Origin of the sequence: Halosolutus halophilus (assembly GCF_022869805.1) — an archaeon.
GTDB lineage: Archaea > Halobacteriota > Halobacteria > Halobacteriales > Natrialbaceae > Halosolutus > Halosolutus halophilus.
Genome location: NZ_CP094974.1, coordinates 387,735 through 445,405, shown reverse-complemented (window position 1 = coordinate 445,405; position 57,671 = coordinate 387,735). Strand labels below are relative to the sequence as shown.

The following is a 57,671-nucleotide window of genomic DNA, read 5'->3' as shown; positions in this document are numbered from 1 at the left end:
AAACGTCGTGAGCGCCGCCGCCGTCTCGGAGGGGTAGATCGTCGTGAGCGGGGAGACGATGCCCCGTTCGTCGAGTCGATCGAGCACCGCCCGTCCGCGATGGCGTTTCCAGAACGCGAGACCGAATCCGTCGACCAGCAACACGAGAACCCGATCGTACTCGCCGTCGAGGCCGGCGAGGACGTCCGCCGGGAGCGGCTGCTCTCCCGCGTGGCCGAGCACCGACCGGACGGTGTCGGGAATCCTGGCGAAACAGTACTTCCCGTAGTCGGGAAACAGGTAGCCGTCCTCGGTCAACCGATCGCGAAGCCGGGACTCGAGATCGGTGCGCATACCCTCCCAGATGGCCTCGACGGAGAAAAATGTCGTCGTGATGCGTCGGGGCGTGCGATGGCGTCGTGATGCGTCGGAGCGTCCAGTAGCGTCGCGTTCGTCGGGTCGTTCGATGACGGCACGATACGTCGTCGGGTCTTTCGACGGCGTCATCGACCCGCGAACGGTGCTCGCGACCGACCACAGTGACCGCGATCGGTTTCGCCGCGGGTCCGTCGAACCGATCAGGGAACCGGACGATGGAGCCGAGGGTTTATCCGCTGCAATGGCCACTCTGGGTTCATGAGCAAGCGGGTCAGCGATTCCGGGCTAACGGTCCAGTCGGACGGAGCCGACGGGCAGGGGCTCCAGTGGTACGGGACGTTAGCCGATGCGGTCGACGGGGGTGTGTACCACCTCGACGCCGACGACACGATCGTCGCGGTCGACGATTCGATCGTCGAACTGACCGGGTACGCCCGCTCGGATCTCCTCGGGGAACACGCCTCGCTCCTGTTCGACGACCGGGAACTCGCCCGGATCGATCGACGACTGGCGGACGCACGCGAGATCGACGACTCCAGCGTCGTGGAGCACGAACTCGCGCTCCGGACCGATGCCGGCACGGACGTTCCGTGTGCAGTCCGTCTCAGCCCCCTCACGATCGACGGGACGCGACGGGGGACGATCGGTATCGTCCGGGACCGCGCCGACCGACCGCGAGACGCCGACTCGTCGCGGGTCGACACGAGCGCCACCAGCTCCGATCCCGACCCCGATGTCGGCTTCGACTCCGACGCCGGCACCGACCCCGCCCCGGCCGGTTCCCCGGTCGACGGCTCGATACGGACCGTCCTCGACGAGGCGGAGATCGGCGTCTTCGTCCTCGACGAGGCGTTCGAGGTCGCGTGGATCAACGAGACCACGGAGGACTACTTCGGCCTCGATCGGACCGCCGCCATCGGTCGGGACAAACGGGAACTGATCGCGGAGACCATTCGGGACCGGATCGACGACGGGGAGCCCTTCGCGGAGACGGTGACGGCGACGTACGACGACAACAGCTACGTCGAGCGGTTCGAGTGTCACGTCACGGCCGGCGAGGACCGCGAGGAACGCTGGCTCGAACACCGGAGCAAGCCGATCGATTCGGGCCCGTACGCGGGCGGCCGGGTCGAACTTTACTACGACGTCACCGAGCGACACCGCCACGCGTCTCAGTTGCGGCGATTGAACGCGGCCGTTCGCGAGTGGTTCGAGGAGGACTCGCCCGAGTCGATCGCCGAGCGGGCGTGTGGGGCGCTCGTCGACGTTCTCGGACTGGAGATCAACACCGTCTTTCTCGCCGACGACGCGGACCGGGCGCTCGAACCGACCGCGTGGTCCGATCGCGCCGACGCCGTGTTCGACGATCTGCCGACGTTCGAGGGGGAGGGAATCGCCTGGCAGGTCTACGAGTCCGGCGAGCCGGTGATCTACGACGACGTCACGGCCGCTCCGGCCGTCTACAACACCGACACGCCGATCCGCAGCGAGATCGTCCTCCCGATCGGAGACCACGGGGTCGTCATCGCCGGCTCCAAACGGGAGTCAGCGTTCGACGGGAGCGACCTGACGCTCGCAAAAATCGCCGCGTCGAGCCTCGATGCCGCCTTCGATCGGATCGAGCACGAACAACGGCTCGAGCGAGAGCGAACGCAGACCGAACGACTGCTCCAGACGGCACCGATCGCGATCGCCGTCGACGACGCCGACGGCCAGACGGTCCTGGCGAACCGGCGTGCCGAGGACGTCCCCGGCCTCACGCAGTGGGGGAGTACTGACGGATCGAATCGGGACGACGACTGGCGCGTTTCGGCTGCCGACGGCACGGTACTCGACCCGGCGGAAACCCCTGCGGCACGCGTCCGGGCCACCGGCGAGCCCGTGATGGACGAAGAACTCGCGATCGACGGCCCGTCGGGCGATCGAATCTGGATCTCGGTGAACGCGGCCCCCGTTCTGGACGCCGACGGCGCGGTCGAACGCGTCGTCACGACGGCCGAAGACATCACTCGACTCAAGGAACACGAACGCGAACTCGAACGACGCAAGCGGGAACTGGAGAGCGAACTCGGCGAAGTGCTCGGCCGGGTATCGGACGCGTTCTACGCGCTCGACGAGGAGTGGCGGTTCACGCACGTCAACGACCGGGCCGAGGAACTGCTGGGCTACTCGCGAACGGAACTCCTCGGCGAGGACATCCGTGAGCTATTCCCCGACGCCAACCCGGATCTCTTCGATCGGTACCACGAGGCGATGGAGGCACAGGAACCCGTGTCGTGGGAACGCTACTCCGAGTCGCTCGGCATCTGGATGGTGGTCCAGGCCTATCCCTCCGAAACCGGCCTGTCGGTGTACTTCCGGGATATCACCGAGCGCAAGGAGCACCTCCGTCGACTCGAGATGAGCGAACAGCGCTACCGGACGCTGGCCGAGTCCTATCCGAACGGGGTGGTCGTGCTGTACGACGACGACCTCGAGTACACGCTCGCCGCCGGCCAGGGTTTCGCGAACCTGCCCATCTCCGGTGCCGAAATGGAGGGGAACCACCCGCGAGACGTCTTCCCCGACGACGTCGCGTCGACCCTCGAATCCATACTCGGTGCGGCTCTCGACGGCGAGGAACGGACGGCCGAGATCGAGTACGCCGATCGCGAGTGGCACGTCCAGGCGGTGCCGATCACCGACGACGACGGGCGGATCGTCAACGGCATGGCGACGGCACAGGACGACACCGAGCGCAAGAAGCGCGAACGCGAACTGGCGAAGTACGAGACGATCGTCGAGACGATGGAAGACGGCATCTACGCCCTCGACGGCGACGGGCGGTTCACGACGGTCAACGAGGCCTACACCGAACTCACCGGGTACGATCGCGACGAACTGCTCGGCAGTCACGCCTCGCTCGTCGTCGACGAGTCGGTGATGCGCGTCGCCGAGGACGTGGCGACCGACCACGCCGAAGTGTCCACGATCGAGGCGGATCTCGAAACGAAATCCGGAGACAACGTCCCGGTCGAGGCGACCGTAACTCGACTCTCGACCGTCGACGACGAGCGCGAGCGGATCGGCGTCGTCCGGGACGTCACGGAACGAAAGGAACGCCAGCGCCGACTCGAGGCGAGCGAACAGCGCTACCGGACGCTGGCCGAGAACTTCCCGAACGGTGTGGTCGCGCTGTTCGACGACGACCTGCGCTACACCGCTGCCGGGGGACGGCTCGTGGGCGACCTCGGGATCGATCGGAACGAACTGATCGGCCAGTCGATCGAGGACCGGTATCCGGACGACCTGTTCGCGGAGGTCGAGCCCCACTTCAGGGCCGCCCTCGACGGTGAGGAACACTCGTTCGAGGTAACGTACCACGGGCGTGACCTGCGCGCGCACACGCTACCGATCGAACCCGCCGGCGAAGACCACCGAGGCATGCTCGTCGTGCAGGACGTCACCGAGCGCAAGGAGTACCAGCGACAACTCGAGGCGTCGAACGAGCGCCTCGAGCAGTTCGCCTACGCCGCCTCCCACGACCTGCAGGAGCCGCTGCGAATGATCACGAGCTACCTCCAACTGATCGAACGGCGCTACGGCGACGAACTCGACGACGACGGCGAGGAGTTCATCGAGTTCGCGGTCGACGGGGCCGAACGGATGCGCGAGATGATCGACGGCTTGCTCGAGTACTCCCGGATCGAGACGCGCGGTGATCCGTTCCAGACGGTCGACCTCGACGACGTCGTCGAGGACGTCCGAACCGACCTCCAGTTGCGGATCGACGAGGCCGACGCCGAGATCACGAGCGAATCGTTGCCGGCGGTCCACGGCGACGGTGACCAGCTCCGACAGGTCCTCCAGAACCTGCTCTCCAACGCGATCGAGTACAGCGGCGACGAACCGCCGCAGATCGAAATCACGGCGGAGAACGACGGGTCCGACTGGATCGTCTCCGTCCACGACGAAGGGATCGGGATCGACCCCGACGAGACCGATCGGATCTTCGAGGTGTTCCAGCGGCTGCACGGCCACGAGGACGACGGGACCGGCATCGGACTCGCGCTCTGTCGTCGGATCGTCGAACGCCACGGCGGCGAGATCTGGGTCGACTCCGAACCCGGCGAGGGAACGACGGTGTCGTTCACGGTGCCGGCCGCCAGAGACTGAGACGAGAGGCGACCGCGCCGACCCGTCGACCGGCGTCGGTCACGGAGTGGGAGACGAGGAGCCCCATCTCTTCGAACGATACGCGAACCCGGGCGTGAGCGAGACACGGTGCGCTTCTGGACCGCGAGGGCCCCCTTCTCGGCCGTCATCCTCTTCGTAGCAGCGTGGCAGCGCGCGGAAGCCGTATCGCAGCGAACCGTCCCGGGGTTCGAGTATAGCGGTGGAATCGGTCATTCAGCTAGAAGGTAAATATCGTTATCGTCGGATCTCGATACCGTTTCGCCCGGTACACGCGAGTAAATGGGTAGTATCGGGCGACATCGGCCAGCACCTGCGCGGGACCGGGACGGAGGGGTAACAGTAGTATTAGATGATTAATGTGTAATTTATAATATTAACCAAAATCACCAACATCAGCCCGCTAGTACTACCACGCGAAACCTCTTTCAGTTATTACGTCGCACAACTACCATGGCACACATTAGCAGACGCAGCGTGCTAACTGGTATCGGTAGCGCGGGGGCGCTATCGCTCACGGGTACTCTCAGCGCTGAACGGGGGACCGACGCCCAGGGCCGCGAGATCATGCTGGGGATCCTGCAGCCGGAATCCGGTGATCTGGGGGAACTCGGGGGGCCGATCGCGGACGGAGCCGAACTCCCCGCGATTCAGCTCGCAGACGAGGGCAGTCCGTTCAACGTTACGGTCCAGCGAGAAGACACCCAGACGCTCTCCGAGACGGGGATCAGCGCCGCACAGTCGCTCGTCGACGCGGGGTTCCCGATGTTCACCGGCGCGGCGGCGTCCGACGTGACGATCCCCGTCGCCCAGGAGGTCGCGGTTCCCAACCGGGTCGTCATGTGTTCTCCGGCGAGCACGAGTCCGGACATCACGGACATCAACGACGACGACTTCGTCTTCCGGACCGCGCCGAGCGACTCGTTACAGGGGGAGGTCATCGCGGAACTCGCCTTCGAGGACCGCGGTTTCGAGACCGCGGCGACGTTCGCCCTGAACGACGCTTACGGACAGGCACTCGAAAGCGTGTTCTCGGAGTCGTTCGAGGAACTCGGCGGCACGGTCACGGCTTCCGAGGCGTTCGAACCGGAGCAACCGTCGTACACCTCGGCTCTCCAGAGCACGCTCGCAGAAGACCCCGACTTTCTCCTGGTGATCGCGTTCCCCGTCAGCGGGATTCAGATCTTCCGGGACTTCTACGCGGACTTCGACCCCGACCTGCCCGTCATCGTCACCGACGGCCTGATCGAGGAAACCCTCCCGAACCAAGTCGACAATCCGATGGACAACGTGCAGGGGACCGCTCCGGCCGCGGCCGGCCCCGAGGTCGAGGTGTTCAACGGGTTGTACGAGGACGAGTTCGGGAGAGCCCCTGGGGTCTTCAACGCCCAGGCGTACGACGCGAGTGCCGTCATGATCCTGGCGAACGCCCGTGCGGGCGAAAACGATGGACCCGCCGTCCGGGACGAGATGCGGGCCGTCGCGAACCCGAACGGGGAGACAGTCAGCCCGTCGAACTTCCCCGAGGCGGTCGACCTGGCCGCTTCGGGTGAGGAGATCACCTACGAGGGAGCCTCGAGTACCGTCGAGTTCGACGACAACGGCGATCCACAGGCCGCCGTGTTCGACGTCTACCAGTTCGAGAACTTCGAACTCAACGTAGTCGAACAGATCGAATTCGGGAGCGAATCGGAGTAACGGCCACGACTACCCGTTTTCGGGCCGATAACACGCTCGGAACGTCCCGTCGAACCCGTCCGTCGTCGAGATCCGAAGTCGGGCCGATCGAGAGGGCGTCGAGCACCGGCGGAACTGGATCCAGCACCGCCGCCCGACTCGTCGCCGCCATCTGCTGTCACCCGCCGCTCTTGGTGCCGACGTGCTGGCGATGGCTCCGGGAGAACCGATCGAAGACCGCGTTCGTCGCGTCCCGGGGCACTTCCGCGAGCACTAGACCTCTCCTCCGAGGTAGGCATCGACGACGCGTTCGTCCCCCTGTATCTCCGCCGGGGTGCCCTGGGAGAGCACTTGACCCTGGTGCATGACGATCACCGTCTCGCAGTTGTTCATGATGACGTCCATGTCGTGCTCGACGAGGAGAAAGGTGTACCCCTGCGATCTGAGTTCGTGGATGCGATCGAGGAGGTTCTTCTCGAGAGTCGGATTGACGCTGGCCATCGGCTCGTCGAGTAACAGCATTTTCGGATCCGTCAGGAGCGCCCGGGCGAGTTCGAGGAGCTTTCGCTGCCCGCCCGAGAGGTTCGCCGCGTCCTCGTGGGCCAGGTGCTCGATCTCGAACAATTCGAGCGTTTCCCAGGTGCGTTCGAGCAGTTCTCGTTCCTGTGCGACGAGGGATCTGCGAACGCCAGGGGTGACCGTTCGCCAGAGCGACTCGCCGAGTTGTCCCTGGAACGCTAACAGCATGTTCTCGAGCACCGTCATCCCGCTGAGTTCCCGGCTGATCTGGAAGGTCCGAACCAGCCCGCGATCCACCAGTTGCTGTGGCCTCAAGTCGGTCACGTCCTCGCCCTCGAAGATCACGCGTCCGGCATCCGCCCTGTAGACGCCGGTGATCAGATCGAACGTCGTCGATTTGCCGGCCCCGTTCGGGCCGATGAGTCCCGTCATCGATCCTCGTTCGATCTCGAAACTGGCACTGTCGACCGCCACGATCCCACCGAATCGCTTTTCGAGGTTCGACACGCGAAGGATGGCCGACTCGGACTCCGACTCCTCCGGGTCGTCGACGGCGGCGTCACTCATTCGACTCACCCTCCTTTCCTGACGAGGAGCCACGCCCATTCGGTGGCCGTTCTTTCGTCAAATCGATCGGCGATGCCGGTTCGTTCCGGTGGCCCAGCATCCCGTCCGGCCGGTAGATCATCAGCGCGATCAGGACCACGCCGAAGAGAACGAACCGGAGATTCGGGAGTTCCGCCACCGCGTACCCGAGAAGCGGCATCGGGTCGAGGTCGCCGAGCGCGATCACCCCCTCGTAAACCGTCGTGGTCCGTGGCAGGTCGAAGGTAGTGTCCACGATGCGCTGAACGAACGGCGGCCCTTCGAAGAGCAATCCGGCGAACAGGAGCGCTCCGACGACGCTCCCGGTGTTCGACCCGGAACCGCCGATTATCAGCGCGATGAAGATGTAGAACGTGATGATCGGCAGGAACAGGTTCGGATCGATGTATCCCCGACGACCCTGCCAGACGATGCCCGCGAGCCCCATGATCGCACACCCGACCATGAACGCCTTGATCTTCACGCGATCGGTGTTCTTGCCGAGCGATCGCGCCGCGAGTTCGTCCTCCCTGATGGCTTTCAACACCCGTCCGAACGGGGAGTGTCCGATCCAGGAGATGAGGACGAAGACGACCACCACCAACGCCACCAGAACGGCGGTATACGCCCATCCCTCGACGACCGACGTGCTTAGCTCCAGTGCGTCCCCGATCGCCAGGAACGCCCGTCCGACGAGGGTGGGCCCCGCTTCCGGGTCCCCGTCGACGTACAGGAGCTGCCGGGAAATCGTGTTACGAAGGTTCGGGAAGGACATTCCCTGTCCACCGCCGGTTCCGAACTCGGTGCCGAACAGTTCGAACTCTCTGAACGCACTCGAGTTGTACAGCAGTCGGATCACCTCCGCGAACGCCAGGGTGACGATCGCGAAATAGTCCGCGTGGAGACGCAACGCCGGCAGAGCGGCCACGAACCCGACGAGTGCGGCGGCCACGATTCCCGCCGGAATGCCGATCCACAGCGGCAGTCCGAGTCCGGGGAAGGTTGCGTCCGGTGCGGCCGTCGTCAGCGCCATCGCGTAGGCGCCGACGGCCATGAAGCCGGCGACCCCGATGTTGAACAGGCCCGTGTAGCCCCAGTGGAGGTTGAGCGCCAGGACGACCAGTGCGAACGATGCCGCCAACAGCGTGACCTGCTGGAGGGTGCTGACGATGCCGTTGAAGTCGAGCCCCGCGGCGAAACCGAGGACGATGAAGAGGCCGTACACCACGAGCGTGGTTTCTCCGATGATGAGGACGTCCTCGAGCCAGCGGGAGCGTCCGTCGGGGTCGGCACCGGTCGGAAAATCCACCTGGCCGGCGTCTTCGCCCCCATCCGTCCGGAAGCGACGATCGCGAGTCACGCCGTCTCCACCCCTCCGAAGATTCCGGACGGTCTGAAGATGAGGATCAAGATCATGAGCGTGAACGCGGCGACATTGGTCAGGTCACCCGGGATCCACACCAGCGAGACGTTCGTCGCCAGCCCGATGATCAATCCGCCGGCTATCGCGCCGTAGACTGATCCGATTCCGCCGAGGATGACCGCCGAGAAGATCAACAGGAGCAGGAACCATCCCGTGTTGAAGCTGAGCGTCCCCTGCTCGAGGACGACCAGATAGCCGGCCACGCCGGTCAGCCCCGCACCGACGATCCAGGTCATCAGGATCACTCGCTCGGTCGGGATTCCGGTGACCAGCGCGAGATCCCGGTTGTCGGCCATCGCCCGCATCGACGTTCCAAGCTTGGTGTGTTGCAACAGGATGTGGAGCGCGATCATCAGTACCACCCCGATCACGACGAGCACGAACTGATGGACGGGCAACGAATCGGTCCAGAAGACGAGGTCGTGTTCGATCGTCGGCGAACTCCTCGTCACGCCGCGCGTCTGCTCTCCGTAAACGAACACGATCAGGTACCGAAGTACCAGCGCGACGCCGATGCTCGCGATCAACAGCGGTATTCCGCCGGCGTTTCGCATCCGCTTGTACACCAGACGATCGATCGCCAGCGCCACGAGAATCGTTCCGACCGCCGCGACGAGCAATCCGATGCCGATCGCGAGCGGTGCCCCGAACAGGTGCATATCGAGTTCGCGGGCGGAGGTCCCACGATCGGCGTTCAGAAGTATCCTCGTCCTGAACTCGGCGACTCCGACTCCCCCCACGACGTATGCGGCGGTCCATCCGGTGAACGCGCCGGTGGTGACGAGATCGCCGTGAGAGAAATTTGCGAACTTGAGGATGGCGTAGGTCATCGAGAGTCCGGCGGCGGCGAGCGCGATGATCAACCCGTCGATGAGACCACGCCAGAAGAACAGCGAGAACGTACCGAACCGGAGCTCACCGAGAACGATTCGACGCGCGAGATCGAGGAGCAACGCGCCCAGCCCCGCCAGAAGTACCAGCCCGAACCACTGCTCGATTGTCACCCCCTTGAGGTACCGTCGACCATCTGCGAGCGCCATGGTATTACCTAGCTAGCAACATGGATAATACTTCACGCGACCGGTTCCCAGTAATAACTCGTTGTGAAATTAATCTGAAATACGTGAGCGATACATCAGTAACTAACTCCGTGTACTAATCGGTGCAAGACGGTAGTCACGGAATTCGTCAACGACCGAAAGACTGCCAAATAGACGTTTGGACGTCCGATCGCGCCCGCTCGTTGCTCGTCACCGGTGACGATCGAGATATCGCGATCGATCGACGCTCTGACTCCGTTCCGACGGAGCGTCGATCGGGTTCGTGCGTTCGAACAGCGGAGCGGTTCGATCGGGAGTCGATGCGTGCGGGAGTCGATGCGTGCCAGGGACTACTCGTGTCGATCGAGCGTCGCGCCCAGGTCGTACAGCACGTCGAAAAACCCGGGGAAGGAGACGTCGACGTGCTCGGCACCCTCGATCGTCGTCTCGCCCTCGGCGACCAGTCCGGCCAGCGCCAGCGCCATGACGATCCGGTGGTCGGCCCGCCCGTCGACGGTCGCTCCGTCGAGCGTTGACTCGCCGCCGTGGATCGTCAGCGAGTCGTGCTCCTCGGTCGTCTCGACGCCCATCGATGCGAGTTCTTCGGCCATCGCGCTCACGCGATCGGTCTCCTTGTAGCGGACGTGTTCGGCGTCCACGATCCGGGTGTCGCCGTCCGCCACCGCACCGAGCGTGGCGATCGTCGGCAGCAGGTCCGGCGTGTCCGCGACGGAGACCTCGATTCCCGACAGCGGCGCGGCCGTGACGTCGATCGTTCCCGCGTCGCGATCCCAGTCGACGTCGGCACCCATCCGATCGACGACGTCGACGATGGCGGTATCGCCCTGCGCGCTCGGCTGTGCGCCCTCGATCGTGACCGTCTCGTCGCCGGCGATCGCACCCGCCGCGAGGAGGTAGGAAATAGAGGAGAAGTCGCCGGGGACGGCGTACTCGCCGCCCTCGGGCCGGTAGTTCTGGTCGCCTGCGACGGCGAACCCGGCGTCGGTGTGTCCGGCCTCGACGCCGAAGTCGTCGAGCACCTCGAGCGTGACGTCGACGTACGGTGCCGATTTGAGTTCCGTCTCGAGGTCGATCTCGATCCCCTCGTCGGTGACCGCGCCGGCCATCAGCAGGGCCGTGACGTACTGCGAGGAGACGTCGCCGGGGATCGAAACCGCGCCGCCCTCTACGGGTCCGGTGACGACGAGCGGTGCCCGGCCGTTCCCGCGAGTGCTTTCGGCCTCGCCGCCGAGGTCTTCGATCGCCTCGAGGAGCGGCCCCTGCGGACGCGATCGGAGGGAGTCGTCGCCGGTGAGGACCGACGTGCCGTCGGCCAGCGCCGCGGCGGCGGTGACCAGTCGGATCGTCGTCCCGCTGTTGTCGCAGTCGATCACGTCCGCCGGCACGTCCGGGCGGCCGTCGAACCCCTCGATCGCGAGCGTCCCGTCGTCCGATCGAGTGACGTCACCGCCGAATAGCTCGACGGCGCGGGCGGTCGCACGCGTATCCGCGCTCCAGAGCGCGTCGTACACTGTCGCGCTGTCCGCGTAGCCCGAGGCGAGGATCGCCCGGTGGGTGTAGCTCTTCGACGGGGGCGCGCGGGCCCGTCCGCGAACCCGGGACGGGGAGATGGTAACGTCCATACGGGATCCTCGTCCGGCCACCCTATCACGATACCGGTGGTGGTAGTATTCCGGACGGTTCGTCCGGCCCGTTCCGGTCTCCCGAACGATTCCGATCCCGCAAAACGTAATTCCGACCCGTTCGAGCGACGAGCCGATGCCGTCCGCCCCGGCGTCGTCTCAATACTCGCGCACGGGACACCAGCGGCCGTGAGCGCCCTTTCCGGGTGTCCGTTCGGTACGGCCAGCGTGGACAGCCTCGACGGCACCGGTCGGAACCGGGCGCGCTCGGATCGTCGAGAGCGCCGCCGAAGCGCGAGGCGCATCCGTGACCGGAATCCGGGCAATTATGTGGAGCGCTCGCACATCACCGGACATGGAGACCGACCTGTCGCCGCTTCTCTCGTATCTGGACGACGAGGGGCTGGACGGCTATCTCATCGACGACGACGCTTCGGACTCGGACCAGCGGTACGTCTCCGGCTTCGACGCGCCGGACGCCTACCAGACGCTCGTCACCGCGGACGGGGCGGTCAATCTGCTGGTCTCGGGCCTGGAGTACGGCCGCGCCAGCACGGACGCCGACGCGGAGACGGTCACGCGCCGATCGGTCTACGACTACCAGGAACTGGTCGCGGAGTACGGCCAGTACGCGGGGACGGTCCGGTGTGTGGCCGCGTTCCTCGACGATCACGACATCCAGTCGATCGCCGTTCCGCGGACCTTCCCGACGGGGACGGCGGACGGCCTCCGCGATCGCGGCGTCGCGGTCACGGTCGAATCCGAGGGGATCGTCGAGGACGTTCGCGCGACGAAAACCGAGTGGGAGATCGAACGGATCCGGGCGGCCCAGCGGGCCAACGAGGCCGCGATGGCGGCCGCGGAGGATCTCATTGCGACCGCGGACGTCGACGACGGCGTCCTCGTCCACGAGGGCGAGCCGCTGACGAGCGAGCGCGTCAAGGAGGAGATCGAGATCACCCTGATCCGCCACGGCTGCGCGCTCGACGACACGATCGTCGCCTGCGGGGCCGACGCCGCCGACCCGCACGATCGGGGCAGCGGCCCGCTCGCGGCAGGCGAACTGATCGTGATCGACATCTTCCCGCGTGACAAAGAATCGAAGTACTTCGCCGACATGACCCGGACGGTCGCCGTTGGCGACCCGGGGGAGGAGGCCCGTCGGCGGTACGAGGTCACGAAGGAGGCCTACGAGGTCGCACTCGACGCGATCGAACCCGGCGCGACCGGAGCCGACGTCCACGACGCGGCCTGCGACGTGATCGAGGACGCGGGGTACGAGACGCTCCGCAGCGATCCGGGCACGGAGACGGGCTTCATCCACAGCACCGGCCACGGCGTCGGCCTGGACATCCACGAACAGCCCAGCGTCTCTCCCGCCGGCGGCGACCTCGAACCCGGCCACGTGATCACGATCGAACCGGGGATCTACGACCCCGCCGTCGGGGGCGTCCGCATCGAGGACCTGGTCGTCGTGACCGAGGACGGCTACGAGAACCTGACCGCCTATCCGATCGGGGCCGGGCCGACGATCGAGTGACCGGTCTCACCGCGAGAGTACGATCCGCTCACTGACGTCGAGCCCGTTTCGTAACGCGGCGTGGATCCGTCCCTCGCCGGCGACCCAGTCGCCGAGACAGTAGAGGTTCGCGTCCTCCGCCGCCCGGAGCGGTCCCTCGAGCACTCCCGCCTCCGGCTGTGCGTACCGCCAGCCCTGGTGGTCGGTCCAGTCGGGATCGGTGAGCCGATCGTCGTCGAGGATATCGACAGTCATCGCCGCCAGCGCCCGGATATTTTCGCCGAGGTCGTCGTCGTAGTGGGCGACCGACCAGTCGTGGTTGGCCTGTACGATCAGCAGCGACTCGCCCTCGGGGATGTGGCCGGGTTTGCACTCCTCGCGGGCGACCCAGCCGATCTCGTGGTCCTTGTCCGCGTTCACCAGCGCGTAGTAGGGCTTCTCGAGTTCGAACGGGTAGTGGAGGACGCCCGTCCAGACCGTCCGGTAGGGGACGTCCTCGATCGCGTCGACGAGCGACGTCCGGACGTCTGCGTCCCACGCGGCCGATCGGAGCAACTCGGCGGTCTGTGGAGCCGGCGGGTTCAGACAGAGCACGTCGAACGGTCCCCACGTCTCCCCGTCATCGTCTTCGAGTCGCCACTGGGGATCGGCAGGTCCGGCGTTCGCGTCCCGGATCAGCCGATCTATCCGCGTCTCTTGCCGGATGGTCGCGTCCGTCCGGGCGAACAGCCGCTTCGCGATCTGGGTGAGCCCCTGTCGGTAGGTCCACTTGTGCTCGTCGGCGTCCCGTCCCTCCGAGACCGTCCCGTCGCGGTCGAACGTCCAGATCGGCTCCTCGACGTCGACCAGTCCGTCGGTGTCGAGCGTCCCGGTTAGGAGGTCGACCACCCGATCGTCCTCGGATTTGACGTAGTTCGCGCCGTAGTCGTAGACGACGTCGCCGCGCCGCCGCGTCGCGGCCCGGCCGCAGACGCCGCGGGACTTCTCGAGGACCGTCACGGACGCGTCGTCGATCGCCTCGTCGAGGGCGTACGTCGCGGCTGCGGCTGCCGCACCCGCACCGACGATGCCGATCCGTGTCATGGTCGGCCTTCGGGGCCTGACCTGAAGAACCTGTGTCCGAACAGCGTCGGCTGCTGCCGACGTCGGAGCCACGGCGGGTTCGATCGGGCGTCTCGATCAGTCGGCGTACGTCTCGCGCTCGGCGATCAGGACTTCGGTGTCGTCGATCGACGCGAATACTCGCACTCGCTCGTCGTCCGCGTCGCCGTCGTCGCCCTCGCCGTCATCGCCGGACCCTCCATCGGCATCGCCTTCGCCGTTCGCCGCTCGCTCCGTCGAGAACTCGACAGGACCGATCGTCGCCGTCTCGTTCACCTCGGGGATCTCGGCGTCGCCGACCGCGTCCCCGTCGCTCGTGACGCGAAGCAGGAACGCGTCGTCGGTCGGATCGACGTCGATCGCGTGCCCGTCGATCGTGGCACCCGCCCGCACCGGGGCGGACGCGAACGATCGCGTCGTCTCGCCGTCGACGGTGAGATCGACGGCGTAGGCGCTCTCGTTCCCGACGACGTCCCAGCCGGTGCGGGTCGCCTCGACGGACTCCCGCCAGCCGATTCCGCCGAGTTCGACCGTCGCGTCGCCCTCGTGGGCGAGGACCGCCTCGCGCTCCACGACGGTCCAGATCTCGCGGTCGTCGCTGACGACGATCAGGCCGCTCTGCCGAACGTCGAGGGCTCCGCCCCCCTCGTCCACGTCGTCGGGGTCCGGGCCGACGATCGGGGTCTGGCCGGCGGTCGCGTTCTCCTCGTAGGTCACGGTGTAGCCGCCGACCTCGACGCCACCGGATCCGGGCACGGCGTCGCCCCCGACGACGAGCAGGTTGAACGGAATACTCGGGAGGGCGACGAGACCCGTCAGAACGATCAGGAGCGCGATCGCGGCCCCGCGACGCGTCACCGGACCCGCGTACACCCGATCGGGTACGAACGGGAGGAGCGCCGGCACTGCGAGCACGACTGCGACGACGAGCAGCGGCCCGAGCGTCCGGGCGAGCGGGATCTCGTCCAGAACGACGCCCGCGACGGCAGCCCCCACCAGCCCGACCGCGAGGACGGCGAGCCAGCCGATCGCGAGCCGTCGGCGCGTCGGTGCGCGAGGGAGGACCGAGAGGGGCCGCGGCAGCGGACGGGTGCCGCCCGCGATCGCCACGGTGATCACCAGCGTCAGGCCGAACACGAGGACGACGCCGACACCGCGGTACAGGTAGAAGACGTCGTCGCTGGACCAGACGAGCAGCCAGAGCGACTGGACGAGTCCGACCGCCAGCGTCGCGAAGAACACGCGTTCGGCCGCCGGTCGCCGCCTTCGAGTGCGCAACAGGAGGGCACCGAGCACGACGCCCAGCAGGAAGCCGAGCAGGTGCGCCTGGAAGCCGATCCCGGCCCACGCCGGCGGGGCGGGCGCACCCCGATCGATCGTCTCCCGGACGATCGGCTGACTCAGCGCCAGGTACAGCGTCTGGACCGCGCTCGCCGCGACGACGGCGACGACCGTCGGGATCGGATACGTCACGACGGCGAACCCCGCGATCGCGAACACCGCACCGGAGAACCCGAGCCCCGGTCCCAGCCCGAACACCGCCGTCAAGAACGCCGCCGCGAGGAGTGCAGCCGGAAACACGACGAGGGCGCGAACCCACGGGCGTGCGAGCCACCCGTCGGCGGTCGCATCGCCGTCCGTTCCCGCAGTTCCCGATCGCGTCGAGGGCGGATAGTGGCCCCACGCGTACTCGGCGATCGGCGCGAACGCGATCGTCCCGGCCATATTTGACGCGACGTGTCCGGGCGAGGCGTGGGCGATCCCGGCCGTCAGCAGCCCGGTCGGATAGAAGTACGACCACGTGACGAACGGCAGCGTAACCGGATCGGACACGTGACGGACGCTGCTCTGGACCAGCACGTAGAACGCGACGACGATCGCGACGGTAGCCACCGTTCCCCACGGGACGCCGTAGACGAACCGGTCCGCGACGAACGATCGCCAGCGATCCCGCCCCTCCGTGTACCAGACGAATCCGAGTGCGACGACCACCGTCACCACCAGGGCGGCCTGCGTCGGTGTGATCGGCATCGGTTGCTCGTTCGATCGGCTGACCCACAAAGATTTGGTCGATCGGACCCCGATCGAGGGCGGCAGTTAGCGCGTCCACCCGAGCACGAACGGACCCGAGCACGCACCCTACGTACGGTGCGGTATGTAACTGTTTCAAGGGCTGTGACGGGCTACGAGCACACGAGTGGGCGCAGACGACGGGGGTTCTGGGGAGATATGCCGCCAGCGAGCGATCGCGACGGAAAGAAGTAGGCTTCAGACCGCCGTTCCGCGGAGATTTGAGTCGAACCCGAACGGAATTTGGTGGGACTTTGAAAAACCCCCTTGAACACACCTCCCGAACTGGATGCTATGAGCACGTACCCGTCCCGCAGCGACGCAGTATTCACCATCCTGGCCGGAATCACCGGTGTGGCCGGCTCGTTTGCGGTCACGGGGTATACGAGACGGTTCATCGTCGCGCCCATCGACGCGCTCGTCGTTCGCACGACGCCGGGAGCGATCGTCGCCTGGATGATCCAGAACGTCGGCGAGGAGGCCCACCTCTTGCACATCGCGCTTTCGTTCGCCATCGCGATCGGATTGCTCGCTGGCGCTGCCCTGGTCGGACTCCGGACCGCACGACGGCTGGATCGGCCCGTCGTCGGTGTCGGGCTCGCGGGCGTCCTCGCCTGGGGGATAACCGCAGCGATCACGACAGACCCGTTGCTCGCCGTCGCGGCGGCCGTTCCGGTGGTCGCGTTCTCCGGGATCGGTATCGGTTCGGGTACAGCGGACGAGTACGATCCCTCCCGGCGGCGAGTCCTCGTCTCGGCGACGAGTGCGCTCGCGTTCGTCGGCGTGTCGGCCGCCTTCGGTCGGATGGTGTTCGGACCCGATCCCGAATACGACGCAAACGCGGAGATAAGCGATGCCGTCAGACGGTTGCTCCAGCAGGCTGACGAACAATCCCTCGACACAGCCGGCGACAATCTGCCCGGACTCGTCAGTTCCATCGACGAGTTCTACAACGTCGACATCGCGGAGTTCGACCCCCGAGTGCCGGCCGACGACTGGTCGGTGACTCTCACCGGGCAAGTCGAGGACGACGTGACGGTCACGTTCGAGGAGTTGACCGACAAGCCGATCGAACACCGGTACGTGACCTTGCGGTGCGTCGGCGAGGAGCTCAACGGCCGGAAGATGGACACGGCCGTCTGGACCGGGACGCCGATCAAGCCGCTCCTGGAGGAGGCCGATCCCAACGGAGAGTGTGGCTGTGCGATGCTCCGGGCCGAAGACGACTACTTCGTCCAGTTCCCGACCGACGCGCTCGAGGACGCCTTCCTCGCCTGGGAGATGAACGGGCAGCCGCTCCCGAGGTCCCACGGCCATCCCGTGCGCGTCCTCGTCCCCGGGCACTGGGGGGAGACGAACGTCAAGTGGCTCGACGAGATCGAGTTGCTCGACGAGGAGATGGACGGCTACTGGGAACAGCGGGGGTGGCACGGGACCGGACCCGTGAACACCGTCGCCAAACTCTGGGACTACACACGCATCGGTGACGGCCGTCTCGAGGTTGCTGGCCACGCCTACGCCGGAACGCGTGGAATCGAACGCGTCGAAGTGTCGACCGACGGGGGCGACACGTGGGCGGATGCCGAACTCTCGCAGCCGCTACCCGGAGACGACGTCTGGCGACAGTGGCGGTACGTCTTCGAGCAGGAGGGAGTCCACGAGGTCGTCGTCCGGGCTATCGACGGCACCGGGGAGCGTCAGCCGGAAGAACGCTCGGAGGCGTTCCCGAGCGGGGCGACGGGGTGGGTTTCGAAAACGATCGCCCCGTGATCACCGTCCACAACGGTAGGGGTGATTTACGGTACACCAGTGTACAACTACCGGAGTGGCGATGGAGAAGGCGCTGTGGTACCTGTTGGCGGGAACGCGCGGCGGGCCGAACCGGACGCGCATTATTCGCCAGCTCGACGATCGGCCACAGAACGCCAACCAGCTCGCCGAGGAACTCGACCTCGACTACAACACCGTTCGTCATCATCTGGATATGCTCATCGATCACGACGTGGTCGAAGCGGGTAGCGAAGACTACGGAGCACTGTACTTCCTCACCGACCGGTTCGAACACAATCGCGACGCGTTCGAACGAATCACCGACCGCATCGATGATGACTCCACGAACGACGACGGACCATCGTAGCAGAGCAGCGAACACAGACACCGACATACCAGATCGACAATGGCCGAAATGACCTCACTGATGACGGCTGCAAGCGTCTTTTCCGGGTTGAATATCGTTCTCCTCCTCGTGCTGGGGAGCGTCTGGGGACGAAATTATCGGGAGTTTCGAACGCCACTCACGCTCGGACTGCTCGCGTTCGCCGCGATACTGTTCGTCGAGAACCTCGTCGCGTTGTCGTTCTTTTTTAGCATGGGAATGCTCTATTCCGGGTCGAGTACGGCACAACTGGCGGTGCTCGCCATGCGGGGGTTGCAGTTCCTCGCACTCGTATTCCTGACGGTCGTTTCGATGCGCTGAGTCGTCCGCACATCGGTGACCGGTACTCAACGAGTTTCGCAGTCGATAGAACTCTCAGCAGCCAACGTGAACCGGTAGTGGTCTGCCACCAGCCAGACGATGGCGCAACAATCCCGGTCGGTCGTCATCGCAATCGCACACGCGCGCCAGCCGATCGATCGAACTGCTTTTGCGACGCCGGGCGGTAGACGCGTCCGATGGAGGTACTGATCGTCGGCGCGGGGTCGATGGGGACGTGGTTCGGTGGTGCCGTCGACGCCGACGTGACGTTCGCCGACGTCGATCCTGTCGCCGCGAGCGCGGCGGCCGAGGCCGTCGACGGCCACGTTACCGAACTCGAGGGGACCGACAGCTACGACGTCGTCTGCATCGCGGTTCCGATGGCCCACGTCGTCGACGCGATCGCGACCCACGCCGATCGGGCGGAGCGCGCGCTCGTCGACGTCTCCGGCGTGATGGAACCCCCACTCGAGGCGATGGCGCGACACGCTCCCTCGCTCGAGCGGGTGAGTCTACACCCGCTCTTCGCCCCCGAACGCGCCCCCGGCTCGATCGCGGTCGTCCGCGAGGAGTCCGGACCGGCCGCCGACGCGCTGCTCGACGCGCTCGCGGCGCGGGGGAACGACCTCGTCGAGACGACGGCGGCCGAACACGACGAGGCGATGGAATCGGTGCAGGCGGCGACCCACGCCGCCGTGCTCTCCTTCGCCCTCGCGGCGGAGGCGGTCCCGGAGGGGTTCGAGACGCCGATCTACGCGGAGCTACGGAACCTCGTGGAGACGATGACGGCGGGAACGCCACGCGTCTACGCCGACATCCAGGAGACGTTCGACGGTGCCGAGGCCGTCGCCGAGGCCGCCGCCGACGTCGCCGCGGCCGACGCCGACGAACTCGCGACGCTGTACCGCGAGGCAGCGGCCAGGTGGCAGTCGAACGCGCGGCCTCCCGACGAGGCCGATTCGGCGACCCCGAACGACGACGGAACTGGAGGTGATAACCCGTGAGCGACCAGCGGGAGGCCATTCGGTCGAACGCGAAGTACCTGCGCAACGTCCGCCCGATCGATCCCGAGGAGATCTGCGACTACGTCTCGGGGACCCCGCATCCGGCGGTCGTCCGCCAGCACCTCCGCGAGGACGCCGCCGATCTCGGGCTGATCGAACGCGACGACGGGACGTTCGTCCCGGTCGACGACGAACCGGTCTCCCCCCGTCGCGGACCCGTCGAACGGTTTCCCGCCGACTACGAGGGCCGACTCGAGGACCTGCTGGTCGATCGCTACGGCGTCAACTGGCACGAGGACGGGACGGGCGACCTGCTCCGATCGACGATCCGCCGGTTCAAGGAACGGTACCTCGAGCGGCGGCCGGTCGAGTACGACGACGACGTCGCGGCGGGGTACGCGATCTACCACCTGCCGGCCTACTACGCGGCCGTCCAGTACGCGCTGGACGATCTGGCCGAACGGGACCTGCTCGGTCGTAGCCTGCGCGTGCTCGACGTCGGGGCGGGCGTCGGCGGCCCCGCGCTCGGGCTCTGTGACTACCTCCCAGACGATGGCCTGCTCGACTACCACGCGATCGAACCGAGCGCGGCGGCGGACGTCCTCGAGGACCTGCTCGCCGAGACGGGCCGGAACGTCCACGCGACGGTCCACCGGACGACCGTAGAGGCGTTCGATCCGGCCGCAGTGGGCCGCAGTACGGACCCAGCCGGCGGCGACGGCTTCGATCCGACCGCGCCCGACGACGGCTTCGACCTCGTGCTCGCGTGTAACGTCCTGAGCGAACTCGACGACCCGGAGGCCGTCGCCGAGCGCTCCCTCGAACTGCTCGCCCCCGACGGGACCCTCCTCGCGATGGCACCGGCGGACAGGAACACCGCGATCCAGTTGCGCGAGGTCGAACGCGCGCTCGAAGGGACGCGGATCGACGTCTCGGTCGGCGACGGGAATGGCGACGGCGACGACCATGATCGACCGGGCGTGGTCACCGTCTACGGCCCGCCGGTCCGGCTGTGGCCCGGCGAGACCCCGTCCGATCGGGGCTGGTCGTTCGACGTCCGGCCGGACCTCGCCGTCCCGTCGTTCCAGCGGCGACTCGACGAGGCCGCGCCCGCGGGCGACGACGAACACGCACCCGGCGAGTTCGTCAACGTCGACGTCCAGTTCGCCTACTCGCTGCTTCGACTCGACGGTCGACGGCGGATCGACCTCGACCTCGATCCCGACGAGTGGGCGCGGATGGCCGAGATGGACCGCCACGTCACGAACCGGATCGACCTCGTGGCGGCGAAACTCAGTCGCTCGCTGAGCGAGGACGACGGCAACCCCCTGTTCAAGATCAGCGACGGCAGCGAGTCGATCGACCACTACGCCGTCCTCACCCGGGAGACCTCGCTCAACCGGGCGCTGCTCGAGGCCGACTACGGCGAGGTCCTGGCCTTCGAGCAGATCCTCGCCCTCTGGAACGACGACGAGGAGGCGTACAACCTCGTCGTCGACGAGGAGACGATCGTCGATCGGATCGCCTAGACGCGACGACGTCGATCGGTGAGCACTGCTCTCGTGACCGTTGCGGGGCAGTCCCGCAGCGAGTGCATACGTCGATTTTCCAGCAGCACTGTGTCGATCGCACGACGGGATCGCGCTCCCCTGTGGCTGTCGCGTGCCGCCGCGACTCGAGTACCGCTACCGATTCGGGTCGCGACGGACAGCCGGATCGCCGACACCACCGAGATCGAAACCACCACCGATCGTCGGCATCCGGCCCGGCATCGCAGCTCGAGGTCGACTGCCGCCGACGCCGTCAATTCGCTCCTCGTGGCCAGCGTATCGGAACCCGATCGAGCAGCCACACGCCAGTGTCCGGAAGCGGTGGGCTTTTCGCGTCCCCGACAAATCGAACGAACATGAGCGACGACCTCGAGATCCTGTTGACGAACGACGACGGGATCGACAGCACCGGGATCCGGGCGCTGTACGACGCCCTGAGCGAGCACGCCAACGTAACCGTCGTCGCCCCGGCCAGCGACAAGAGCGCCTGCGGCCGATCGATCTCGCACGCGGTCGACGTCTGGGAGCACGACCTGGGCTACGCCGTCGAGGGAACGCCCGCGGACTGCGTCGTCGCCGGACTGGCGGAACTCGGCCCCTTTCCCGACCTCGTCGTCGCGGGCTGTAACGAGGGTGCGAACCTCGGCGAGTACGTCCTCGGGCGATCGGGGACGATCAGCGCGGCCGTCGAGGCCGCGTTCTTCGACGTCCCTGCCATCGCGACCTCGCTGTACGTCCCCGCCGACGACGAGACCCCCTACTACGAGTTCGAGGTCACGACCGAGGACTTCGCCGAAGCGGCGCGCGTGACGACGTTCCTCGCCGAACACGCCCTCGACGCTGGCGTCTTCGACCACGCCGCCTATCTCAACGTCAACGTCCCGCTGCCGGACGGCGAACCGGCCCCGATCGAGATCACGCGCCCCTCGAAGCGCTACGAGATGGACGCCGAACGAAACGGCGACGCCGTCCACCTCACGGACCGCGTCTGGGAGGCGATGGACCCCGAGTCGTTACCGGATCCCGAGGGAACCGATCGGCGGGCCGTCGTCGAGGGCCGCATCAGCGTCTCGCCGCTGACGGCCCCGCACGCGACGAACCACCACGAAATTCTCGACGACCTCGCGGCGACCTATAGTAGCCGCTGATCCCGTTTTCCACGTCCTCACCGATCGCACAGTCGACGTGCGATCGGGTGTGCGCCGACGTTCAGTGACTACGATACCGGGCGCAGGCCGGATCGATCGACGGCGAACCGGCGTTCTGTATCGTCGACCGACCGGCGTCCGGAACCGATCGTCCCCGCCGACCCGGAACGGTTTATACCGGGGAACCGAACGCTCCGGTATGACGACCGTCGAAATCGAGTACTGCGTCCCGTGTGGCTTCCTGAGCCGCGCAGAGGACGTCCAGCACGCCCTCCTGACGTCGTTCGGTGAGGAACTCGACGCCGTCACGCTCGAGACGGGCGATCGGGGCGTCTTCATCGTCCGGGCGGACGGGGACGTCGTCTTCGACAAGCAGCAAGACGAGTACGACGTCGACGAAATCGTCCGTAGCGTCCGGGAGCGGCTCTAGCCGTTCGGATGTCGGAATAGTGAGGAAATAACCGACTTGCGGGTCGCAAGGCCGGGGCTATTCGGTGACGCGAGTGTCACAACAGATATACCCGGACGGTTACGAGTGGTAATATATAAATGGTGAAACATAAGATCAAGGTAGGAGCGCGTCCAAGCAGCGATAGTCTCAGTGGAGGGTGATCGACACATGGTATTCAGTGCACTTCGAACTCGACTCTCGTCCCTCTGGTCTTCGAGCGCCGCCGACGAGGGGGAATCGACCGAGTCCACGGCGACCGCGCCCGAAGGATCGGCCGCCGAGGAGGACGACGAAACGTTGAGCTACGCAGAACAGATCGAGTACGGCGTCGACGAACGGGACCTCCCCGACGAGGACAAAGTTCTCAGGCTCCTCGTGAAACGCGGCGGACGCGTCAACCAGAGGACGGTCCAGGAGGAAACCGGCTGGACGGAGGACCGGCTCGAGACCGTCATCGATCGGATGGAAGACGACGACCAGATCAGCGCGATCACCGTAGGTCGCAAGCGGGTGATCTGTCGCCGTGGATTCGAACCGAAGGGGTATCGTGGACACCTCAACGAATAACGCGCCACTGGATCTCCTCGATGCCGCCCAATCGGCACGTTGACGTTCAGCGACCGAGTCTGTCCCGTTTCCGCTCTTTCGTTCGTTTCGTCACAGCACTAACCGTGATCGGGCGGTTCATCGCCGACGCGACACGTCAGACGGTCGTCGTGCGGCGTCGGCCGCTCGCGGAGCCGTTACGGGGCGGCACGGGCGGCGTATTCAAGCCAAACCCACTTCCGACAAACCGTCCTGAATACGGATATGTTAGAACTCGCACTGCTGTTCTTCGTGATCGCGATCGTTGCAGGAGCGCTCGGCGCGGGCGGCGTCGCCGGACTCAGCATGGCGATCGGGAAGTGGCTCGTCCTGGCGTTTCTGGTGCTCGCCGTCCTCTCCCTGTTGCTGTAAGGCGCGGACGAGTCACCGGTCGGAGTGGCTCCCGCGGACCCCGACGACGTCCGCGAGGCACGCGGCCCCGACGTCAACGCCCGAGTACCCTGTGGGACGCCGTTCCCTCGCGGGAATTTAACACTCCCGCAATAGATCAGAAGTGGAAACGTTCTTTCTGCTGGTACGCGTACTCGACCGGCAGCGATGGCGCACAACGACGACGTGCGACGAGTGCTCGCGGCGTGTACGGAGTGTGAGTCCGTGTACGCTGCGCGTCAGTGGCCGGACGGCGAAACGCGCATCATCGGACAGGGCGGCTGTTCGTGTGGATCGACGGAGTTCGACGTCGTCGACGATTCCGGTGACCCGGAGTCCGATCCCCGGACCGGCTAACGGCCCCGAATCCGTCCCCGGACCGGCGGCTGGACTGTAGCGGACGGGCCGCCACCGCCCCACAAACTATTTATCGAGACATTCCGTTTCTGCGTCATATGTACGGTCCCCGGAGTGACGCGAGCCGATCGCCGCTGGCGCATGGCAGCTGAGTCGGACCCGCTGCGGGGCGAACTGCGAGTCGTGCCGTTCGAAGGCGGCACGCTGGCGGCGCACGCGGCCGCGGTGTACGACGAGTTGCGCACCGATCGCGGCTACGACGTGACCGATATTCTGGTCCTGAAGCGATTTCCCACGGGCATCGAGGACTTCGCACGAGCCCTCGTCGAGGAACTGGATCTCCTCGGGCGGCCGAACGTCAAGACCGTCTCGCGACACGCGTCGACCGTCGTGACCGAACGCGCTCCTGACGCGCGCATTCTCTCGGACGTGGAACGGATCGAGACCCTGTCGATGGTCCTGGACGGTCACACGTGGGAGAACGACTACTTCGCCGGCGCGGCGAGCCACGAGTCGTTCGGCCGCGACGTCGGTCGAGTGTTGCTCGCCGCGAGCTACGGCGGCGGCTTCGACCTCCCCTCGGCGTCGGAACGGGGACCCCACAGCGAGTTACTCGCCGAATTGCAGGCCGTTCGCGAGGGGTTTCACGACTGGCTCGCGACGCAGGGGTGGGTCGAACGCCCCGACGTGCTCTCGCGGGCCATCGCGGCGCTCGACGACGACGAGGTCCGATCCACGATCGAGCGGGAGTTCGAGGCGATCGTCGCCGTCGGATTCGAGGAGTTCGGCGCGGTCGAACGCGAGTATCTCGCGGCGCTCGGCGAGAACGCGGAGCTGGTGTGCCTCGGCGAGGCACACGCCAGCATCGCGAGAGTCTGGAACGAACCCGGCTCGCTCGAGGATCTCGGGGGAGAACTGGCGGTCGAACCGGCAGTTCGGCGTCGCGAGCGGGCCGGAGCGCCCGGCGCAGTCGCCCGGTATCTCGCAACCGGCGACGAGTCGGTCCTCGAAGGGGTCGACGAACCGATCTACGCGATCACCGGGGACACCCTCTACGACCAACTCGCGACGATCGCCAACGAGATCGGCTACCTCCGGACCGAGTACGACTGGACCTACGGCGACGTCGCCGTCCTCGTCAAGGACTCGACCGGGCCGATTCAAACGGCCCGCCGGGTGCTCCAGCGGGCCGGGATCCCGACCGCGTCCGCGACGGTGACGGGCCTGAGCGGGGACCGGGCGGTGCGGGAACTCCACGCCCTCGCCGCGTATCACGCCGCGTCCGATCGCCAGGGCCGCGAGCGCGCCCGCCGGATCCTCACCGATCGGCTGGGTGGGTGGCCGGAAGCGGCGCTCGCTGCCGTGGCCGACGAATCCGGCGTTCCCGAGAAACTCGGCCGCTGGATCCTCGAAACCGACCTCAAACGGCGGATCGCGGAGAGCGAACCCATCGAGGCGCGCGCACAATTTCACCACGTCGAGCGGGTGCTCGACGTCGCGGCGTTCGTCGAGACGGCCGACTACCTGGCGAACACCTGGGACGGATTCGTGCGGATGCTGGAGCGAGCGATCACCTACGTCGCCTCGGACACCTACTCGACGGCCGTCGACGTCGAGGAGAGCGGCGTGCTCGTCGACGCCGTCCGGATCTGCAAACACGACCGGCGGAAGGCGGTGTTCCTGGTGAACGTCCACGAGGGCCAGTATCCCGAATCGAGACAGCTGACCCAGCTGTTTCCCCGCCAGTGGGTGCGGGAGATGCCTGGCTACCCCGGCGTGACGACGCCCACCGCCGCGGACGTGCGGGCCACGTTCGAGACCGCACCCGAGACGATAGACGAACCCTACGAGTCCTACTACGCCGAACTCGCCAGACGTCAGCTGGCGATCGGGGCGCGAGCGGCGGGCCAGCGCCTCTACTGCTGTACGTCGCGGACGAACGAGTCGGCGCTCGGCAAACGACAGCACCGCTCGCGCTATCTCACGGACCTCGAGGACCGCGAGGCGGTCCCGGTCGTCGAAATCGGTTCCGAGGACGCCGAACGTGGCATCTACACGCACGGCGAGGCGAGCACGGCGGTGCTGTCGGAGCCGTGGGACCAGCTCGAACGGATCCAGGGAGCGGCCAGTACGGGTTCCGAGTACGATCTCAGACGGGCCGAGCGATCGTTCGGGGCGATCGGTGCGCTGCTCGAGTCCGACGAGCTCGACCCGCGGTTCGAACAGGCGGTGTACGCACAGATCGATCGGGCCCTCGGCGAGGTGGGACGCGGTGGCGACTGCGGGACGGGAGGACGCGATGGAGACCACGGGTCGGAGGGACGCGATGGCGAGTGATCGCGAGCCCGCGTCGAACCCGGACGCGAACGCGGACGACCCGATCGGGCTCGACGAGATCGAGACGTACCTCCGCTGTCCCCGCCAGTACCAGTACGAACACCGCCAGGCGATTTACACGCGGACGACCCGGGACGCGATCGATCGCCGGACCGGGCTGTACCGGGACGTCGTCACGTCGGCGCTCGAGCGGTGTGACGGAGGGGACGACGCGACGCTCCGCGAGACGGCGATGGAGTCCCTGCAGGAGCGGCTGGACGCGTCGACCGAGGCCGACTCCCGGCTCGCGACCGCCCGTCACCGGCGGTACGACGAGGCCAGTATCCGGAACGCCGTCGCGAACTACGTCGACGAGTACGGGCGGGCCCACGCCGAAGGCGCGCTCGCGATCGACGGGACCTACGCCTACTCGGCGGGTGGGTACACGTTCGCCTGTCCCGTCGATTGCTGTCTGACGGACGGCGGGACCTACGAGGTCGCACGGTTCGTCACGACACTCGACGGGATCGTCTGGGAGAACCCCTACAGCGATCCAGTCGCGGACTACCGGGACCGGGAGGGCTTTTATCCCCGGCAGGTCGGGAGCGTCCTCCGGGCGTACGCGACGATCCACGCCGTCGCGGCGGCCCACGGGATCGACGTCCACAACGTCCGCTACCGCTACTACGCGATCGCCCAGGAGACCTACCCGGACTACGAGGACGACGGGCAGGCACCCCGGTCCGGCCCCCAGGTGGTCGCGGATCGGCGGGACGTGACGGACGCCTGCTGGGACGCCGGCGGAGCGTGTGACGACGTCCTCGCCGAGGCAGCCGGACGGATCGTCGACGAGGACTGGGAACCGGCCGCCGATCGGTGGGACGACGTCGTCGCCCGGTCCTGTCGCCGCTGCAAGTACCAGTCGATGTGTCTGGACTACATCAACGAGGAGGTGCAATTCTGACGGGTGGCGGGTCACGTCCCGGCGCGAAATCGGGACGACACGACCGAACCGCGTCGACGAGCGACGCTGTCCCACGCGTACACTCCGGAGCCGAGACCATGACCGATCGAGGGCCGAGACCATGACCGATCGAGGGCCGAGACCATGACCGATCGAGGGCCGAGACCATGACCGATCGAGGGCCGAGACCATGACCGATCGAGGGCCGAGACCATGACCGATCGAGGGCCAGCAGTCACGGGCGACGGAGTTCCGGATGCCGTCGCGACGGACGACGCGCAACTCCGGCCGCGAGGGAACCAGCGCGACGTCATCGCCGCGACGGACGAGCGGATCCTCGTCAGCGCCGGGGCCGGCACCGGCAAGACGCAGACGATGGCGTGGCGGATCGAGGACGCGATAGAGAACCGCGGGGCGTCGCCGGAGCGCGTCCTCGTGTTGACGTTCGCGAACGAGGCCGCCCACGCCATCCAGGACGACCTGGGCGACCTGCTCGCGGACGGGCGGGGGTACGACGTCGACGCGTACACCTACCACGCGTTCTGTCAGCAGTTGCTCGTCGAGTACGCCTACTACTTCGACCTCGCGCCGGATTTCGACCTCGTCACCGACGACGACCGCCGGGCGATCGTCCAGTCGCTCGTCGACGACCTCGAGTACCGGTTCGTCGAACCGATCGACGCCCGGACCGGTGCCGACCGAGTCGAGCGAGACCTCATCGACTTCATCGAGGACGTCAAACGGGCGGGCGTCACTCCCGACGAGGTCGCCGAAACGCTACCCGAGACCGCCACGATCGCCCGCCTGTCGGAACTGGTCCGGGAACTGCACGACCTCGGCCGGCGGCTGTTCGACACGGATCGGAACCCGACTCTCACCGACGATCCGCTCGCGTTTCGCGATCGATTCCGAAAGTACCGGGTAGTGCTCGAGCACAAACAGCGGGGGCTCGAATCCGGGACGCCCGTCGAGGCCGAGGTGGCCGACTACCTCGGCTCGATGGTCGACCTCGTCGACGAACTGGAGGACCTGCTGTTGAACGGCGCTTCGAGCTGGTACGAGCGGTTCGTCCCGCAGGTCCTCTTCGCCGGCAACGTGCCCTCCTTTTTCACCGACACCTACCAGACGCCGATCGGACGGCTCGTCGCCTACGTCGAGATGCTCCAGCAGACCCACGACTTCCTCCCCGGCTACCGGGCCTACGAGCGAGAACTCGCCGGTGACGGCGAGTTTCAGCAGGCCCTCGATTACGACGATCTCATTCGGCAGGCCACCGCGTTACTGGCGGACGACGCCGTCCGATCGGGGATCGTCGACCAGTGGGATCTGCTCCTCTGTGACGAGTTCCAGGACACCGACGACGCGCAACTCGACCTCATCGCCACGCTGGGCGCCGAGACGGAGCTGTTCGTCATCGGCGATCAGGACCAGGCGATCTACGAGTGGCGGGGTGCCCACCCCGAGAACATGGATCGGATCACCGGCGAACTCGACGGGTTCGAACGCTACACGCTGGACCTGAACTTCCGATCGCCGGACGCGATCCTCGATCTGGTCGCCGACCTGCCGGCCGATACGCACGGACTCGACGCGTTCAAAGACGACGTCGAGAACGCCGTCGTCACGGTCGACGCGGCGGACGACGAGGACGAGCAGGCGGCACAGGTCAGCACGGCCATCTCGAAGCTGGTCAAGGGTGAACTCGCCGCGATCGAGGCACCCGAGCTGGGTGACGTCGCCGTACTCGTCCGGACGAAGCGACAGGCCAATCTGGTCGCCGCCCAGCTCGACGAGGCCTGTCTGCCCTACGAACTGGCCCACGACATGGGCGCCAGGACGTCTCCGGGGATCGAGACGGTGCTCGCCTTCCTCCGGGTGCTCGTCGATCCACACGACGACGGCAGTCTCAGCCGGGTCCTGGCGATGTTCTACCGCGTCCCCGAATCCGATCTGGAGCGGCTCAACCGCGGCGAGACGAGCACGTACCGCGCGATGGCCGATCGGCCGGCGAGCGAGTTCGCCGCGCCGGAGCGCATCGAGCGAGCGCGGGCGGACGTCGAGACCCTCCGATCGGAGCGCCACCGGCTGTCGATCTCGGAACTCTACGCCGAACTCAAGCGGGAGACGCGGTTCGAGTGGTTCCTGACGGCTTCCGAGCGGCGGGAACTCGCCGCGATCGAACGACTCATGGAGTCGTTCGACGAGGGCCGGGTCACGCAGTCGATGCTCACCGAGGAGTTCGTCTCGTATCTCGAACTGCAGGGGGAGGTCACCAGACGAGAGCCGGGCGGCGAACTGGAGACGGCGGAGGGGACGGGGGACAAGGTCGACGTCATGACGATCTTCCAGGCCAAGGGGCTGGAGTTCGACGTCGTGATGCTCCCGTTCCTGAGCGCCGACAACTGGCCGCCGCTCCCGCCCGGGGACGTTCCGAACCCCTATCCCCGGTCGACCCACTCGTTCGCCGCGCTCGTGGATCTCGTCGACGGCGATCGGACCACCTCGCTGTGGACCGACCACTCGGCGGGGGAAGTACCGGAGGAGTGGCGGGTGCTCCACGTCGGGCTGACCCGCGCGAAAGAACGGCTGTTCCTCTTCGGCACCGACCCCGACGCGCCCGACGTCCCGGCCAGCCAACTCGACGAGTACCTCTCCGACGACGTCGAGTGGAGCGTCGCCGGCCCGCACATGGACGTCTGGGACCGGATCACCGACAGCTACGAGGGACTCGACGAGCGGTTCAGAACCGATCTCACGGAGGAGATCGACGCCGGACTGGACCGCGAGTCGATGTCGCTCCAGTACTTCCAGACGCCCATCGCCCTCGACGACGCGATCGACGAGGCGCTGGGACTGGCCCGGCAACTCCGCGCGGGGACGCTCTCGTCGGTCGATCCCGAGGCCGTCGGGTTCCGGACGGACCTCACGGGTGGCGTCGCGCGGGAACTGGAGCGTCGTCACAGCCACAGCGCCGTCGAGACGGTCGGGCAGTGCGACCGACGTCACGTACTCGATCACGTCGTCGACGCGTTCGCGGACCCGCTCGGGTACAGCCTCCCGGACTCGTCCGACGCGACCGGCGCGTCACCCGTCGCGATCGGGAACCTGTTCCACTTCGTCGCGGAAGCGGCGTTCTGGCGGGACTACACCGATCCCGACGAGTGGCGGACGGCCTGCGATCGACTCGGGCGACTCCACGACCTCGAGGAGGCCGTTCCGGGGGCGAAAGCCTGCGTCGATCGATACTTCGAGACACGGGCCGCCGACTGGGAATCGCTCGGCGCGGAAGTCCCGTTCGAACTCGCGGACTACGACCCGGACCTGAGCGGTCCGATCGTCGGTGCGATCGACGCGATCAAGCGGGACGACGACGGGAACGTCGTGATCCTCGATTACAAGACCGGGAGTCAGCGTACGGAACCGGGGGAGAGTTACCAGTTGCTGCTGTACCTCCTCGCCGCCCGGGACGTGTTCTCGACGCCGATCCGAACGGCCGGGTACGTCTACGTCGGTTCGAACGGTCCCGACGTCCAGCTGTTTTCCGCCGCCCAGTTGCTGGACAGGCGATCCCAGTTGACGGCGGACCTCCGGACCGCGGACGAGAGCGAGTTCGGAACTGCCCAGTGTGGCCCCCACTGCCGGGACTGCATGCACACGTCGCTCGGCTGCGCCGACGACGCGTTCTCCGAGTGAGGGTGGTAGCTCACTCTCCCGAGAAAGACGCCGCGTCCGGCCGTTTCGACTCCTCCCGGGACCGCCCGGTCGTGCGGCCGTACAGTTTCGTCAACGGCGTCGCCGTGATACCGTGAACCAGTACCGAACTCGCGATGACGAGACTGGTCGCCCCCCAGACGATCCCCTGCCCGACTAGCCGATCCGCGACCATCGCGTAAAAGATGGCCGCGACGCCGATCGGGCCGAACCAGCCCGCGAAGAGGGCACCTCGCTTCTCGTCGATCGGTTCGACGAAGCGGGAGAACATGACCATCATCGGAACGCGCCGGAGGAGCAACACGCCGGCCGCGAGCGCGACCCCGGCCCAGCCAAGCGCGAGCCACTGCTCCACCGGTAGCGTCAGCCCGAAGACGACGAAGACCGGGACGGTGAACAGGCGAAGCACCGCCTCCTGGACCTTCTGTTCGTCGGCCTCGTCGCCCGCGTCGGCGAATCGGTTGAACAGCAATCCGGCGACGAACGCCGCGAGGATGCCGTCGCTTCCGAGCAACTTGACGCCACCCAGCACGGCGAAGGTTAACGCTACGGTCGCGGTGAGCAGCGAGGTCTCCTCGAGGAACGCGTGGTCGTGGGACTCCCGCTCGATCCAGCCGGCGGCTGCGCCGACGGCCGCACCGATCACCACGGCCGCACCGACCTCCCAGAGGAGCGACTCGAGAACCCAGTCGACGATCGCCCGCTGCGGTGAGTGTTCGAGGACCAGTATCGGCAGGAAGACGAGCGGATACGCCAGCCCGTCGTTCGCGCCCGATTCACCGGTGAGGACGGATCGAATCGATCGCGGAATGTTCTCCTCTGCGCCGCTGCCCGTGACGATCGTTCCCGCGAGAACCGGATCCGTGGGCGTAACGATCGCTCCGACGAGCAACGCGACCCAGACGGGGACGCCCAACAGCGCGTAGACGAGCGCGCCACTGACGAGCCACATCGTGATCATTCCCGGAACCAGAACCACCGCCATCGAGCGCACGTGCTCCCGGAAGTACCGCCGGGGAAGCCGGAGTGCGGCAGCCATGACGGCGAGTCCGACAGTGAGCCGGGCGAACTGCTCAGTGATCGTGAACGGATCCCCCCAGTGGGAGAGACGGAGCAAACCGAGCCCCAGGGGACCGATCACGATCCCGAGGATCACCGCGGCCATCGGCTCCGAGAGGAAGTATATCCTGTTTTTCAGTAACCCGCCGATCAGACTCAACAGCAGCGTCAACCCACCGATCGTAACGAGTGCGACGTTCAGCTCTTGCATGCGTGTCGATCGTATCGTCCCGAGGCCGACGCTGCTGGAACCCGACTACCCGTACGCCAGTTCCGCAGACGACGGAATAGTGGTTCGGCCTGCGTGCGCTGAACCACGGACGGACGATCGATCGTCACCGGTGTGACGGCTAACTCCCTGCGCGACGTCCCTCCGATCGAATGGTCGACGCCTTCTGGCTCGATCGGGACGTAGAGCAGGCCGCGGCGTGGCTCGTCGACCGGCACGTGACGAGCAGCGTCTTCGAGTGTTCGATGGTACTCACGACCGCGGTTCAGTTGAACGGCTACCCGGAATCCGACGCGCTGTACTTCACGCACCCCGACAACCCGCTAACCCGATGGGCGGCGCGGTCCCCTGACAACTGGCAGTACCTGCGCGACTACACCGAGGCGGCCCACGAGGAGTGGCGCTACCGGTGGGACCACGACCCGGCGGATCGCCACGGCTGCTGGGCGACCGTTCGATCCCTGGACGATCGGATCGTTCTCGACCTCGAGTGGCCGATCGAGGGCCGGCAGGGCCCCCCGCAACTGACCGGACCGTGGACGGGTGACGACTACGTCGACGCCTACAGGTACTACTACGCGAACGAAAAACGCCACCTGTTCGAGTGGTCGAAGGATCGATCGATGCCGGTCTGGATCCCGGAGTACACGGTCGATGGCGGGGGGAGAGATCGCGACACGTAGTTCGAAAGTGACGAACTGGTCGGCGTCGCCGACGATCCGTCGTTACGGATGTCTACTTGGTCGTCGATCCGCTAATCGTCGGTGGGTTGCCAGCGGCTCCCGGTTTCGACCGCCGTCTCGTCTTTCGAGAGCGACGTCTCGAAATACATCTGCTCGAGTTCCGTCAGGGTTCGATGAACGGCGTACTGTTCGACGGCCGTTCTGGTGTCCCATTCGGTTTCCAGACAGTGTTCTATTCTGTCGGCCATCGCCTCGAGGTCGCCGTACTCGAATCGGTCGCCGTTGTCGGGCCCGATCGTTCGATCGAACGGCGGGACGTCGGGGGCCACGACGGGGGTCCCACAGGCGTTGGCCTCGAGCGTCGAGAGACCCAGGGTGTCCGCGGTCGAGGCAGTCACGAAGACGTCGATCGAGGAGTAGAAGATCGGTAACGCGCTCCTGGAGAGGAACTCACGGATCGTCACGTTGTCGGGAGCGTCCCGTTCGAGTCTGTCACGGTACGGTCCCTCGCCGACGATGACGAACTCGTAGTCGGGCAACTCGGCGGCCACGCGGAGGATCTCGCTGACGTTTTTTTCCATGCTGAGCCGTCCGCTGTACCCGATCACCGTCCGCTCGGGATCGGAGTACCAGTCCGTCTCGGTCGGCTGGAAGAACTCCGTGTCGATGCCGACCGGAAGCTGAACGTGCTGGACGTCGCGGTTGATTCGTGTCGTCGAGGCGGTCACGACGTCGAAACTCCGGAGCAACGAGTTCTCCCAGGGCACGTACGCCTTCCGGAGGAGCGCTGCGATCGACTTCGATTTGATGCTCTGGTGGAAGTACTCTTCGAGCGGCGTGTGATGGGTATAGATAGCCGGCAGATCGTGTTTCCACGCGTAGTATCGGCCGAGGATGCCGACCGGAGCCGGCCCGTGGCAGTGAACGACGTCGAGGTCGGGGAGCGTCGAGGACCGTTTGAACAGCGGGATCCGGTATCCGGCGTAGAACGGGTTCGGAAGCGACTTGACGGGGATCTCTCGCTCCTCCGGTTCGTAGTCGCCGTCCGGATAGACGACGTACACCTCGTGCCCGTTTCGTTCTAACTTCTCGCGCCAGAGGTCGATCGTGTACGTTACGCCGTCGATTTCGGGAAAGTAACTGTCCGTGAAAAATCCGATTTTCATTCAGGCCACCTCCGCGTACAGTGTTTCGTAGCGATCCGCGACCGCCGAGAGCGAGAACGCGTCACTCCGGGCCGACGCCTTCGTTCCGAGTCGCCGCCGCCGATCGGGATCTTTGAGTCGCTCCAGTGCGTCTTCGAACGCGCCAACCCCCGACCCCGACACCTTCAGGCAGTCTTCGCCGTCCTCGAGCCACGAGAACGTCTCGATGTCCCGGACGAGGATCGGTTTGCCGGCCGTCATCGCCTCCAGCAGCGCGATCCCCTCGTTCTCCTCGTGGGTCGGGAAGCAGAAGATGTCGCCCGCCGCGTACGCACCGCGGATGTCGTCGACGTAGCCGGTGAACGTACAGTTGTCCGGAGCGTTGTCGATCAACGACAGCGTTTCTCGCCCTTTCAGCGATCGGTCGAGCGGACCGAACCACGCGAAGTCCAGTTCCGGCAGTCGTCGGGCCAGTTCGACGAACGTCTCCAGTCCCTTGCGCTTGATGACGTGGCCGACGAGGAAGACGACGGGTGGACTGAGGTCGTACCGGTCGCGGTACTCCGCTTCGAGCGACTCGAACCCCTCGAGTTTCTCGCGGTCGACGCCGTTCGAGATGACGCTCGTCGGCACGTCGGTGTACGTTTCGAGCAGCCGTCGGTTGTACTCCGAGGGACAGACCAGGGCGTCGGCCAGTCCGTACGCCCACTCGAGGTACGGTTTCAGGGGCCTCGCGAGCGCGTTCGTGAACCGGAAACTGTCCCCGAAGTCCTCCGCGGTCACGTGCGTGTGCGCGACGACGGGGATGCCTCGCGAGCGCGCCCGCTTCGCGTACCAGACGGATCGAGGTCCCATGAGGTTACAGTGGAAGACGTCGGCGTCGAGGGTCGGTTCGGTCGTGTACTGCAGGTCCAGCCGATCCAGCATCTTCCGCTGGTTCTTGACCGATTCCCGGATGCCGCCGGTGACGTGGGCCTCGAGTTCGAAGTAGTGGCTGATTTTCATACCTGAATACACCCGAGCTGGTTCCGTCCGTCGATCGAGACCGCCGGTCCGGCCCGGCGCGCGGTCGAACTCGTGGGAACTACTCGACTTCGAGCCACGGCACCTCCATGAGCGGCGGGATGTGCGTCTCGATGTGGTGCTCCCAGACGCCCTCCTCGCCGAAGGCTTCACCGTGGTCGGCGGTCACGATGACCCGGCCGTCCAGTCGCTCGACCAGGTCGGCGACGGACTCGAGTGCGATCCGCAGGTTCTCCTCGTACAGTGCAAGCGCCGCCTCCCTGGTTCCGTTCTTGACGAGGTCGGTCGGGTCGAGTTCGAGCCAGAGGCCCGCTTTCTGGGCGAGTTCGCTGTCCTCGAGCCGGCTCTCGACCTTGGGCCGGATCGAGTCGCCGAGCGACGAGAGCGTCCCGCCGTCGCCGTCTTCGTTCGCGGCTTCCTCCTGTTTTCGGATCCCCTTCTGGATCTGTTCGAGTTTTCCGCCTTTCCCCCGGGAGAGATAGGGGGCGTGCGGCTGCATGTAGTGGAGGACCGTCCGATCGGCCCCGTCGACGACCTCCTGGTTCTCCCGGAACGCCTCCGCGAGGTTCTCCGGCGGTACCGTACCGAGGCCGTCGTCCCAGCCGGTCTTCCACACGTCGAAGACGTCGCTGATGTGGTTCGACGCCGTCCACTCGTACTCGCAACTGGCTCCCCACTTCAGTTCGTTCAGCGGAATTCCGAGATCGTTGATGAAGGGGTTCCCCGAGAAGTAGGCGATGTCGTGGTCGCCGGTAAATGTCCGGTAAGCCCATTCCGGAGTCGACGAGCCGGTACTCCAGCGTTTCTCCAGCGTTCCATCGAGATAGTCGTCGTAAACCTCGCTGAACACGTCGTACCGGCACGCGTCCAGCAACAGACAATAGTCCCAGTCCGACTCAAGGAAGTGCTGGTCTTTCATCAGTTGGGCTGTCTTTCGAGTCGACCTACGTATTCTTATTGGTTCAGCAACTGCGCCACGTGCCGTTCTCCGCCCGCGAGGGGCGCGGAGAGTCGTCACTCCAGATAGCCGAGTTCGCGCAACCGATCGCGGGTCTCCTCGTCGGCCTCGGCCAGGGCGTCCGCCTCGTCGGCGTCCGTCTCGGTCGGGACGTCCCACGCGCCGCCGACGGCGTTCTCGAACCGGGCGAGCGCCCGCTCCGTGGCGGCGACGCGCTCGTCGTCGGCCGGGTCGACCGGCGTCTCCTCTCGCGGGTCGTCGTCGAGTCGAAACCCCTCGTCGGAAATGCGGTCCGCGCGGACGTACTTCGCGTCGGTACTCCGGGCGGCGCGCAGTCGCGAGTAGGCCCGGTGATCGTCGCCCAGTTCGATGCCGGCCTCGCTCGCCTTCTCCTCCAGGTGGTGGAGTTCGATGACCGGCTGGGCGTACTCGACGAACGCGTAGTCGGCGTCGTCGTCCCGCTCGCGGACGGCTCGCTGGCCGGGATCCGGATCCGCCGCCCCGTCGAACGCCCGGTACTCGCTCGAGAGCAGCGATCGCGTCGGATCGTACGCGACGGCGTCCCCGTCGCCCGTCTCGGCCACGGCGTCGGGATCGACGTCCAGGACGTCGAGGAGCGTGTGATAGCAGTCCAGTAACTCGACGAGGTCGTCGCGGCGATCGGCCTCGAGGTCGGGGTGTTTCACCACGAGGGGAACGTTGACGAGTTCGTCGTAGAGGGCAAACTCGTGGCCGTAGAGGCCGTGTTCGCCGTGGAGTTCGCCGTGGTCGGCCGCAACGACGACGGTCGTCTCCTCCCACTGGCCGGTCTCGCGCAGCCAGTCGAACAGCCGACCGAGTTCGGCGTCCATGTGGGCGATTTCGGCGTCGTAGAGCCCGCGGATGTCCGCCCACTCCTCGTCGTCGATGTCCCGCGCGCCCGAATTGTACTCCTTGGAGTTCTGGCAGACGTCGTCGGGGTCGACGCCGGGAGCGAACTCCTCGCGGTACTCCTCGGGCGGGTAGTAGGGCAGGTGGGCGTCCATCAGGTTGACGAACGCGAACCAGCCCCGTTCGCTCTCGCTGTCGTCGATGAACGATTTCGTTCGATCGATGACCGACGGCGTCTTCGAGTCCGCTCCGTCGCCGCTGGCAAGTTTGGCGTGGGCCTTGGCCCCGATATGGACAATCGTCGACGCCAGATCGCGGAGGTACGCGTTGTCGTTGACGGCCTGCCACGCGCTGGCCAGCGGACCCGAGAGGACGTCACGAGGGAGGACCTCGAAGAACGAGTCGTGGTCGTCGAATCCGTCGGTGAGGCCGGTGTAGGGTGTGATCCAGGCGTTCGAGGAGTAACACGCCGTGTCGTAGCCGACCGCCGAGAGGACCGACGCGAGCGTCGTCGCGTCCTCGAGGTATGGACTCCCCTGGTCGGCCCCGTGTTGACTCGGATAGCGGCCGGTAAACAGCGAGGCGTGGACCGGCAGGGTCCACGGTGCTGGCGCGACCGCCGACTCGAAGACGGTCGCTTCCGTCGCGAAGTCCGAGAGCGTAGGCGTCGTCTCCCGCTCGTACCCGTACGGGCCGAGATGGTCTTTCCGGACCGTGTCCAGAACGACGAAGAGCACGTTCGACGGACGAGTCCTGTCCATTACTGACGACAATCCGTCCCATCCCAATAAAACGATTGAAGAGACGGAAGACGGCAGTACTCGCCGGTACGCTGTCGGCGTCGATCAGACGTTTCAAGTTCGCTGAGGATCCATACGACCCATGAACGAGCGAAACCGGCGCGCGTTTTTTATCGGCGTCTTCGGGGCGATCGCGGTGTTCGCCGTCCTGTTTTTCGCCGTCGGCGCGCGAAGCGTCGTCGACTCGCTGTTGACGGCGGATCTCTCCCTGGTCGGCGCGACGTTCGGCCTCGCAGTCTGCTGGCTGGCCGCCTGGAGTCTCATGCTCCGGACCGTGCTGGCCACCCTCAGCGTCGATATCCCGATCGTCAAGTCCTTCTTCGTCTACGCCGGGGCCGTCTTCGCCAACAACGTCACCCCCTTCGGTCAGGCCGGCGGCGAACCGATCGCAGCGCTGCTCATCTCGAAGGTCTCCGACGCCCGCTACGAGACCGGCCTCGTCGGAATCGCGAGCGTCGACGTCATCAACGTCGTTCCCTCGATCTCGCTCGTCCTCGTCGGCGTCGGCTACTACGCGACCACCGCCGCCGTGGGCGAGCGCCTCGAGACGGCCGTCGGGTCGGCGGTCGCGCTGATCGGCGGCATCATCCTCGTCATGGTGATCGTGTGGCGATACCGACACGTGATCGTCGATCGTCTCCCCGCGATCATCGCACCCCGCATCGGCCGACTCGGTCTCGAACGCTTCGACACCGGGTCGCTCGAGGGGGATCTCAGGGAGCGAATGGGGCGGTTCTTCGAGAATATCGAACGCGTGGGGACGGACCGGTGGCGTCTCTCCGCGGTGATCGGGCTGTCGCTGTGTGGGTGGCTCTTTCAGACGGCCGCGCTAATGCTCGCGTTCGCCGCCCTCGGCTACAGCGTCCCGCCGTACGTCCTGCTGTTCGTGATTCCGCTCGCCAACCTCGCGGGAGCCGCCCCGCTCCCGGGCGGACTCGGCGGGATCGAGGCCGCGTTCGTCACGCTGCTCGTGCCGACGACCGGGATCCCGGCGTCGGACATCACCGCCGCCGTCCTCATCTTCCGCGGGGCGATCTACTGGATGCCGGTCCTGATCGGCGGCGTCTCGGTGTCGGCGTTCGGGGTCCGGGCGCTGGAGTGACGGCGGGCCGGGACGACGCGCATCCGAGCGGTTAAGCCGTCCGATACCCGAGAGACAGCCACCGATCGCGATGTACCGAGGAGGCCACGCCGGATTCAACGCACTGCTCTACGCGCCTTTCGTGCCGCTCGTGAGCGACAGGTGGTCGCTCGCACTCGCCGTCTGGGGAGCGCTCCTTGCGGTCACCACGGCAAACGTCCCGGACGTCGACGAGGCGATCGAGCGGGTCGACCACCGCGGACCGACCCACACCGTCTGGTTCGCCCTCGTGACCGGGTTGATCGCCGGTAGCGGGACTGCGCTCCTCGTCGGCTCGAGTCCCGCCTTCGGCGTCGGCTCCGGTTTCGGCTTCCGCTTCGGATTCGTCGTGGGAACCTGCGGGATCGTCGCCCACCTCGCGGGCGACGTCGTGACGCCGATGGGGATCAGCCCCTTCGAACCGCTCTCCCGAACCCACGTCACGCTCGACTGGTTCAAATCGAAGAACAGTCGGATCAATCGCGCCGTCTTGCTCGTCGGGGCCGGTGCGTTGCTCGCTTCACTGCTGCTGACGATCGCGCACCTGGCCGGGATCGCCCCGACGGGCTGATCGATCGGGACGGCCCGCCCTCGAGGAGAGGTTATCGGACCTGCGACGTACTCTCGCCCCCCCAGATCAGGAGTCCGATCGCCGCCGCCCAGAGCAGACCCGTCGCGGTCGGCCCGTGTACCGCGATTCCGGGGCTCCAGGTCGTCTCGATCGGGTACAGCAACACGATCCCCGTCGGCGAGAGCGTATCGATCGCGAGGTGCGAGCCGATCGCCAGTCCGGCGGCGAGCGCGACCGATCGATCCCGGCGTATCGCGTAGAGTCCGGCGACGATAATCAGCGCGAACACGAGCGTGTGCGTGATTCCGCGGTGGACGAACGGCCAGCCCATCCCCGCGGGAAAGAGGAAGTCCACGTCCGGGACGAGTCCGAGGACGAGCCCGATCCGCGGATCAGCCTCGGTGAATCCGCGGACTAGCGCGTAGCCGACGAACGCGTGCGTGGCGAACGCGCCCGTGAGGAACAGTATTCGGCCGATCTCCATCAATCTCTCATTCGGACGACACCGTAACATAGCTTGTGGGTGGCCCTGATTGGCACGGGCCACGGACGTGATCGGACTCGGACGAACACGGGTCGCCGACATCGAACTCGGACGGACACGGGTCGCCGACCACATCGGACTCGGACGGACACGGGCCGACCAGATCCGCGTCCGACGGGAACGGATCGTCGACGCGATCGGAACCGGTTTCGAACCAGCAACCCTTATGTCCGGGATCGTGTACGAATCACTGATGGAACCGCTCCAACTCGAGGGGACGCCGTCTTGGCTCGAATCGATGTTCACGTCGGAGGTCGCGTTCGCAGTCCTGTTCGGGATCTGCATCCTCGAAGGAGCGATGATGCTCCGGTTCATGCCCAGCGAACTCGTCGTTCCGGCCGCGCTGGCGCTGATCGGGTCGTCGGTCCCGGAGGCGGTCTCGATCGTCGCCATCGCCGTCGTCGGAACGACGATCGGGCAGGTCGTCCTGTTCTATCTCGTCCGGCGAGCGGGTCGAGAGTACGTCTTGCAGAAGCGCTGGTTCCCGATCACCGAGTCGCGGCTCGAGCGGTTCGACGGCTGGTTCGATCGGTGGGGTCCCCTCGCCGTCCCCGTGAGTAACACGATGCTGTTCGTTCGCGGGCTGTGTACCGTGCCCGCCGGGCTGTCGGAGATGGACGGGCAATCGTTCGTCGTGCTGTCCGCGGCGGGGTCGCTGTCCTTCCAGTCGATTCTCGCGGGCCTCTACCTGTTCGGCGACTACCTCGTCGTCTGAGTCACTTTCTCTCCTCCCGGTAGACGGGTAACCGGAATCTGATCCCGGCGTCTCGGAGTTGCCACCTGACCTCCAGGGCGGCCCACGTTAGCCCCGTCAGGAGCGCGATTCCGATCGCGGCGAACTCGGATTGCCCCATCCAGACCGGACTCACGAAGAGGAGGGCGTTGTAATACCGGTGGGGGAGGATCGACTCGATGTGATCGCCGAGGTAATCGAGCGGTCTGAACTCGAAGGCACTTCCACCGTCACCGTCACCGCCGCCGCCTCCGCCGGACGATTCCGACCGGGATTCGAGACCGAGCGCGGCCGCGCTCTGGCCTCCTTCGCTTTCGTCACCCGTTTCGAGGCGTTCGGCCTCGTACGGGAGCGTCGATCCGACTTCCCAGACGATGTCGCCGGACTGGTTGACCTCTATCACGCGATTGCCGTGGGTGTCGGTGATGAGCGTGTTCCCGTTGGGGAGTCGATCGGCGTCGCGGGGCCACTGGATCCGGTCGTCTTCCCACACCCAGGTGCGGTTCCACTCGCCGTCCTCGCGCTGGAACTCCTGAATCCGACCGTTCTCGGAGTCGGCGACGACGACGGCCGGGCCACCCTGGCTCTCCGGTATGTAATCGGGGTTGTGTTGCTCGTACAGGATATCGTAGTCGTTCTCGCTGCCGAGCGTCCAGTTCTCGAGCAGCCCCTCCCGCTGATCGAGGAAGACGACCTGGTCCTGGTTCCGGAGGTCGACCATGATCCGCCCCTCCATCTCGCCGTCTTCGATGTACTCGACGTCGTTGATGTGGGCCCAGTCGCGGGGATACGGGCCGCCTTCCTCGACGGGGAAGTCGCTCTGGGCGTCCCAGAGCCAGTCGACGACCTCCGTTTCGGTGTTCACGACGAACACCTGGTCCGCGATGATGTCGGCGACGACGACGTGGGTTTCGTTGATGCGATCCGCGTCGTGCCACTCGGCGGCGAGTTCCTTGTGATCGTAGCGTTCGTAAACCACCTCGATTTCGCCGGTCGAGAGGTTGGCGCGTTCGATGACGTTCCGCGTACACGGCGGCTCGGAACAGGTCGGGCCCTCCGTGTGAATCGTATCCGTCGCGGTGTACTCGACGGTCAAGGGCTCGCCCTCGACGGGGTCGACGTCGAAGTACTTCGTCCGCGTGTTGTTGTAGTAGATGACCTCGCCGTCGGGATCGTAGGCGGTGATCGTCCCCGCACGTCCCGATTCGGTGACGACCGTGTGGTTCTCCGTCGGCGGTGCGTTCGGAACGTCCGCCTCCGAGGCCGTCGAGAGGCCGTTGTTGGTGGACGCGCTTGCGACCGCGGCAGCCGAGACGAGGAGGATGGCGACGAACGCGACCCGGAGTCGGTTCCGCGAGAGCTCCGATCGGACGCGTTCGAGCATCGGACGCCAATCGTCAGTCACGGTTCGGTCACCCTCGGGCGGAGGAATACCGGCTGGAAATTCATCGGTATGTCTTTCTAAATCGAATTAGTAGTGTCTTTCCTAGTCTATCCGAGAGAACGGATCCGACGCGGCGGCTGTCGTGGTTCGATCGGGGGCGGTCAGTCCATCTCGTCGGCTCGTCTCGTCGTGAGGACCGGAACAGACGACGTGCGGATCACTCGTTCAGTAAAGCTCCCGAGCAAGTGCCGATCGAGGCCGGTCCGTCCGTGCGTGCCCATGACGACGAGATCGATCCCCTCCGCGTCGACGTAGGACGTGACCTCTCGCGGCACCGAGCCGGTCGCGATGGCAGTCGTGACGTTTTCGACCCCGGCTCGCCTGGCGGTCGCCGCGTCCTCGTCGAGGACCTCCTGCAGGTTCTCCGTGATCTGCTCGGAGAGCGGGCCCGATTCGGCATCCGGCAGTTCCGGGAGTTCGTCCACGACGGACAGCAGGTGGATCGTCGCATCGTGACGCGCGGCGATCGTCGCGCCCAGTTCCACCGCGGCCCTCGCGTGGACGCTCCCGTCGGTCGGAACGAGCACGTCGTCGTACGGAAACGGTCGCGTCGCGTCCTCGGCTGCGCGAACCGTCAGTACCGGGACGTCGGTCATGTTGACCACGTAGTCCGTGACGCTGCCGAGAACGTATTCCCCCAGTCCACGCCGTCCGTGGGCACCCATGACGACCAGGTCGAACTCGTTGTCCGTTATCGAGTCGACGATCGCCTCCCGCGGTTCACCCTGAACGACGTGGGTGCTGACGGATACGCCGCGTTCCGCGGCCCGGTCGGCGGCGTCGGAGACGATCGCCTCCCCTTCCCGCTCGAGGACGTCGACGACGTCGGTTCCGAGTCGTGCGAGGCTCGGCTGTTTCGTGTCCGCAACGTTGAGGACGTGGACGGTCGCTCCTCGATCGGCAGCGACGTCGAGCGCGTGTTCGAGGGCCGCCGTCGCGGAATCGCTCCCGTCGGTCGGAACGAGAATGCGAATACCCATGCGACGGGGTTCGATTCGAACCCGCTTACGTTTGGGGGGACCGATCCCGTCACTCGTCCGTCGCAGGCTCACCCATCGGGTTGCGGGCCACCACCCGTCTGCGCCTCCTCGGCGTCGCCCCAACCGCCGGCGTCGATCACTTCGAACAGTTTCCCCCAGTTCTCGTCCTCCCGGTCTTCGGGGAGCTGGTTCCGTAGCTGCTGGAAATCTGACTGCGGGACCTGCGTGTGGACGTAATCGACGATGACGCGGGCGTGGTAGGCCGCCTCCGGAGGATCGACCCCCTCGATTTCGCTCACTCGCGAGACGAACTCCGTCCAGTCGAATCGCTGGCCGTGCTCGTGGACGGCACCGGTCATGTACCAGCGGATCTCCATCGGAAGCGAGGCCGCGAGGTCCTCGGCCGCTCCCTCCGGAATTCGCTGGCCGAGCGTCATGAGCGTCGCCCGGATCGCTCGGACGGTTTCGCCCGTTCCGGGTAGCTCGAGGCGGTGCTGAACATCGCCGGTGAACTCGTCGAAATTCATGGGCTTCAGAGATCGCACACCCTTCAGCGGCATAAACCTCACCGGCGTCTGGTCGGTTCCGTCGTCACTCTACCCCTAGTGAGAGGCGAGCGTACGTCTTCGTGAACAGCCTGAACGCCACACTCCACGACGAACGGTCAGTACTTTGTCGTGCCACTCCCCGTTACTCGTGGTACTCCCCGTTATAGAGGTGTTCGGTCGATACGCGCCGGTTCCGCGACGAGGTTCTCGGTCAGCAGGCGGTTGATCAACGCGCGATCGACCGATCGCCGGTCGGTCCCGTTTATCCGGTTTTCATCTACAGCGACCGTCACGAACGCCGTCGACAAGGATTATAAGAGGGATGGTGGTACGACGACTGCCATGCCCGCAGTTAAAGTTATCCGCGTTATGGGAACGTCAGAAGAGTCCTGGGAAGACGCAGCCCACGAAGCGTTTCGCGAGGCGAGCCAGTCGGTCGACGACATCTCCGGAATCAACGTCGAAAAGTGGACCGCGAGCGTCGAAGACGACGAGATCGTACAGTACAAAGTGACGACCGAGATCGCGTTCCCGGTCGAGCACTGATCGCTCGTCGCGTTCCCGATCGAGCCTCGACCGATCGTATCGATCCCGCGACGACGGCCCCCGGACTGCGGCCGACAATATCGTCGCCGCGATCGGGACGATCGTACGGTCTCGATTCGATACCCGGCTCTCGATAGCGAGAGTCGTCGTGACCGACGAGAGCGACGTCGCGACGTACTCGCTCCGGGTATCACGACGGCCGGTTGACGACCAGTACTGGGACATCGACCGTCCGGAGGACGTTCGACGTGACGCTGCCGAGCAGTTGCCGACCGAGATTCGACCGGCCGTGTGAGCCCATGACGATGAGATCGATATCGTGGTCGGCGACGTATTCGCGGATGCCGGCGGCGGCCCCATCGAACGACGTCGTCCGGGCGACGGCGGTTTCCACGTCCAGATCGGGAGCCGTATCGTCGATCTCGGCCGCAACCGCGTCGACGGCGTCCTGTCCGTTCGCCTCGAGTCGTTCGACGAACTCTTTCTCGAGGCCGCCGACGTCGAATGCGCCGCCTGCGGCCTGGAGATCGACGACGTTCAGCACGTGGACGGTCGAGTCGAAGTGTCGGGCCACCGTGACGCCGTGGCGGGTGGCGACCTCAGCGTTTTCGCTCCCGTCGGTCGGAACGAGCAGTCGGGAGTAGTCGGTCTCCCCCGCAGTCGTGCGGTCGCCCGCCGGGACGACGAGCACGGGGACGTCGCTTCGGTTGAGGAGTCCTTCCGTGACGCCGCCGAGGAGACGCTTCCCGAGACCCGTTCTCCCCTGCCTGCCGACGACGATCAGCGCCGCGTTCCGGGTGGCCGCGAACTCCGCAATCTGCACCGTGGGTTTCCCGGAAGTCACCGTCGTCGTGGCGGGGTGTCCGAGATCCGACGCGATCGCTTCGATCTCCTCGAGAATCTCCTCACCCCGCTCTCGTAACCGCGCCTCCTCGGCCTCCGTTTTCGTGAGTCGGCGTGATCGCCGGGCGACGACGTGTAGTACGTCGACCGTCGCGTCGAAGACCTGCGCGAACTCGAGGCCGCGTTTCGCCGCCCGCCTGGCCTCGTCACTTCCGTCGACCGGGATCAGGATGCGATCGTACATCGTATCGGCGTACGACTCACGCGGTCATCACTCTTGGCAGACGGACGACCCAGCCGATCCACACCACGAGCAGGTCGCCGATCCCGAGCGGAAGCTTGCACGACGATCGCACACGTACCGTCGAGCACGACGATCCCACACGTGCCGTCCGATCACGACGGTCCGCCCGTGCGCGTACAAGACGGACCGCGACCGCGCGACCCGACCGCGACGGTGCGCCCCGCGACGGTCCGTCCTCGCAGATATAAGGTCCGGGCCGTCGTCGGTCAGCACGTGACCGGCGCCAGTCCGCCCCCGATCGAGATCGATGGGCTGACGAAGTATTACGGCGACGTACGGGGGATAGAGGACCTCACGTTCGCCGTCGAGCGGGGGGAGATATTCGGCTTTCTCGGACCGAACGGGGCGGGCAAGTCGACGGCGATTCGCGTCCTGCTCGGCCTGCTGAAACCCACCGCCGGCGAGGCCCGCGTGCTGGGCCGAGACGTCGTGAACCGAACCGAACTGCGCGACGCGAAGGGCCACCTCGGCTACCTGCCGAGCGACGTCACGTTCTACGAGCGCGTGACGGGCGCGGCGGTGCTCGACTACTTCGGGCGACTCCGCGGCGACGCGCGCCGCGCGGAACTGCTCGAGCGGTTTCCCGTCCCCCTCGATCGGAACGTGAAGGCCTACTCGAGCGGGAATCGGCAGAAGCTCGCCATCGTCGCGGCGTTCATGCACGACCCCGACCTGGCGATCATGGACGAACCGACGTCGGGACTCGATCCCCTCGTCCAGAACGAATTCTACGACCTGCTCGCGGAGCGACGGGACGCGGGCCAGACGAGTTTCTTCTCCTCGCACATCCTGAGCGAGGTGCGCCGCGTCTGCGATCGCGTCGGGATCATCAGGAACGGGCGGTTGATCGAACTCGATACCGTCGAAAACATCCTCGAAGAGGGCGGCACGGTCGTCACCGTTCGCCTGGCCGAGGAGCCGCCGGCATCGGCGCTCGAGTTCCCGGGCACCGGTCACGTCGAACGGCGAGACGACGAGTACCAGCTCGTTCTCTCGCGGGAGTTCGACGCGCTGATCGACCGGTTGCACGAGTACACCGTTCTCGACCTGGCCGTTCGAGAGGCGTCGATCGAGGACGTATTCATGCACTTCTACGGCGGTACGGACGAGGACGAAACCGAGAACGAGGACGAGAGCACGGCTGCCGATAGCTCGGAGACCGACTCCTGATCGACCGCCACAGCCACAGCGGTTCCTGGATCGATCACCGTCTGCGAAGCCACCAGATCCCCGCGAGCACGAACACGATCGCGACGGCGGCGAACGGGGCGACGGAGTCGACGTCGGCCGTCTCGTCGGTGTCGACTATCGTCACCGGAGTCGTAACCGGATCCGCGCTCGTCCGTTCACCGGTGCCGGCGTCGTAGGCGATTGCAATCGCGACGCCGGTCGTCGTCTCGATCGCGTCCGAGGTCGACTCGAGAGCGAACCGAACCGTTTCCGAGTCACCGGGTTCGAGCGTTCCGACGTACGCCGTCGGCGACTCGCTCGTCAGCGGCAGCGTGGCGTTCACCGTGGCGACGACGCCGGTCACCGTCCCGGAACCGTCGTTCGTCACCCGAACTTCGTAGACGCCGGTTCCGTCGACGGGGACGTCCCCGTCCACGGGCGTGACGTCGAACGATCGGGCCTCGGTGACCGTGATGGGGATCGCGGTGGGGCCAGCGGTCAGGACGGTTTCGTCGTCATCGTCGTCATCGTCATCATCGTCGCCATCCGCATCGTCATCGTCGTCGACGATGTACTGGACGGTCACGAACAGCGGATACGTCCCCGGTTCGACCCTGGCCGCGCCGACGTCGACGGTGACGGTCTCGGTATCGCCAGTCCCGATGTCCGCGAGGTAGACCGACCGAGTCTGCTGCGGCGCGGCGAGTCGTCCGAGAGTCACCGATCGGTCCGGCGGTTGCAGCGTCACGACGACGTCGGTCACCTCCTCGTCGCCGTCGTTCGTCACCTCGAGTTCGATCGACGCCACGTCGCCCGCCCGAACGGACTGGTTCTCCGCGACGTCCACGGTGACGTTTTCGTCGGCCGGTTGCACCACCGGCGGTCCCGTCGTCGACGGGCTTGCCTGCGGCGCGTCGGTCACGTCGTCTCCGTCGTCTTCGGCGGCCGAGATTGCCACGGTTTCGTTCCGGAGCGACGAATCGTTGGCAACGCCGGTCCCGTCAGCCCTCGTTGTCGCAGGCGGTTCGTCGCTTCTCGTCTCGTTTTCGGGTGTCTCGTCCCTCGTGTCGCTTCCGGGACCGTCGTCCTGCAGCGGCGCGACTCCGTTGCCGGCGGGAAACGCAGTCGCTGCGCCGACTCCACCGAACACCAGCATCGCGGCGAGCAGGAGGCCACCAGCGGCGACGGTGCGACGCCGTCGTCTCCGACTCGAACCGGCCTCCTGGCCCGTCATGTCCGCTCCGAAATGGGCGATTGCACGATAAATGACGCTCCCCGTTCCACGACCGAACGCTCGGATTACTCGATCGGTGTCAGAATAACCGGTAGTTACGACGAACGGTCTCGACCGCTCCACTCGTCCGGCCCCGTCCGACCGCCCACACCTATAAGCCGCCGTCTCGCGTCTGGAGCAGCGACTCCAGTGCGAATGTTCGAGATCACCTCGTTCGAGGCCGATCGCAGACTCCGCGGCTCGCTGTTGCTCGCCGGGGCACTGATCGCGTTGATCGCGCTCACCGTCGGACTCTTTCCGTCGATCCAGGAGACGGGCGTCGATCTCGACGCCTACCTCGAGTCGCTGCCACCCGAGGCGACGCGCGCGTTCGTCGGCAACGTGACCACGCTGACGACGATCGAGGGCTACCTCGTCTCCCAACTCTATCAGTTCGGGTGGGTGCTGTTGCTCGCGATATACTACGCGTACGCCGGTGCCTCGACGGTCGCCGGCGAAGTCGAACGCGGGACGGTGGAGATGACGCTCTCGTTGCCAGTGTCGCGAACGCGGGTCGTCGTCGGCAAGTTCCTGTCGCTCGTTCCGGGAGTCGTCCTCGTCAACGCGATCACCTTCCTCGCGGTTTACCTCGGCATCGTATTCGTCGACGAGTCGATCGACGTGATCGACCTGTTCGCCGTCCACGCGTACTCGATCGCCTACCTGCTCGCCTGCGCCGGCGTCGGCCTGCTGGCGTCCGTCGCGTTCGATTCCGTCCGTCGAGCACAGACTGCCGGGGCCGGGTCGGTCTTCGGCCTGTTCTTGCTCGACACCTTTACGTTCGATACCGACTACGAGTGGCTCGGCGACGTCGCGTTCTCGCGGTACTTCGACCCCGGCGCGATCCTCGTCGATGGCGACCTCTCGTGGGCCGATCTCTCCGTCCTCCTGGTCGCCGTCGTCGTCCTCGTCGTCGTCAGTAGCGAGTACTTCGAACGGCGAGATCTCTCGGGGTGATCTCCGTCTCGTCCGCCCTGGCCCGTACACGAGACCGGAGTCTGCGACCACACCACCGGGCTGAGTGTCGAAAACGCGTCTGCCAGCCGCAGTCGACGACTGTGGCCACCGGGTACTGATCGAACCACCAGGGACGTGACGGACTGCCGCAGCCGATCGTCACGTCGACGCGTGGTGAGCGGTCGCTCGAGCGAGACGAACGGGTCCTGCGACCACGGCAACGCCGGTCGCCGCGATCGCGACGATACTCGACGCGAGCAGGAGCGATTCGTACCCGAACCCGGCGGAGATCGCCAGTCCGGCGAACACGGCCGGACCGGTAGTCCGTCCGAGGAACGTGGTGCTGTTCCGGAGGCTCATCGCGCCGGCCAGGTACTCGGTGGTAACCCGATCGCTCACGGCGGCGTCGACGACCGGCATCAGGAGTCCGACGCCGACGCCGACGACCACGACCGCTCCCATCGTCGGGACCAGGTCGACCGCGGCCCACGCGCCCGCGAAGCCGATCGCGTAGCAGGCGAAGCCGACCGCGATCAGCCACTCGTTCGAGAGGGACCGCGCCAGTCGGCCGCTCGACATGGCCGTCACCATCGACGCCGTTTCCGACGCCAGAATCACGACCCCGATCATGACCGGCGCGAACGCCGTCGCGAGGACGAACGGCATCGCGGTGAAGATCACGCCGAACAGCAAGAACTCGGTGAGGAACGCGACGACGAACAGCGCCATCAGGGGCGGCGTGACGATCGTTCGCGCCACGTCGGTGAGGTACGCGATCCCGTGTCCGCTATCGCTGCGGTCCGGTTCGTCGAGCGCGACCTGTGCGAACACGGCGATCGGGATCGCCGCGAGGTACGCGAGAAACGGCGCGTTCCACGCGATCCCCGCGAGTAGCCCGCCGAGCACGGGAAACAGGGCGGCAGTCGCCGAGAGGACGGCGACGTTCGCGCCCAGCACCGCGTTTCGCTGCACGCCGTCGAACTCGTCACCGACGATCGTGACGGTGGTGATGAAGATCGCCGCCGCGGCGGTGCCCTGTGCGATGCGGAGCGCGAGCAAGGCCTCGAACGTCGGTGCGATCGCCATCGCGCCGCCGAGCAGGCCGAACGCCAGCAGTCCCCCAACGAGCACGCGCTTCCGGCCGATCCGATCGGCGAGGATGCCGATGAACGGCGACAGAACGATGCCCACGAGGAAGTAGGTGCTCACCAGCAGGCTCGCCTGCGCGTCGGTGATCCCGAACACGTCGCGGAACACCGGCAGTGCGGGGCTGATGAGCGGCACGCCGAGCGGCGCGAGCGCCGTACTCGTCAGCACGATCTGTACCGTCCGGGACCGCCACGGAACGGTCGCAGTCGGTTCGTCGGTCGGTTCGGGTGACACAGCGGCCTCGATTGTCTGACCCATGGTCGTACTCACGCGGCCACCCCTCGTGTAGTCATTTATCGAGTCTGATACCTTCGACGGAGAGCGGTCTCACCGTCGGCGAGGGGTCTCACCGCCTGCAACGGGGCCACCCCCTCGAGAACCGTCCGCGCTCCCGCTTCGGACGAACGAGTCCGCGTCGCAGACTACGACGATCGCACGTCCTCCTCGCACGTCGCGAGAGGCGTCTCGAGCGGTGAGATGCCGCTCCGGCCCTGCTCGACGGCTCAGTTCTCGTCACGACTCTCGTGCGCGAATTATAGCGTGTCCCCGGTACACTGGACAACTATGATTCGAATACGTCGGTCGGAGATTGCGACTACAACGAGACTGTCGAACGCGACGAGTCAGTTGTACGTGGACGGGTGTGCGATCGGTGCGCGGTACCGCGGGACCCTCCTGTTCGTCGTCGTCGTCCTCGTCATGGGCACCGGCTACGTCGCGATTCGAGTGGGCACCGAAACCGTTCCCCCCACAGTTCTCGCCGCGCTTCGGTTCGACACGTCCGCGATGGTGTTGCTCCCGTACGCGTTCGTCTCCGGACGATGGCGCCCGCGGACGATCTCCGACGTGATCGCGATCTTCGTCCTCGGCGAACTCGTCCTCGCCGGAACCGTCGGGTTTCTCTTCGTCGGCCAGCAGTATACCACGACGGCGATCGCCGCCGTCGTGATGGGGCTCGGACCGGTCGTGACCGCCTCGATCGCGTCTCTGCTCGTCCCGGACGAACGGCTCTCGGCGACGGACGCGATCGGCATCCTCCTCGGGTTCGTCGGCGTCACGGTCGTCGCCCACCCGTCCCCGACGGGGATACTAGCGGGCGAGACCGTGGGAATCGCGTTCGTCCTCTGTGCGGTGCTGAGTTCGAGTCTCGGCGGCGTCCTGCTCAGTCGTCTCGAGACCGGCTTGTCGGTGGCGTCGCTGACGGGCTGGGGTGCGCTGTTCGGCGGGCTCACACTCCACCTCGTCAGCGCCGGATTCGGCGCGTCGCTCGGGACGATCGAGTGGACGCCGGTCTCGATCGGGGCTCTCGTCTACCTGGCAGTCGTCGTCGGTATCGTCGGCTACGCCGCCCTCCTCGTCCTCCTCGCGGAGGTCGGGCCGACCCGAACCAGCCTCACGTCGATCGCGAGTCCGGGCGTCGCGATCGTCGTGGGCTGGCTGTTGCTCGGCGAGGCCGTTACCACCCCCACGCTGGTCGGACTGCTGGTCGTCGCCGGCGGATTCGCCGTGTTACACCGGACGTCGATCGGTGAGATGGTCGTGACCGCGGGGTTCCGTCCGGATCGATCGTAGGCTCTCATCGCGCCGACGGGACGAACCGGATCCCGTGACCTGCCGATCGCCCCGCTCTGCCGGCCGATAGTCGAGAACGGCGACTCCACCGAAACACGCTCTCCAGGCTGACAGTCGGCTTCCAATAAAAACCGCACCGGTACGGCTCAGTCGGGTGACTCGAGTTTCCGTACAGATGACACCGGTGTGACCTGGTCAGACAACTGTTAGCGAAGATATACGTAGGTCACTCTCCAATATCCGATGTGAACGTGTGACCGGCCGTCACAGACGACTCGGTGCTGGTCTCGCAGGCCGTCACCCTCTAGCAGATCCACCATGAACGGACTCCGTTTCGGTGTGAGCGGACGGATCGACAATCGAAGCACAACCGAACTCCTCGACCCACCACTACAGACCCACCTGCATTACCGTCTCTCCGTGCCGAATTTCGTGCAGCTGGCTCGGGAGGGACGTCGACGACCATGACACGCACGCCTCTCATCCCGGACACCGCGCGGATCGGCCGCACTGCACTGCTCGTGAGCGACCTCGACGATATGGTCGACTTCTATCGAGACGTCGTCGGTCTCACAGTCCAGACCAGAAGCGACACGGCAGCATCGCTCGGAACCGGCGGAACGGAACTACTCGTACTGGACCGAATCGAGGACGCGTCTCCCCGCCGCCGAGACCAAGCAGGACTCTTTCACAACGCGTTCGAAGTCCCGTCACGCGCTGCGTTGGGTGCTGCGCTCGATCGGATCCGGGATCGCTGGGAGCTGGATGGCGCCTCCGATCATCACGTGAGTGAAGCGTTGTATCTCAGCGATCCGGAGGGGAACGGCGTCGAAATATACCGCGATCGGCCAGCCGAGGAGTGGCCGCGTGCAGCCGATGGCACCGTGCAAATAGGGACCGTTCCGATCGATCTCGCCGACGTTGCGGCGCAGTCTGACGGAACCGAACGGGCTCCCCCCGGAACGACGATCGGACACGTCCACGTAGAAGCGACGTCGCTCGAAGCCGCACGAGCCTTCTACGTCGAAACGTTGGGGTTACGCGTACAAGCGGAAGGAAAGGCAGCGTTGTTCCTCGCGGCCGGCGATTACCATCATCACCTCGGTGTGAACACGTGGAACGGTCGGTCACGGCCAGCAGGCGGCCGCGGACTGGCGTGGTTCGAATTCGTCGTTTCGAGCGAGGAGACGGTCGCGTCGGTTCATCGACGACTCGAAGAGGCAGGCGTCTCGGTCAGTGAGCGACCGGACGGCCTCGAAATCACCGATCCGGACGGGATTCCCATCCGAATTCGGGCCTCGTAGCATTCGTCACCGATCGGTAGAGCGAAGGCCCACCGAGTCACTTCCGTATGTTCGGTGTCGAGAGACGACGTTGCCGGACGTCTACCTACAGGAACACTACGACGACTGTCCGAGCAGCCTCTCACCGCATACGATTCGGCGCGGCGCGATCACCTACCAGCTCCGCGAGGACATTCCCGAGAAAATCGTCAGCGATCGTTGTGACGTGCCTTCAGAAGAACTCGATCGCCGTACAGACCATGAGAAGATGGAACAGCGACGCGGCTTCATCGAAGATCTATAACAGGAGCATGACCCACGAACGAGCGGCTATACGCATCGACTCACAGATAGTCTTCAGAACAGTTCTAGACACCTGTATTCGGGAAGTGGAAGGGCTGAAACATCAAAAAGGCGATGGACTCGCCGGGATTTGAACCCGGGGCCTCTCCCATGCCAAGGGAGTGATCTACCTCTGATCTACGAGCCCGCGTTCGCACTCACTGCTTTCACACACTCGAGTATAAACCCCTCGATATCCGGCGACTGCGGCGGGAACGACTGTCGTGGGAATCGATCACGTGAGCCAGCCCGGCGCCTCGATCGCAGCGACCACAGAAAGAATCCCGCCGTCGTGCGTCGTCGAGAATCCGTGTAACGATCGCAACCGGCCGTCGTGGGAGAACTCGTCCTGGCGACTCACACCGGCGACGATCGGCGAGAGCGGCTTCCAGGGTCGATCGGCGCCAGGGCGGAAGCGAGACTGCGCCTCGAGTCAGCAGCGAGGGATCGAGCCGATCGAATCGTGACCCAAAACTATCAGACATATTTTATGAACGGTAAAAAATTAGACCGAGATTGTTGTTGTCTGGGAATGTGTATCAGGGTATGAAACGGGAGATGCTCACCACGGACTTCCTCGATCGGGCAGTCGACCTGTACGACGACGTTACTGGGGTCGTCGCGCACGATGGCACCGACTATACCTACGCAGAGGTGAACGATCGGGTCAACCGGCTGGCGCACGCGCTCGAAGCGGCCGGTGTCCACCAGGACGATCGAGTCGCGTTGCTTGCGCCGAACACGCACTACTTCATCGAGACGCTGTACGCGACGAACAAACTCGGGGCGGTGTTCGTGCCGCTGAACTACCGGCTGGCAACGGGCGAGTACGAGTACATCCTGAACGACTGCGAGGCGGGGACGTTGATCGCGGACTACGACTACGCCGAGAAGGTCGAACCGATTCGCGACGAGATCCCCGCCGAGACGTTCGTCGGTTATCGGGCCGACGAGATTGAGGGGGATTGGATCGACTACGAGGCGTTCCTCGACGGGCAGCCGACCGAAGAACCCGATCGGCCCGAACTCAGCGAGGACGACGACGCCAGCATCAACTACACCTCGGGGACGACGGGCGATCCGAAGGGTGTGGTCCGGTCCCACCGCACCGAACACTGGCACGCGCTGGTGTTGAACCAGCACATGGAGATCCGGGACGACGACACGTACCTCTGGACGCTGCCGATGTTCCACTGCAACGGCTGGGGGCACACCTACGCCATTACGGGAACCGGCGGCACCCACGTCTGTCAGCGCACCTTCGACGCCGAAGGCGTCTTCCGGCGCGTCCGCGACTACGACGTCACGTTCATGTGCGGTGCACCGACGGTGCTCAACAACCTCATCGCGCACTACGAGAACCACGACGACGTCACGACCACAGGCGATCGCGACGTCCGGATCGCGACCGCCGGGAGCGCACCCGCGACGGCCACCATCGAGACCGTCGAGGACGAGTTCGGCTGGCGGATCATCCACATCTACGGCCTCACCGAGACCGCGCCGATCATCACGACGAGCAACTCGCCGCGCCGGCTGGCCGAACGGGGCCGCGACCTCAAGGTCAAACAGGGCTTCGAGACGCTGTGTACCGACGTCCGGGTCGTCGACGAGGACGGCGAGGACGTCCCGCGCGACGGGGAGACGATCGGCGAAATCGTCGTCCAGGGCAACCAGGTGATGGACAGGTATCTCAACAAGCCGGAGATCACCGAGGAGGCGTTCAACGACCGCGTCGAGGGCTACTTCCACACCGGAGACCTCGCGACGATCGACGAGGACGGGATGGTCGCCATCCAGGACCGGAAGAAGGACATCATCATCTCCGGCGGGGAGAACATCTCGAGCATCGAGGTCGAGGACGTCCTCTACGACCACCCGGACGTCCTGAAGGCCGCCGTCATCCCCGTTCCCAGCGAACAGTGGGGCGAGACGCCGAAGGCGCTTGTCGTTCCGAGAGGAAACGCCGATCCGACGGAAGAGGAGATCGTCGACTTCGTCGGCGAAGAGCTGGCGGGCTACAAGAAACCGACGAGCGTCGACTTCGTCGACGACCTGCCCGAGACGGCCACCGGCAAGGTCCAGAAGTACGAACTGCGCGAGGAGTACTGGCAGGAGGAGGAGACGCGGGTCGGCCAGCAGTAACGGCCGGTACGAACCTGCGAGCGAAACGCCTCACCCCGCTCATCAGGGCGGGGCTGACGACGGCCTCCGTACTCCATCGGAGGGACGCAACGCTTTAGTCGCTGCTCGCGATAGCACCGGTGGGAACCGCACGGCCGCAAATCTGACTCGCCGCCGTTTCTGGCGGCTCGGGATTGCGGAAGTGCACGGCGAGAGCCGGATCCTGCCGAACAGCAGACGTTGCCCCTCGATCGCAACCGGGCGGTCGTCGAATCGTCGACGATCGCTGGAACGCGATCGAACGGGTGAATCGTGTCGTTCGACAGGGTACGCGACGCGGTCAGTGCGATTCCTATCCTCGACCAATGGCACGAATGCACACCCGCCGCCGTGGCTCGTCCGGATCGGACAAGCCGGCGGCAGACGAACCCCCGGAGTGGAGCGACGTCGACCCAGACGACATCGAAGAACGGGTCGTCGAACTGGCAGCACAGGGCCACGATCCCAGCCAGATCGGGATCAAACTGCGTGACGAAGGCGTCACGGGCACGCCCGTACCGGACGTCAAACTGGCGACCGGCAAGAAGATCACCGAGATCTTAGAGGAGAACGACGCGAAAGCCGACATCCCCGAGGACCTCCGGAGTCTGATGGAACGTGCCGTGCGCCTGCGCGAGCACGTCCAGGCCAACCCGCAGGACTACCAGAACAAGCGCGCACTGCAGAACACCGAGTCGAAGGTGCGCCGACTGGTCGACTACTACCGCGGCGACGAACTCGAACCCGACTTCGCGTACTCCTTCGAGACGGCGAAGGAACTCCTCGAGGACTAACACGGAATGTCCACCGACGGTCGAACCGCCGAACCGGAGTCCGCCTCAGTCGCCCTCGAGAGCGCGACCTTCGTCCGACTCGTCACGCGAGCGGACGGCGACGCGCTCGCCGCGAGCGGACTCCTGGCCGGTGCGCTCGCAGATCGTGAGGTGCCGTTCCAGGTGACGGTCGGCCGGACCGTCGCGGAACGGACCGATCGCGCCGCGGCGAGCGGCCCCGACGCCGATCGGAACGGCGACGTCACGCTCGTCGTCGGCACCGCCGACGCGGACCGGCCCCAGTTCGGGGCGACGGACCGGCCCGCGACGCTCGACGCCTGCGAGGTCGTCCGGGACCTCGGCGCCACGCCGGATCCGATCCTCGCGCTCGCCGGACTCACGGCCGCCGGGACCGATCCCGGGGCCGGCGAGAGCGAGTGGCTCCTCGAGGCCGCTCGCGATCGGGGCCGCGTCGAGCGACGCCCCGGACTCGTCGTCCCGACCCAGAACCCGATCGACGGGGTCGCTCACTCCACGCGCGTTCGCGCGCCGTGGTCGGGCGATCCGGACGCGGCCAGAGACGCGCTCGCGGCCGTCGGACCTGGGGACGGCGACGTCTCCGGCGCGTTCGACGCGGACGATCACCGGAGGATCGGGTCGGCAGTCGCGCTCGACGTCGTGGGCGCGGGCGACGCGACCACGACTGCCGCGGCAACGGTCCAGCAGGCGCTGCGACCGTACGCGACTCCGGAGGGTCCGTTCGCGACGATCGGCGGCTACGCCGACGTGCTCGCGGCGACGGCGCGGACCGAACCCGGGACCGGCGCGGCGCTCGCGATGGGACACGACGCGGGCGAGGCGGCGCTCGCAGCCTGGCGCGACTACGGCCGCCGGGCTCACGCCGCGCTCGCGGACGCCTCGACCGGCCGGTACGACGGGCTGTTCGTCGTCAGCGTCGACGACGGCCCCGTCGAGGCGATCGCTCGCGTCGTCGCGGGCTATCTGTCGCCCGAACCGGTCGTCCTCGTCGTCAGCGAGGGACACCGTCCCTCGGGTAATCAGACGCAGTCCGACGAGGCCGACGGCGAGGCAGCACTTGCCGCGCGCGACGATACCCTCGGCGCGACCGTCGAAGGCGTCGCTCGCGAACTCGCGGCCGAGACCGATCGGGAAATCGAGTACGACGCCGTCCGACGACGCGGCTACCTGCGGTACGACCCTGCGGTGGACGAGTCGACGATCGTCGAGACAGTGAGGGCGTTCCAATGAGTCGGCGCGCGACCGCGATCGTCCGGACCGAACACGACGATCCGGAACGGATCGCTCGGGCGATCGAGCCGGACAACACCGACGAGATGGAGACGACGGTCGACGCCCCGACCGAGACGACGTCGGGCGCGGTCGTCACGCGGATCGATCGCGACACGACCGGTGGACTCCACTCGACGGTCGACGACTACGTCGTCAACCTCGACGTCGCGATGCAGGTGGGACAGCACGCGGAACCGACGGACACGGGACCTGTGTCCG

48 protein-coding genes, 1 tRNA gene and 1 pseudogene (2 of these 50 cut by a window edge) are annotated in these 57,671 nt (G+C 66.1%); 30 read left to right on the top strand and 20 right to left on the bottom strand.

Annotated features, from left to right (window positions below; genetic code table 11):
- Nucleotides 1-333: the start of an alkaline phosphatase family protein gene (locus MUG98_RS02275; protein WP_265110567.1), read on the bottom strand. Its footprint begins 906 nt before the window's first position; only the first 333 of its 1,239 coding nucleotides appear in the window; its start codon is at nt 331-333; its stop codon lies off the left edge, out of view.
- Between the two features lie 282 nt (nt 334-615).
- On the opposite strand from MUG98_RS02275, the gene MUG98_RS02270 reads away from it, so the two are divergent.
- Together MUG98_RS02270 and MUG98_RS02265 are read left to right on the top strand one after the other, a co-directional pair.
- Nucleotides 616-4,512: a PAS domain S-box protein gene (locus tag MUG98_RS02270; protein WP_265110566.1), complete on the top strand. Its 3,897-nt coding sequence runs from the start codon at nt 616-618 to the stop codon at nt 4,510-4,512.
- 471 nt (nt 4,513-4,983) lie between these two features.
- Nucleotides 4,984-6,228 (top strand): ABC transporter substrate-binding protein, encoded by a 1,245-nt coding sequence (locus tag MUG98_RS02265; protein WP_265110565.1) that lies wholly within the window; start codon nt 4,984-4,986, stop codon nt 6,226-6,228.
- 252 nt (nt 6,229-6,480) lie between these two features.
- On the opposite strand, the gene MUG98_RS02260 is transcribed toward MUG98_RS02265, so the two are convergent.
- From MUG98_RS02260 to aroA, 4 genes are all read right to left on the bottom strand, one after another.
- The gene (locus tag MUG98_RS02260; RefSeq protein ID WP_265110564.1) at nt 6,481-7,293 is read right to left on the bottom strand and encodes an ABC transporter ATP-binding protein; all 813 of its coding nucleotides are present in this window, start codon (nt 7,291-7,293) and stop codon (nt 6,481-6,483) included.
- On the bottom strand, nt 7,286-8,671 hold the full coding sequence (locus MUG98_RS02255) for a branched-chain amino acid ABC transporter permease (protein ID WP_265110563.1): 1,386 nt from the start codon (nt 8,669-8,671) through the stop codon (nt 7,286-7,288). Before MUG98_RS02255 ends, MUG98_RS02260 begins: the two co-directional genes overlap by 8 nt.
- Nucleotides 8,668-9,774, bottom strand: coding sequence for a branched-chain amino acid ABC transporter permease (locus tag MUG98_RS02250; RefSeq protein WP_265110562.1), 1,107 nt, complete (start codon nt 9,772-9,774; stop codon nt 8,668-8,670). Before MUG98_RS02250 ends, MUG98_RS02255 begins: the two co-directional genes overlap by 4 nt.
- 350 nt (nt 9,775-10,124) lie before the next feature.
- Complete coding sequence (aroA, locus tag MUG98_RS02245; RefSeq protein WP_265110561.1) at nt 10,125-11,417, bottom strand: 3-phosphoshikimate 1-carboxyvinyltransferase; 1,293 nt, start codon at nt 11,415-11,417, stop codon at nt 10,125-10,127.
- A 355-nt stretch (nt 11,418-11,772) separates the two neighbouring features.
- On the opposite strand from aroA, the gene MUG98_RS02240 reads away from it, so the two are divergent.
- Nucleotides 11,773-12,957, top strand: coding sequence for a M24 family metallopeptidase (locus MUG98_RS02240; RefSeq protein WP_265110560.1), 1,185 nt, complete (start codon nt 11,773-11,775; stop codon nt 12,955-12,957).
- 6 nt (nt 12,958-12,963) lie between these two features.
- Here MUG98_RS02240 and MUG98_RS02235 read toward each other — a convergent pair whose 3' ends face one another.
- Together MUG98_RS02235 and MUG98_RS02230 are read right to left on the bottom strand one after the other, a co-directional pair.
- Nucleotides 12,964-14,019: an NAD(P)/FAD-dependent oxidoreductase gene (locus MUG98_RS02235; protein WP_265110559.1), complete on the bottom strand. Its 1,056-nt coding sequence runs from the start codon at nt 14,017-14,019 to the stop codon at nt 12,964-12,966.
- Nucleotides 14,020-14,115: 96 nt separating this feature from the next.
- Complete coding sequence (locus MUG98_RS02230; protein WP_265110558.1) at nt 14,116-16,068, bottom strand: rhomboid family intramembrane serine protease; 1,953 nt, start codon at nt 16,066-16,068, stop codon at nt 14,116-14,118.
- A 333-nt stretch (nt 16,069-16,401) separates the two neighbouring features.
- On the opposite strand from MUG98_RS02230, the gene MUG98_RS02225 reads away from it, so the two are divergent.
- From MUG98_RS02225 to MUG98_RS02165, 13 genes are all read left to right on the top strand, one after another.
- Nucleotides 16,402-17,877 carry a molybdopterin-dependent oxidoreductase gene (locus tag MUG98_RS02225; RefSeq protein WP_265110557.1) on the top strand — a complete coding sequence of 492 codons (1,476 nt, stop codon included), beginning with the start codon at nt 16,402-16,404 and terminating at the stop codon, nt 17,875-17,877.
- A gap of 61 nt (nt 17,878-17,938) precedes the next feature.
- Nucleotides 17,939-18,244: a winged helix-turn-helix domain-containing protein gene (locus tag MUG98_RS02220; RefSeq protein ID WP_265110556.1), complete on the top strand. Its 306-nt coding sequence runs from the start codon at nt 17,939-17,941 to the stop codon at nt 18,242-18,244.
- A gap of 39 nt (nt 18,245-18,283) precedes the next feature.
- Nucleotides 18,284-18,583, top strand: a complete 300-nt coding sequence (locus tag MUG98_RS02215; RefSeq protein WP_425601072.1) for a DUF8036 family membrane protein — start codon at nt 18,284-18,286, stop codon at nt 18,581-18,583.
- A gap of 197 nt (nt 18,584-18,780) precedes the next feature.
- Nucleotides 18,781-19,587, top strand: coding sequence for a prephenate dehydrogenase/arogenate dehydrogenase family protein (locus MUG98_RS02210; protein ID WP_265110554.1), 807 nt, complete (start codon nt 18,781-18,783; stop codon nt 19,585-19,587).
- Complete coding sequence (locus MUG98_RS02205) at nt 19,584-21,116, top strand: small ribosomal subunit Rsm22 family protein (protein WP_265110553.1); 1,533 nt, start codon at nt 19,584-19,586, stop codon at nt 21,114-21,116. Before MUG98_RS02210 ends, MUG98_RS02205 begins: the two co-directional genes overlap by 4 nt.
- A gap of 377 nt (nt 21,117-21,493) precedes the next feature.
- Nucleotides 21,494-22,285 carry a 5'/3'-nucleotidase SurE gene (surE, locus tag MUG98_RS02200; protein WP_265110552.1) on the top strand — a complete coding sequence of 264 codons (792 nt, stop codon included), beginning with the start codon at nt 21,494-21,496 and terminating at the stop codon, nt 22,283-22,285.
- A 199-nt stretch (nt 22,286-22,484) separates the two neighbouring features.
- On the top strand, nt 22,485-22,715 hold the full coding sequence (locus tag MUG98_RS02195) for an Rdx family protein (protein WP_265110551.1): 231 nt from the start codon (nt 22,485-22,487) through the stop codon (nt 22,713-22,715).
- Between the two features lie 189 nt (nt 22,716-22,904).
- Nucleotides 22,905-23,303 carry a helix-turn-helix transcriptional regulator gene (locus MUG98_RS02190; protein ID WP_265110550.1) on the top strand — a complete coding sequence of 133 codons (399 nt, stop codon included), beginning with the start codon at nt 22,905-22,907 and terminating at the stop codon, nt 23,301-23,303.
- A 243-nt stretch (nt 23,304-23,546) separates the two neighbouring features.
- Nucleotides 23,547-23,693: a DUF1328 family protein gene (locus MUG98_RS02185; protein WP_265110549.1), complete on the top strand. Its 147-nt coding sequence runs from the start codon at nt 23,547-23,549 to the stop codon at nt 23,691-23,693.
- A 186-nt stretch (nt 23,694-23,879) separates the two neighbouring features.
- Complete coding sequence (locus MUG98_RS02180) at nt 23,880-24,068, top strand: hypothetical protein (protein WP_265110548.1); 189 nt, start codon at nt 23,880-23,882, stop codon at nt 24,066-24,068.
- A 141-nt stretch (nt 24,069-24,209) separates the two neighbouring features.
- On the top strand, nt 24,210-26,405 hold the full coding sequence (locus MUG98_RS02175; protein ID WP_265110547.1) for a PD-(D/E)XK nuclease family protein: 2,196 nt from the start codon (nt 24,210-24,212) through the stop codon (nt 26,403-26,405).
- The gene (locus MUG98_RS02170; RefSeq protein WP_265110546.1) at nt 26,395-27,348 is read left to right on the top strand and encodes a PD-(D/E)XK nuclease family protein; all 954 of its coding nucleotides are present in this window, start codon (nt 26,395-26,397) and stop codon (nt 27,346-27,348) included. The genes MUG98_RS02175 and MUG98_RS02170 overlap by 11 nt, the downstream gene beginning before the upstream one ends.
- 213 nt (nt 27,349-27,561) lie before the next feature.
- On the top strand, nt 27,562-31,041 hold the full coding sequence (locus MUG98_RS02165) for an ATP-dependent helicase (protein WP_265110545.1): 3,480 nt from the start codon (nt 27,562-27,564) through the stop codon (nt 31,039-31,041).
- A 10-nt stretch (nt 31,042-31,051) separates the two neighbouring features.
- Here MUG98_RS02165 and MUG98_RS02160 read toward each other — a convergent pair whose 3' ends face one another.
- The gene (locus tag MUG98_RS02160) at nt 31,052-32,329 is read right to left on the bottom strand and encodes a cation:proton antiporter domain-containing protein (RefSeq protein ID WP_265110544.1); all 1,278 of its coding nucleotides are present in this window, start codon (nt 32,327-32,329) and stop codon (nt 31,052-31,054) included.
- A gap of 170 nt (nt 32,330-32,499) precedes the next feature.
- Here MUG98_RS02160 and MUG98_RS02155 point away from each other — a divergent pair, with 170 nt between their 5' ends.
- On the top strand, nt 32,500-33,030 hold the full coding sequence (locus MUG98_RS02155) for a hypothetical protein (protein ID WP_265110543.1): 531 nt from the start codon (nt 32,500-32,502) through the stop codon (nt 33,028-33,030).
- Between the two features lie 71 nt (nt 33,031-33,101).
- Here MUG98_RS02155 and MUG98_RS02150 read toward each other — a convergent pair whose 3' ends face one another.
- From MUG98_RS02150 to MUG98_RS02135, 4 genes are all read right to left on the bottom strand, one after another.
- Nucleotides 33,102-34,196: a glycosyltransferase gene (locus MUG98_RS02150; RefSeq protein WP_265110542.1), complete on the bottom strand. Its 1,095-nt coding sequence runs from the start codon at nt 34,194-34,196 to the stop codon at nt 33,102-33,104.
- Entirely contained in the window at nt 34,197-35,180 is a 984-nt protein-coding gene (locus tag MUG98_RS02145) for a glycosyltransferase family 4 protein (protein WP_265110541.1), read from the bottom strand.
- Nucleotides 35,181-35,259: 79 nt separating this feature from the next.
- A complete protein-coding gene (locus MUG98_RS02140; protein ID WP_265110540.1) occupies nt 35,260-36,117 on the bottom strand; it encodes a hypothetical protein in 858 nt (285 codons plus the stop codon).
- A 95-nt stretch (nt 36,118-36,212) separates the two neighbouring features.
- Nucleotides 36,213-37,787 (bottom strand): sulfatase, encoded by a 1,575-nt coding sequence (locus tag MUG98_RS02135; RefSeq protein ID WP_265110539.1) that lies wholly within the window; start codon nt 37,785-37,787, stop codon nt 36,213-36,215.
- A gap of 121 nt (nt 37,788-37,908) precedes the next feature.
- Between MUG98_RS02135 and MUG98_RS02130 the strand changes: the two genes are divergently transcribed.
- Nucleotides 37,909-38,928 (top strand): lysylphosphatidylglycerol synthase transmembrane domain-containing protein, encoded by a 1,020-nt coding sequence (locus MUG98_RS02130; RefSeq protein ID WP_265110538.1) that lies wholly within the window; start codon nt 37,909-37,911, stop codon nt 38,926-38,928.
- A 70-nt stretch (nt 38,929-38,998) separates the two neighbouring features.
- Nucleotides 38,999-39,517: a metal-dependent hydrolase gene (locus tag MUG98_RS02125; protein WP_265110537.1), complete on the top strand. Its 519-nt coding sequence runs from the start codon at nt 38,999-39,001 to the stop codon at nt 39,515-39,517.
- A gap of 31 nt (nt 39,518-39,548) precedes the next feature.
- Here the strand turns inward: MUG98_RS02125 and MUG98_RS02120 are convergent, their stop codons facing one another.
- Complete coding sequence (locus MUG98_RS02120; RefSeq protein ID WP_265110536.1) at nt 39,549-40,001, bottom strand: metal-dependent hydrolase; 453 nt, start codon at nt 39,999-40,001, stop codon at nt 39,549-39,551.
- 253 nt (nt 40,002-40,254) lie between these two features.
- On the opposite strand from MUG98_RS02120, the gene MUG98_RS02115 reads away from it, so the two are divergent.
- A complete protein-coding gene (locus tag MUG98_RS02115; protein ID WP_265110535.1) occupies nt 40,255-40,776 on the top strand; it encodes a DedA family protein in 522 nt (173 codons plus the stop codon).
- A 1-nt stretch (nt 40,777) separates the two neighbouring features.
- Here MUG98_RS02115 and MUG98_RS02110 read toward each other — a convergent pair whose 3' ends face one another.
- The 3 genes from MUG98_RS02110 to MUG98_RS02100 all read right to left on the bottom strand — a co-directional run bounded on the left by MUG98_RS02110 (nt 40,778) and on the right by MUG98_RS02100 (nt 43,745).
- A complete protein-coding gene (locus MUG98_RS02110) occupies nt 40,778-42,178 on the bottom strand; it encodes an aryl-sulfate sulfotransferase (RefSeq protein WP_265112536.1) in 1,401 nt (466 codons plus the stop codon).
- Nucleotides 42,179-42,339: 161 nt separating this feature from the next.
- Nucleotides 42,340-43,218 carry a universal stress protein gene (locus tag MUG98_RS02105; RefSeq protein WP_265110534.1) on the bottom strand — a complete coding sequence of 293 codons (879 nt, stop codon included), beginning with the start codon at nt 43,216-43,218 and terminating at the stop codon, nt 42,340-42,342.
- A gap of 68 nt (nt 43,219-43,286) precedes the next feature.
- On the bottom strand, nt 43,287-43,745 hold the full coding sequence (locus MUG98_RS02100) for a DUF2267 domain-containing protein (RefSeq protein WP_265110533.1): 459 nt from the start codon (nt 43,743-43,745) through the stop codon (nt 43,287-43,289).
- 390 nt (nt 43,746-44,135) lie between these two features.
- Between MUG98_RS02100 and MUG98_RS02095 the strand changes: the two genes are divergently transcribed.
- Nucleotides 44,136-44,312 carry a dodecin family protein gene (locus tag MUG98_RS02095; protein ID WP_265110532.1) on the top strand — a complete coding sequence of 59 codons (177 nt, stop codon included), beginning with the start codon at nt 44,136-44,138 and terminating at the stop codon, nt 44,310-44,312.
- A gap of 190 nt (nt 44,313-44,502) precedes the next feature.
- Here MUG98_RS02095 and MUG98_RS02090 read toward each other — a convergent pair whose 3' ends face one another.
- Nucleotides 44,503-45,399: a universal stress protein gene (locus tag MUG98_RS02090; RefSeq protein ID WP_265110531.1), complete on the bottom strand. Its 897-nt coding sequence runs from the start codon at nt 45,397-45,399 to the stop codon at nt 44,503-44,505.
- Nucleotides 45,400-45,672: 273 nt separating this feature from the next.
- Here MUG98_RS02090 and MUG98_RS02085 point away from each other — a divergent pair, with 273 nt between their 5' ends.
- Nucleotides 45,673-46,629 carry an ABC transporter ATP-binding protein gene (locus MUG98_RS02085; protein ID WP_265110530.1) on the top strand — a complete coding sequence of 319 codons (957 nt, stop codon included), beginning with the start codon at nt 45,673-45,675 and terminating at the stop codon, nt 46,627-46,629.
- A gap of 34 nt (nt 46,630-46,663) precedes the next feature.
- On the opposite strand, the gene MUG98_RS02080 is transcribed toward MUG98_RS02085, so the two are convergent.
- Complete coding sequence (locus MUG98_RS02080; protein ID WP_265110529.1) at nt 46,664-47,863, bottom strand: COG1361 S-layer family protein; 1,200 nt, start codon at nt 47,861-47,863, stop codon at nt 46,664-46,666.
- Nucleotides 47,864-48,058: 195 nt separating this feature from the next.
- Between MUG98_RS02080 and MUG98_RS02075 the strand changes: the two genes are divergently transcribed.
- Entirely contained in the window at nt 48,059-48,859 is an 801-nt protein-coding gene (locus tag MUG98_RS02075; RefSeq protein ID WP_265110528.1) for an ABC transporter permease, read from the top strand.
- A 159-nt stretch (nt 48,860-49,018) separates the two neighbouring features.
- Here MUG98_RS02075 and MUG98_RS02070 read toward each other — a convergent pair whose 3' ends face one another.
- Nucleotides 49,019-50,266, bottom strand: a complete 1,248-nt coding sequence (locus tag MUG98_RS02070) for an MFS transporter (RefSeq protein ID WP_265110527.1) — start codon at nt 50,264-50,266, stop codon at nt 49,019-49,021.
- Between the two features lie 375 nt (nt 50,267-50,641).
- Here MUG98_RS02070 and MUG98_RS02065 point away from each other — a divergent pair, with 375 nt between their 5' ends.
- From MUG98_RS02065 to MUG98_RS02055, 3 genes and pseudogenes are all read left to right on the top strand, one after another.
- Nucleotides 50,642-51,580 (top strand): DMT family transporter, encoded by a 939-nt coding sequence (locus MUG98_RS02065; protein ID WP_265110526.1) that lies wholly within the window; start codon nt 50,642-50,644, stop codon nt 51,578-51,580.
- Between the two features lie 464 nt (nt 51,581-52,044).
- A complete protein-coding gene (locus MUG98_RS02060) occupies nt 52,045-52,884 on the top strand; it encodes a VOC family protein (RefSeq protein WP_265110525.1) in 840 nt (279 codons plus the stop codon).
- Between the two features lie 94 nt (nt 52,885-52,978).
- Nucleotides 52,979-53,167 (top strand): annotated as a pseudogene (locus MUG98_RS02055) (site-specific integrase); the annotation flags it as partial.
- A 114-nt stretch (nt 53,168-53,281) separates the two neighbouring features.
- On the opposite strand, the gene MUG98_RS02050 reads toward MUG98_RS02055, so the two are convergent.
- Nucleotides 53,282-53,353 (bottom strand) — tRNA-Ala (locus MUG98_RS02050).
- A 398-nt stretch (nt 53,354-53,751) separates the two neighbouring features.
- Here MUG98_RS02050 and MUG98_RS02045 point away from each other — a divergent pair.
- The 4 genes from MUG98_RS02045 to MUG98_RS02030 all read left to right on the top strand — a co-directional run.
- A complete protein-coding gene (locus MUG98_RS02045) occupies nt 53,752-55,350 on the top strand; it encodes a long-chain-fatty-acid--CoA ligase (RefSeq protein ID WP_265110523.1) in 1,599 nt (532 codons plus the stop codon).
- Between the two features lie 344 nt (nt 55,351-55,694).
- Nucleotides 55,695-56,162, top strand: coding sequence for a 30S ribosomal protein S15 (locus tag MUG98_RS02040; RefSeq protein WP_265110522.1), 468 nt, complete (start codon nt 55,695-55,697; stop codon nt 56,160-56,162).
- A gap of 6 nt (nt 56,163-56,168) precedes the next feature.
- Complete coding sequence (locus MUG98_RS02035) at nt 56,169-57,410, top strand: exonuclease (RefSeq protein WP_265110521.1); 1,242 nt, start codon at nt 56,169-56,171, stop codon at nt 57,408-57,410.
- On the top strand, nt 57,407-57,671 hold the 5' portion of the coding sequence (locus MUG98_RS02030; protein WP_265110520.1) for a KEOPS complex subunit Pcc1. The gene runs 29 nt beyond the window's last position; 265 of the gene's 294 nt are visible here — the first part of the coding sequence; the start codon lies at nt 57,407-57,409; the stop codon falls past the right edge of the window. Before MUG98_RS02035 ends, MUG98_RS02030 begins: the two co-directional genes overlap by 4 nt.

Coding starts and splice junctions, on each gene's coding strand:
- MUG98_RS02270 (WP_265110566.1), top strand. CDS start 616: ATGAGCAAGCGGGTCAGCGATTCCGGGCTAACGGTCCAGTCGGACGGA.
- MUG98_RS02265 (WP_265110565.1), top strand. CDS start 4,984: ATGGCACACATTAGCAGACGCAGCGTGCTAACTGGTATCGGTAGCGCG.
- MUG98_RS02260 (WP_265110564.1), bottom strand. CDS start 7,293: ATGAGTGACGCCGCCGTCGACGACCCGGAGGAGTCGGAGTCCGAGTCG.
- MUG98_RS02250 (WP_265110562.1), bottom strand. CDS start 9,774: ATGGCGCTCGCAGATGGTCGACGGTACCTCAAGGGGGTGACAATCGAG.
- aroA (WP_265110561.1), bottom strand. CDS start 11,417: ATGGACGTTACCATCTCCCCGTCCCGGGTTCGCGGACGGGCCCGCGCG.
- MUG98_RS02240 (WP_265110560.1), top strand. CDS start 11,773: ATGGAGACCGACCTGTCGCCGCTTCTCTCGTATCTGGACGACGAGGGG.
- MUG98_RS02235 (WP_265110559.1), bottom strand. CDS start 14,019: ATGACACGGATCGGCATCGTCGGTGCGGGTGCGGCAGCCGCAGCCGCG.
- MUG98_RS02230 (WP_265110558.1), bottom strand. CDS start 16,068: ATGCCGATCACACCGACGCAGGCCGCCCTGGTGGTGACGGTGGTCGTC.
- MUG98_RS02225 (WP_265110557.1), top strand. CDS start 16,402: ATGAGCACGTACCCGTCCCGCAGCGACGCAGTATTCACCATCCTGGCC.
- MUG98_RS02220 (WP_265110556.1), top strand. CDS start 17,939: ATGGAGAAGGCGCTGTGGTACCTGTTGGCGGGAACGCGCGGCGGGCCG.
- MUG98_RS02215 (WP_425601072.1), top strand. CDS start 18,284: ATGGCCGAAATGACCTCACTGATGACGGCTGCAAGCGTCTTTTCCGGG.
- MUG98_RS02210 (WP_265110554.1), top strand. CDS start 18,781: ATGGAGGTACTGATCGTCGGCGCGGGGTCGATGGGGACGTGGTTCGGT.
- surE (WP_265110552.1), top strand. CDS start 21,494: ATGAGCGACGACCTCGAGATCCTGTTGACGAACGACGACGGGATCGAC.
- MUG98_RS02195 (WP_265110551.1), top strand. CDS start 22,485: ATGACGACCGTCGAAATCGAGTACTGCGTCCCGTGTGGCTTCCTGAGC.
- MUG98_RS02190 (WP_265110550.1), top strand. CDS start 22,905: ATGGTATTCAGTGCACTTCGAACTCGACTCTCGTCCCTCTGGTCTTCG.
- MUG98_RS02185 (WP_265110549.1), top strand. CDS start 23,547: ATGTTAGAACTCGCACTGCTGTTCTTCGTGATCGCGATCGTTGCAGGA.
- MUG98_RS02180 (WP_265110548.1), top strand. CDS start 23,880: ATGGCGCACAACGACGACGTGCGACGAGTGCTCGCGGCGTGTACGGAG.
- MUG98_RS02175 (WP_265110547.1), top strand. CDS start 24,210: ATGGCAGCTGAGTCGGACCCGCTGCGGGGCGAACTGCGAGTCGTGCCG.
- MUG98_RS02170 (WP_265110546.1), top strand. CDS start 26,395: ATGGCGAGTGATCGCGAGCCCGCGTCGAACCCGGACGCGAACGCGGAC.
- MUG98_RS02165 (WP_265110545.1), top strand. CDS start 27,562: ATGACCGATCGAGGGCCAGCAGTCACGGGCGACGGAGTTCCGGATGCC.
- MUG98_RS02160 (WP_265110544.1), bottom strand. CDS start 32,329: ATGCAAGAGCTGAACGTCGCACTCGTTACGATCGGTGGGTTGACGCTG.
- MUG98_RS02155 (WP_265110543.1), top strand. CDS start 32,500: ATGGTCGACGCCTTCTGGCTCGATCGGGACGTAGAGCAGGCCGCGGCG.
- MUG98_RS02150 (WP_265110542.1), bottom strand. CDS start 34,196: ATGAAAATCGGATTTTTCACGGACAGTTACTTTCCCGAAATCGACGGC.
- MUG98_RS02145 (WP_265110541.1), bottom strand. CDS start 35,180: ATGAAAATCAGCCACTACTTCGAACTCGAGGCCCACGTCACCGGCGGC.
- MUG98_RS02140 (WP_265110540.1), bottom strand. CDS start 36,117: ATGAAAGACCAGCACTTCCTTGAGTCGGACTGGGACTATTGTCTGTTG.
- MUG98_RS02135 (WP_265110539.1), bottom strand. CDS start 37,787: ATGGACAGGACTCGTCCGTCGAACGTGCTCTTCGTCGTTCTGGACACG.
- MUG98_RS02130 (WP_265110538.1), top strand. CDS start 37,909: ATGAACGAGCGAAACCGGCGCGCGTTTTTTATCGGCGTCTTCGGGGCG.
- MUG98_RS02125 (WP_265110537.1), top strand. CDS start 38,999: ATGTACCGAGGAGGCCACGCCGGATTCAACGCACTGCTCTACGCGCCT.
- MUG98_RS02120 (WP_265110536.1), bottom strand. CDS start 40,001: ATGGAGATCGGCCGAATACTGTTCCTCACGGGCGCGTTCGCCACGCAC.
- MUG98_RS02115 (WP_265110535.1), top strand. CDS start 40,255: ATGGAACCGCTCCAACTCGAGGGGACGCCGTCTTGGCTCGAATCGATG.
- MUG98_RS02110 (WP_265112536.1), bottom strand. CDS start 42,178: ATGCTCGAACGCGTCCGATCGGAGCTCTCGCGGAACCGACTCCGGGTC.
- MUG98_RS02105 (WP_265110534.1), bottom strand. CDS start 43,218: ATGGGTATTCGCATTCTCGTTCCGACCGACGGGAGCGATTCCGCGACG.
- MUG98_RS02100 (WP_265110533.1), bottom strand. CDS start 43,745: ATGAATTTCGACGAGTTCACCGGCGATGTTCAGCACCGCCTCGAGCTA.
- MUG98_RS02095 (WP_265110532.1), top strand. CDS start 44,136: ATGGGAACGTCAGAAGAGTCCTGGGAAGACGCAGCCCACGAAGCGTTT.
- MUG98_RS02090 (WP_265110531.1), bottom strand. CDS start 45,399: ATGTACGATCGCATCCTGATCCCGGTCGACGGAAGTGACGAGGCCAGG.
- MUG98_RS02080 (WP_265110529.1), bottom strand. CDS start 47,863: ATGACGGGCCAGGAGGCCGGTTCGAGTCGGAGACGACGGCGTCGCACC.
- MUG98_RS02075 (WP_265110528.1), top strand. CDS start 48,059: ATGTTCGAGATCACCTCGTTCGAGGCCGATCGCAGACTCCGCGGCTCG.
- MUG98_RS02070 (WP_265110527.1), bottom strand. CDS start 50,266: ATGGGTCAGACAATCGAGGCCGCTGTGTCACCCGAACCGACCGACGAA.
- MUG98_RS02060 (WP_265110525.1), top strand. CDS start 52,045: ATGACACGCACGCCTCTCATCCCGGACACCGCGCGGATCGGCCGCACT.
- MUG98_RS02045 (WP_265110523.1), top strand. CDS start 53,752: ATGAAACGGGAGATGCTCACCACGGACTTCCTCGATCGGGCAGTCGAC.
- MUG98_RS02040 (WP_265110522.1), top strand. CDS start 55,695: ATGGCACGAATGCACACCCGCCGCCGTGGCTCGTCCGGATCGGACAAG.
- MUG98_RS02035 (WP_265110521.1), top strand. CDS start 56,169: ATGTCCACCGACGGTCGAACCGCCGAACCGGAGTCCGCCTCAGTCGCC.